General features: G+C 63.1%; 58 protein-coding genes, 3 tRNA genes and 4 pseudogenes (1 of these 65 cut by a window edge). 29 read left to right on the top strand and 36 right to left on the bottom strand.

Annotation, left to right across the window (positions count from 1 at the left end; genetic code table 11):
* A protein-coding gene (locus tag DEA8626_RS20105; protein ID WP_108855031.1) for a flavodoxin family protein crosses the window boundary here: on the bottom strand, positions 1-390 show its 5' portion. 369 nt of this gene lie to the left of the window's left edge; the window shows 390 of its 759 coding nt (coding positions 1-390); its start codon is at positions 388-390; its stop codon lies beyond the left edge, outside the window.
* Positions 391-496: 106 nt separating this feature from the next.
* Complete coding sequence (locus DEA8626_RS20100) at positions 497-880, bottom strand: hypothetical protein (protein WP_181366566.1); 384 nt, start codon at positions 878-880, stop codon at positions 497-499.
* A gap of 25 nt (positions 881-905) precedes the next feature.
* On the opposite strand from DEA8626_RS20100, the gene DEA8626_RS20095 reads away from it, so the two are divergent.
* From DEA8626_RS20095 to DEA8626_RS20085, 3 genes are all read left to right on the top strand, one after another.
* Positions 906-1,220: a hypothetical protein gene (locus tag DEA8626_RS20095; protein WP_108855029.1), complete on the top strand. Its 315-nt coding sequence runs from the start codon at positions 906-908 to the stop codon at positions 1,218-1,220.
* A gap of 623 nt (positions 1,221-1,843) precedes the next feature.
* Positions 1,844-3,688 carry a sensor histidine kinase gene (locus DEA8626_RS20090; protein WP_181366564.1) on the top strand — a complete coding sequence of 615 codons (1,845 nt, stop codon included), beginning with the start codon at positions 1,844-1,846 and terminating at the stop codon, positions 3,686-3,688.
* A 20-nt stretch (positions 3,689-3,708) separates the two neighbouring features.
* A complete protein-coding gene (locus DEA8626_RS20085) occupies positions 3,709-4,068 on the top strand; it encodes a response regulator (protein ID WP_108855027.1) in 360 nt (119 codons plus the stop codon).
* A gap of 116 nt (positions 4,069-4,184) precedes the next feature.
* Here DEA8626_RS20085 and DEA8626_RS20080 read toward each other — a convergent pair whose 3' ends face one another.
* From DEA8626_RS20080 to DEA8626_RS20065, 4 genes are read right to left on the bottom strand one after another with little or no spacing between them, the layout of a single operon-like run.
* Positions 4,185-4,991, bottom strand: coding sequence for an ABC transporter permease (locus tag DEA8626_RS20080; protein WP_108855026.1), 807 nt, complete (start codon positions 4,989-4,991; stop codon positions 4,185-4,187).
* Positions 4,981-5,907: an ABC transporter permease gene (locus DEA8626_RS20075; RefSeq protein ID WP_108855025.1), complete on the bottom strand. Its 927-nt coding sequence runs from the start codon at positions 5,905-5,907 to the stop codon at positions 4,981-4,983. Before DEA8626_RS20075 ends, DEA8626_RS20080 begins: the two co-directional genes overlap by 11 nt.
* On the bottom strand, positions 5,907-6,905 hold the full coding sequence (locus DEA8626_RS20070; protein WP_219929232.1) for an ABC transporter ATP-binding protein: 999 nt from the start codon (positions 6,903-6,905) through the stop codon (positions 5,907-5,909). The genes DEA8626_RS20075 and DEA8626_RS20070 overlap by 1 nt, the downstream gene beginning before the upstream one ends.
* Positions 6,906-6,965: 60 nt before the next feature.
* Positions 6,966-8,123 carry an ABC transporter substrate-binding protein gene (locus DEA8626_RS20065; protein WP_108855024.1) on the bottom strand — a complete coding sequence of 386 codons (1,158 nt, stop codon included), beginning with the start codon at positions 8,121-8,123 and terminating at the stop codon, positions 6,966-6,968.
* A gap of 379 nt (positions 8,124-8,502) precedes the next feature.
* Here DEA8626_RS20065 and DEA8626_RS20060 point away from each other — a divergent pair, with 379 nt between their 5' ends.
* From DEA8626_RS20060 to DEA8626_RS20020, 9 genes are all read left to right on the top strand, one after another.
* Complete coding sequence (locus DEA8626_RS20060) at positions 8,503-10,878, top strand: glycogen/starch/alpha-glucan phosphorylase (protein WP_245890948.1); 2,376 nt, start codon at positions 8,503-8,505, stop codon at positions 10,876-10,878.
* Positions 10,879-10,949: 71 nt separating this feature from the next.
* Positions 10,950-13,130: a 1,4-alpha-glucan branching protein GlgB gene (gene glgB, locus DEA8626_RS20055; protein ID WP_108855022.1), complete on the top strand. Its 2,181-nt coding sequence runs from the start codon at positions 10,950-10,952 to the stop codon at positions 13,128-13,130.
* 48 nt (positions 13,131-13,178) lie between these two features.
* Positions 13,179-14,444, top strand: coding sequence for a glucose-1-phosphate adenylyltransferase (gene glgC, locus DEA8626_RS20050; protein ID WP_108855021.1), 1,266 nt, complete (start codon positions 13,179-13,181; stop codon positions 14,442-14,444).
* Positions 14,441-15,853 carry a glycogen synthase GlgA gene (gene glgA, locus DEA8626_RS20045; protein ID WP_108855020.1) on the top strand — a complete coding sequence of 471 codons (1,413 nt, stop codon included), beginning with the start codon at positions 14,441-14,443 and terminating at the stop codon, positions 15,851-15,853. The genes glgC and glgA overlap by 4 nt, the downstream gene beginning before the upstream one ends.
* Entirely contained in the window at positions 15,850-17,934 is a 2,085-nt protein-coding gene (gene glgX, locus DEA8626_RS20040; RefSeq protein ID WP_108855019.1) for a glycogen debranching protein GlgX, read from the top strand. Before glgA ends, glgX begins: the two co-directional genes overlap by 4 nt.
* Positions 17,931-19,802 (top strand): 4-alpha-glucanotransferase, encoded by a 1,872-nt coding sequence (gene malQ, locus DEA8626_RS20035; RefSeq protein ID WP_108855018.1) that lies wholly within the window; start codon positions 17,931-17,933, stop codon positions 19,800-19,802. Before glgX ends, malQ begins: the two co-directional genes overlap by 4 nt.
* A 3-nt stretch (positions 19,803-19,805) precedes the next feature.
* Positions 19,806-21,437: an alpha-D-glucose phosphate-specific phosphoglucomutase gene (locus DEA8626_RS20030; protein WP_108855017.1), complete on the top strand. Its 1,632-nt coding sequence runs from the start codon at positions 19,806-19,808 to the stop codon at positions 21,435-21,437.
* Positions 21,438-21,613: 176 nt separating this feature from the next.
* Complete coding sequence (locus DEA8626_RS20025) at positions 21,614-22,567, top strand: Gfo/Idh/MocA family protein (RefSeq protein ID WP_108855016.1); 954 nt, start codon at positions 21,614-21,616, stop codon at positions 22,565-22,567.
* The gene (locus DEA8626_RS20020; protein ID WP_108855015.1) at positions 22,564-23,481 is read left to right on the top strand and encodes a dihydrodipicolinate synthase family protein; all 918 of its coding nucleotides are present in this window, start codon (positions 22,564-22,566) and stop codon (positions 23,479-23,481) included. The genes DEA8626_RS20025 and DEA8626_RS20020 overlap by 4 nt, the downstream gene beginning before the upstream one ends.
* A gap of 279 nt (positions 23,482-23,760) precedes the next feature.
* On the opposite strand, the gene DEA8626_RS21530 is transcribed toward DEA8626_RS20020, so the two are convergent.
* From DEA8626_RS21530 to DEA8626_RS21210, 5 genes and pseudogenes are all read right to left on the bottom strand, one after another.
* Positions 23,761-23,985: a DUF7220 family protein gene (locus DEA8626_RS21530; RefSeq protein WP_245890950.1), complete on the bottom strand. Its 225-nt coding sequence runs from the start codon at positions 23,983-23,985 to the stop codon at positions 23,761-23,763.
* Positions 23,986-24,031: 46 nt separating this feature from the next.
* Positions 24,032-24,490 (bottom strand): annotated as a pseudogene (locus tag DEA8626_RS21525) (DNA-methyltransferase); the annotation flags it as partial.
* A gap of 447 nt (positions 24,491-24,937) precedes the next feature.
* Positions 24,938-26,491 (bottom strand): phytoene desaturase family protein, encoded by a 1,554-nt coding sequence (locus DEA8626_RS20010; protein ID WP_108855013.1) that lies wholly within the window; start codon positions 26,489-26,491, stop codon positions 24,938-24,940.
* Positions 26,484-26,873, bottom strand: coding sequence for a nuclear transport factor 2 family protein (locus DEA8626_RS20005; RefSeq protein ID WP_108855012.1), 390 nt, complete (start codon positions 26,871-26,873; stop codon positions 26,484-26,486). Before DEA8626_RS20005 ends, DEA8626_RS20010 begins: the two co-directional genes overlap by 8 nt.
* A gap of 525 nt (positions 26,874-27,398) precedes the next feature.
* Positions 27,399-27,572, bottom strand: a complete 174-nt coding sequence (locus DEA8626_RS21210) for a hypothetical protein (RefSeq protein ID WP_181366562.1) — start codon at positions 27,570-27,572, stop codon at positions 27,399-27,401.
* A 227-nt stretch (positions 27,573-27,799) separates the two neighbouring features.
* Between DEA8626_RS21210 and DEA8626_RS21520 the strand changes: the two genes are divergently transcribed.
* Both DEA8626_RS21520 and DEA8626_RS21515 read left to right on the top strand, forming a co-directional pair.
* The gene (locus DEA8626_RS21520) at positions 27,800-28,066 is read left to right on the top strand and encodes an SOS response-associated peptidase family protein (protein ID WP_245890947.1); all 267 of its coding nucleotides are present in this window, start codon (positions 27,800-27,802) and stop codon (positions 28,064-28,066) included.
* A gap of 21 nt (positions 28,067-28,087) precedes the next feature.
* Positions 28,088-28,354: an SOS response-associated peptidase family protein gene (locus tag DEA8626_RS21515; protein WP_245890946.1), complete on the top strand. Its 267-nt coding sequence runs from the start codon at positions 28,088-28,090 to the stop codon at positions 28,352-28,354.
* A 692-nt stretch (positions 28,355-29,046) separates the two neighbouring features.
* Here the strand turns inward: DEA8626_RS21515 and DEA8626_RS19995 are convergent.
* Positions 29,047-29,817 carry a helix-turn-helix transcriptional regulator gene (locus tag DEA8626_RS19995; RefSeq protein WP_108855011.1) on the bottom strand — a complete coding sequence of 257 codons (771 nt, stop codon included), beginning with the start codon at positions 29,815-29,817 and terminating at the stop codon, positions 29,047-29,049.
* A gap of 128 nt (positions 29,818-29,945) precedes the next feature.
* Here DEA8626_RS19995 and DEA8626_RS19990 point away from each other — a divergent pair, with 128 nt between their 5' ends.
* Positions 29,946-30,392, top strand: a complete 447-nt coding sequence (locus DEA8626_RS19990) for a FixH family protein (protein ID WP_108855010.1) — start codon at positions 29,946-29,948, stop codon at positions 30,390-30,392.
* Between the two features lie 7 nt (positions 30,393-30,399).
* Positions 30,400-31,626, top strand: a complete 1,227-nt coding sequence (locus tag DEA8626_RS19985) for a cytochrome-c peroxidase (RefSeq protein ID WP_219929231.1) — start codon at positions 30,400-30,402, stop codon at positions 31,624-31,626.
* 229 nt (positions 31,627-31,855) lie between these two features.
* Here the strand turns inward: DEA8626_RS19985 and DEA8626_RS21510 are convergent, their stop codons facing one another.
* On the bottom strand, positions 31,856-31,957 hold the full coding sequence (locus DEA8626_RS21510; protein ID WP_245890949.1) for a heavy metal-binding domain-containing protein: 102 nt from the start codon (positions 31,955-31,957) through the stop codon (positions 31,856-31,858).
* A gap of 260 nt (positions 31,958-32,217) precedes the next feature.
* On the opposite strand from DEA8626_RS21510, the pseudogene DEA8626_RS19975 reads away from it, so the two are divergent.
* The 8 genes and pseudogenes from DEA8626_RS19975 (at position 32,218) to DEA8626_RS19940 (ending at position 36,404) form a co-directional block, all read left to right on the top strand.
* Positions 32,218-32,792: pseudogene (locus tag DEA8626_RS19975) on the top strand (L,D-transpeptidase).
* 159 nt (positions 32,793-32,951) lie between these two features.
* A pseudogene (locus tag DEA8626_RS19970) lies at positions 32,952-33,053 on the top strand (L,D-transpeptidase family protein); the annotation flags it as partial.
* A gap of 58 nt (positions 33,054-33,111) precedes the next feature.
* Positions 33,112-33,564 (top strand): c-type cytochrome, encoded by a 453-nt coding sequence (locus tag DEA8626_RS19965; protein ID WP_108855006.1) that lies wholly within the window; start codon positions 33,112-33,114, stop codon positions 33,562-33,564.
* Between the two features lie 395 nt (positions 33,565-33,959).
* The gene (locus tag DEA8626_RS19955) at positions 33,960-34,355 is read left to right on the top strand and encodes a hypothetical protein (RefSeq protein WP_219929230.1); all 396 of its coding nucleotides are present in this window, start codon (positions 33,960-33,962) and stop codon (positions 34,353-34,355) included.
* Positions 34,345-34,509, top strand: a complete 165-nt coding sequence (locus DEA8626_RS21260; RefSeq protein WP_219929229.1) for a cupredoxin domain-containing protein — start codon at positions 34,345-34,347, stop codon at positions 34,507-34,509. Before DEA8626_RS19955 ends, DEA8626_RS21260 begins: the two co-directional genes overlap by 11 nt.
* Positions 34,510-34,611: 102 nt before the next feature.
* Positions 34,612-35,097 carry a c-type cytochrome gene (locus DEA8626_RS19950; RefSeq protein WP_108855004.1) on the top strand — a complete coding sequence of 162 codons (486 nt, stop codon included), beginning with the start codon at positions 34,612-34,614 and terminating at the stop codon, positions 35,095-35,097.
* Positions 35,098-35,493: 396 nt separating this feature from the next.
* Positions 35,494-35,928 carry a Cu(I)-responsive transcriptional regulator gene (cueR, locus tag DEA8626_RS19945; RefSeq protein WP_108855003.1) on the top strand — a complete coding sequence of 145 codons (435 nt, stop codon included), beginning with the start codon at positions 35,494-35,496 and terminating at the stop codon, positions 35,926-35,928.
* A gap of 257 nt (positions 35,929-36,185) precedes the next feature.
* Positions 36,186-36,404: a hypothetical protein gene (locus DEA8626_RS19940; protein ID WP_108855002.1), complete on the top strand. Its 219-nt coding sequence runs from the start codon at positions 36,186-36,188 to the stop codon at positions 36,402-36,404.
* A 655-nt stretch (positions 36,405-37,059) separates the two neighbouring features.
* Here the strand turns inward: DEA8626_RS19940 and DEA8626_RS19935 are convergent.
* A tRNA-Ser gene (locus tag DEA8626_RS19935) sits at positions 37,060-37,149 on the bottom strand.
* A 170-nt stretch (positions 37,150-37,319) separates the two neighbouring features.
* Here DEA8626_RS19935 and DEA8626_RS19930 point away from each other — a divergent pair.
* Together DEA8626_RS19930 and DEA8626_RS19925 are read left to right on the top strand one after the other, a co-directional pair.
* Positions 37,320-37,790, top strand: a complete 471-nt coding sequence (locus tag DEA8626_RS19930) for an aminoacyl-tRNA deacylase (RefSeq protein ID WP_108855001.1) — start codon at positions 37,320-37,322, stop codon at positions 37,788-37,790.
* A gap of 104 nt (positions 37,791-37,894) precedes the next feature.
* Complete coding sequence (locus DEA8626_RS19925; protein ID WP_181366560.1) at positions 37,895-38,239, top strand: phasin family protein; 345 nt, start codon at positions 37,895-37,897, stop codon at positions 38,237-38,239.
* A gap of 167 nt (positions 38,240-38,406) precedes the next feature.
* Here the strand turns inward: DEA8626_RS19925 and DEA8626_RS19920 are convergent, their stop codons facing one another.
* Positions 38,407-40,767 (bottom strand): heavy metal translocating P-type ATPase, encoded by a 2,361-nt coding sequence (locus tag DEA8626_RS19920; protein WP_146188910.1) that lies wholly within the window; start codon positions 40,765-40,767, stop codon positions 38,407-38,409.
* Positions 40,768-40,856: 89 nt separating this feature from the next.
* Entirely contained in the window at positions 40,857-41,735 is an 879-nt protein-coding gene (locus tag DEA8626_RS19915) for a DUF305 domain-containing protein (protein ID WP_108854998.1), read from the bottom strand.
* 126 nt (positions 41,736-41,861) lie between these two features.
* Here DEA8626_RS19915 and DEA8626_RS19910 point away from each other — a divergent pair.
* Both DEA8626_RS19910 and DEA8626_RS19905 read left to right on the top strand, forming a co-directional pair.
* Positions 41,862-42,261: pseudogene (locus DEA8626_RS19910) on the top strand (MerR family DNA-binding protein).
* The gene (locus tag DEA8626_RS19905; RefSeq protein WP_108854997.1) at positions 42,261-42,668 is read left to right on the top strand and encodes a c-type cytochrome; all 408 of its coding nucleotides are present in this window, start codon (positions 42,261-42,263) and stop codon (positions 42,666-42,668) included. Before DEA8626_RS19910 ends, DEA8626_RS19905 begins: the two are co-directional and overlap by 1 nt.
* 71 nt (positions 42,669-42,739) lie before the next feature.
* On the opposite strand, the gene DEA8626_RS19900 is transcribed toward DEA8626_RS19905, so the two are convergent.
* From DEA8626_RS19900 to DEA8626_RS21205, 17 genes are all read right to left on the bottom strand, one after another.
* Entirely contained in the window at positions 42,740-42,931 is a 192-nt protein-coding gene (locus DEA8626_RS19900; protein ID WP_108854996.1) for a hypothetical protein, read from the bottom strand.
* A tRNA-Phe gene (locus DEA8626_RS19895) sits at positions 42,899-42,974 on the bottom strand. Before DEA8626_RS19895 ends, DEA8626_RS19900 begins: the two co-directional genes overlap by 33 nt.
* A gap of 90 nt (positions 42,975-43,064) precedes the next feature.
* A complete protein-coding gene (locus DEA8626_RS19890) occupies positions 43,065-43,241 on the bottom strand; it encodes a DNA gyrase inhibitor YacG (protein WP_108854995.1) in 177 nt (58 codons plus the stop codon).
* A complete protein-coding gene (locus DEA8626_RS19885) occupies positions 43,238-44,287 on the bottom strand; it encodes a ribonuclease E/G (RefSeq protein WP_108854994.1) in 1,050 nt (349 codons plus the stop codon). The genes DEA8626_RS19890 and DEA8626_RS19885 overlap by 4 nt, the downstream gene beginning before the upstream one ends.
* Positions 44,284-44,868, bottom strand: coding sequence for a Maf family protein (locus DEA8626_RS19880; RefSeq protein ID WP_108854993.1), 585 nt, complete (start codon positions 44,866-44,868; stop codon positions 44,284-44,286). The genes DEA8626_RS19885 and DEA8626_RS19880 overlap by 4 nt, the downstream gene beginning before the upstream one ends.
* 1 nt (position 44,869) lies before the next feature.
* Positions 44,870-45,088: a translation initiation factor IF-1 gene (gene infA, locus DEA8626_RS19875; RefSeq protein WP_105513450.1), complete on the bottom strand. Its 219-nt coding sequence runs from the start codon at positions 45,086-45,088 to the stop codon at positions 44,870-44,872.
* 69 nt (positions 45,089-45,157) lie between these two features.
* Entirely contained in the window at positions 45,158-46,063 is a 906-nt protein-coding gene (locus DEA8626_RS19870; RefSeq protein ID WP_108854992.1) for a carbon-nitrogen hydrolase family protein, read from the bottom strand.
* A gap of 101 nt (positions 46,064-46,164) precedes the next feature.
* Positions 46,165-46,752 (bottom strand): GNAT family N-acetyltransferase, encoded by a 588-nt coding sequence (locus DEA8626_RS19865; protein ID WP_108854991.1) that lies wholly within the window; start codon positions 46,750-46,752, stop codon positions 46,165-46,167.
* A complete protein-coding gene (locus tag DEA8626_RS19860) occupies positions 46,749-47,147 on the bottom strand; it encodes a ketosteroid isomerase-related protein (protein WP_108854990.1) in 399 nt (132 codons plus the stop codon). Before DEA8626_RS19860 ends, DEA8626_RS19865 begins: the two co-directional genes overlap by 4 nt.
* A gap of 109 nt (positions 47,148-47,256) precedes the next feature.
* A complete protein-coding gene (locus DEA8626_RS19855) occupies positions 47,257-47,718 on the bottom strand; it encodes an arsenate-mycothiol transferase ArsC (RefSeq protein WP_108854989.1) in 462 nt (153 codons plus the stop codon).
* Between the two features lie 2 nt (positions 47,719-47,720).
* The gene (locus tag DEA8626_RS19850) at positions 47,721-48,200 is read right to left on the bottom strand and encodes a UPF0262 family protein (RefSeq protein ID WP_108854988.1); all 480 of its coding nucleotides are present in this window, start codon (positions 48,198-48,200) and stop codon (positions 47,721-47,723) included.
* 101 nt (positions 48,201-48,301) lie between these two features.
* The gene (locus tag DEA8626_RS19845) at positions 48,302-49,654 is read right to left on the bottom strand and encodes an MFS transporter (RefSeq protein ID WP_108854987.1); all 1,353 of its coding nucleotides are present in this window, start codon (positions 49,652-49,654) and stop codon (positions 48,302-48,304) included.
* Between the two features lie 55 nt (positions 49,655-49,709).
* Complete coding sequence (gene hisD, locus DEA8626_RS19840; RefSeq protein ID WP_108854986.1) at positions 49,710-51,011, bottom strand: histidinol dehydrogenase; 1,302 nt, start codon at positions 51,009-51,011, stop codon at positions 49,710-49,712.
* A gap of 197 nt (positions 51,012-51,208) precedes the next feature.
* The gene (locus DEA8626_RS19835) at positions 51,209-51,691 is read right to left on the bottom strand and encodes a GNAT family N-acetyltransferase (protein ID WP_181366558.1); all 483 of its coding nucleotides are present in this window, start codon (positions 51,689-51,691) and stop codon (positions 51,209-51,211) included.
* Positions 51,688-52,167, bottom strand: a complete 480-nt coding sequence (locus tag DEA8626_RS19830) for a DUF2948 family protein (protein WP_108855040.1) — start codon at positions 52,165-52,167, stop codon at positions 51,688-51,690. The genes DEA8626_RS19835 and DEA8626_RS19830 overlap by 4 nt, the downstream gene beginning before the upstream one ends.
* Positions 52,167-53,435: a UDP-N-acetylglucosamine 1-carboxyvinyltransferase gene (murA, locus tag DEA8626_RS19825; RefSeq protein ID WP_108854985.1), complete on the bottom strand. Its 1,269-nt coding sequence runs from the start codon at positions 53,433-53,435 to the stop codon at positions 52,167-52,169. Before murA ends, DEA8626_RS19830 begins: the two co-directional genes overlap by 1 nt.
* 7 nt (positions 53,436-53,442) lie before the next feature.
* Entirely contained in the window at positions 53,443-53,595 is a 153-nt protein-coding gene (locus DEA8626_RS21205) for a hypothetical protein (protein ID WP_181366556.1), read from the bottom strand.
* Positions 53,596-53,684: 89 nt separating this feature from the next.
* On the opposite strand from DEA8626_RS21205, the gene DEA8626_RS19820 reads away from it, so the two are divergent.
* Positions 53,685-53,759: transfer RNA gene (locus tag DEA8626_RS19820), tRNA-Thr, on the top strand.
* Positions 53,760-53,855: 96 nt separating this feature from the next.
* Here DEA8626_RS19820 and DEA8626_RS21200 read toward each other — a convergent pair.
* The 3 genes from DEA8626_RS21200 to DEA8626_RS21675 form a co-directional block, all read right to left on the bottom strand.
* Positions 53,856-54,023: a hypothetical protein gene (locus tag DEA8626_RS21200; protein WP_181366554.1), complete on the bottom strand. Its 168-nt coding sequence runs from the start codon at positions 54,021-54,023 to the stop codon at positions 53,856-53,858.
* Between the two features lie 450 nt (positions 54,024-54,473).
* Entirely contained in the window at positions 54,474-54,908 is a 435-nt protein-coding gene (locus DEA8626_RS19815; RefSeq protein WP_108854984.1) for a hypothetical protein, read from the bottom strand.
* Between the two features lie 74 nt (positions 54,909-54,982).
* A partial coding sequence (locus DEA8626_RS21675; RefSeq protein ID WP_146188880.1) for a DUF481 domain-containing protein occupies positions 54,983-55,072 on the bottom strand: 90 nt, incomplete at its 5' end.

Below are 55,072 nucleotides of genomic sequence, written 5' to 3'. Positions count from 1 at the left end.
GCCCTTGTCGTTCAACTCCCCCGACATGCCGTAGAGACGCTCGATCAGGATGCGGCAAACGCTGCTCTCCTCGCCCAGCCAAATCGGGGTGCCGACGACCAGAATGTCCGCCGCCAGCACCTTCGGCCATAGCGCCGGCCAGTCGTCGCTGTCCCAGCCTTGTTCGGTCATGTCGGGATAGACGCCCGGTGGGACGGCATGGTCGAGAAGGTGCAGATGCTCCACGGCGACGCCATTCTTTTCCATGATCTTCGCAGACACGTTCAGTAGTAGCTGCGTGTGACTGTCTTTCGCGGCTTTCTTGAGAGAGGTGTTGACGAACAGTGCTTTGATCCCGGTGAAAACCAGATCGTGGTCAGTGCACAGCGCTTCCTGCTTTTCGGTCAGCATCGTTCCTCCAGTCGATCCCGCGTGTCGGCGAACCTCAACACCAGTTGGCGATCGGGGTTTCATGCCTGCTGCGAGAAACGTACGCTTCGAGCGCGGAAAAATTCCGTCAATCTGCGGCGCCCGCGGCAGCTTGAATCTCGGCTGCCTCTCTCGCTATCAGCCTGAATTCTTCGGCCACCGTTGAAGATATCGCAAATGCGCTGTCGGGGAAAACACCCGGATCCTCGGCGTGATCGGTTGCTATCGCGTCATCGGCGATCATTCTGCGAAGCCGCTCTCTCGCGGCTGGGCCATCTCCGATCACCGTTGCCAGAAGCGCCGCCAGAATGCGCCGATGGGCAATAAGCTTGCCCTCGATCACTTCGGGCTTGTCGTGGCTGTCATCCATGGTGGATCTCCCCAGGTTGGATGAGATGGATAATGTTCCGATCGTGGCCTGGGTTCCGGCAGGTCCCCAATTGCGCTGCCCCGTGTCGGCGTCAGAAACCATCGGAACAACCTCGGCTCGCTAGCGTTTGTTCGAGGACTTCTTCATCAATACAAAAGGGAGAATGGTCTTGAGCGCTCCTCGCACGGACATTGAAAGGCAGAAGCAACGACATCTGGGGCCGCTTCTGGGCATGGCGCTTGTCGTGCTCGTTGGCGTCGGAGCGATATTGTTTTGGATGTTCGACGAAGTAGAAGAAGCGCCCTCCCCCGCAGAGCGCGGAGCGGTGGAGCAGGTGCTTAATCCATCGGCAGACGGGGGTGAAGGATCCGTGGAAACGCCGGAAGAACAGAAGCCGGAGGAGGTCGAACCGGACGTTGTGGTGCCGACAGTCGACAATTGAGAGGACAGCAATGACTGTGAGCGTCTCGCGGATCCGCCATAGGAAATTGTGAAGAACGGCGATGAGTCCGGCATCGCGAGTGTGACGGTTCCTGCTGGATCGCACGCTCATGATCGTGCCAAGCATTCACAAAACTGTTCTGACCGCGCATCTGCGTCATTCGCAAGAATTTTTTTCAACGAGGCCGGCGACTCATTCCCGGTTGCGGTGATCTCGTCCAGATCTCACAACAATAAAACAGGAGACTGGCGCTATTCGACCGTGTCAAGGCATAATGATATGGCTCGACTGGCTCTGGCCAAGACATTGACGGGAGGGGAATGCTGCAATCGGCCCTGCTGAAACAAGTTATTGATGCCGTGCCCGATGGCGCCGCGGTCATCGCGTCTGACGGCACGATCCGATGCGTCAACGACGCTTGGCGACAGTTCAGTTGCGCCAACGACGGCGATCGGACGTCCTATTACGTCGGAGAAAACTACTTGCGAGTTTGCCGTGACAGTTCGGGTGAAGGATCCGAACTTGCGACGCGGATAGGGGCCGGGCTTTCCCGCGTTCTCGCGGGCGGACAGGAGTTTTCTGCGGAGTACCCCTGTCATTGCCCATCCGAAAAGCGCTGGTTCATGGTCATCGCCAAACCTTTGGATCTTGATGGAGCCCGTTTTGCGCTCGTTCTGCATCGCAATGTTTCGGCGGAGAAGCGCCACGAGATCGAAGCGACCCACGCCGAACAGAACGCGAAGAACCTTGCGGCGATCGTCGCCACGATGCCGGACGCGGTTGTGGGTCTCGACCTTGAGGGGCACATAACCAGTTGGAACGAAGCGGCGCAGAAACTCTACGGATACGACCGCAGCGAGGTAATCGGTCGGTCAGTAGAGTTCTTGTTCCCGCCCGACTCATCAAAGAGCGTGGGGGACCACATCGCCGATATCGTCTCGAACGGGTTGAGAAATTTTGAGGTCGTTCGTCAGACCAAGACGGGACAACGGCGGAGAATTGAGATCACCGCCGCGCCCATCCGATCCGTCTCCGGCGAAATTATCGGCGTTTCAAACGTCAACCGCGACGTGACCGAGCAGCGCCGGTCGGAACAACGGCTGCGCGACGTGCTCGACAATCTCTTCGCGTTCGTTGGCGTTCTGAATCTTGAGGGAACCCTGATCGAGGTGAACCGCGCACCGTTGGAAGTGGCGGGCCTGGAAGTAAAGGACGTCATCAGGAAGAAATTCTGGGACTGCCACTGGTGGAGCTACTCGCCCGACACTCAGACGCAATTGCAGGACGCCTGCAATCGCGCGCTTGCCGGAGAACTTGTCCGCTACGACGTGCAGGTTCGCGTCGCCGGCGAACAGCTCATATGGATCGATTTCCAGCTCGCTCCGCTCAGGAACGAGGACGGCGATATCGTGAACCTCATTCCCTCGGGCATCGATATTTCCGACCGGCACGCCGCGTTGAAAGCCTTGAAATCCTCGCACGACACCTTTCGAAGCCTGGTGGAGCACTCCCCATTCGGCATCTATACGGTAGACGCCGATTTTCGCATTGCGCATGTGAGCGATGGTGCCCGGAAGGTCTTCGCGAATGTTCATCCCTTGATCGGGCACGATTTTGCGGACGCCCTGCGCATTCTCTGGCCCGAACCATTCGCGACCGAGGCAATCGGGAGGTTCCGGCACACGCTGACGACTGGAGAGCCGTATCGGTCACCACGAACCATCGAGCGCAGATCTGACATCGGCGAAACCGAATCCTATGACTGGAAGATCGAGCGCATCACGATGCCGGATGGCCGCCCGGGCGTTGTGTGCAACTTCTATGATCTTTCCGAGCGGCAGCGATATGAAGAGCATGTTCGATTTCTCATGCGAGAGGTGAACCACCGATCGAAGAACCTGCTTACGGTGGTTACGTCCATGGCGCGCCAGACCGCACGCGGCAGTTCTCCGGACGAGTTCGTCGACCGATTTTCCCAGCGACTTCTCGGGCTTTCCGCTTCGCAGGATCTGATCGTGCAGGGAAACTGGGGCGGAGTCACCGCAAAGGACCTCATAAGATCACAGCTCAATCACCTCGCTCAAGAGGTGCGCTGCCGCCGCGTCAAGATCGCCGGACCCGACTTGATGCTCACGCCCGGTGCTGCGCAAGGCATCGGGATGGCACTGCACGAACTGTCGACCAACGCGCTGAAGTATGGCTCACTTTCAGTTCCCGACGGTACCGTCGCGATCGGGTGGGGCGCCAGCCAGGGGGACAAGATCTTTCACATCAGCTGGCGCGAGCATGACGGTCCCGAGGTCACGCCGCCAGAGAAGACTGGCTTCGGCCGAACCGTCATTGAAAGGATGGCAGCGATTTCCGTTGGTGGAGAAGTCGAGCTCGTATACGGTCCGACTGGTGCGTCGTGGACTTTGACAGCGCCGCTCGCACAGGTCGTGATGAGTGCCGAAGCAGAATTGCCGTAGCTGATTTGGAGCCGTTGGCCATGACTTGTCGCATCATCGTCGTGGAAGATGAGCCCTTGATTGCGCTCGACATCGAGCAGGCAGTGGTTGAGGCGGAGGGAGCGGTCGTCGGAATGGCGCACACGCTGAGAGATGCGCTAGCCATGATGGATGCGGTGCCATGCGACGGCGTCGTGCTTGACGCCAATCTGGGCGGCGAAACCGCCAAACCCATCGTGGATCGGCTGAGGACCAAGGGTGTGCCCTATGTCGTGGTTTCAGGATACACGCGAGATCAGCTCGGTTTCGTGGACAATGGAGCGCCGCTCGTCGGAAAGCCGTTTTCCTTCGCCGAGCTGACCGTGTCCATCCGCGCTCACCTGATGAAGCCGCAGGCGTAGCTGACATTCGCCCCGAGGCTTGAGCGGTTCGCCGAGCCCTTTTCCTGCCCACCCCTGATGCAGCCGGTTGACCTGCGGAACTCGGCATCAATGTCGCCCTCGTCACATTGGCAGAGTCATTTGCCGCCCCCGACGGTCTCGCTGCCGCCGCGGGTCAGGTAGTAGGCGCCAAGGATCGGCAGGAAGGTTACCAGGACGACGACCATGGCGACGACATTCGTCACCGGTCGCTGGCGGGGGCGGACCAGTTCCTCCAGCATCCAGATCGGCAGGGTCTGCTGCTGTCCGGCGGTGAAGGTCGTCACGATTACCTCGTCGAACGACAGCGCGAAGGCGAGCATTCCGCCGGCCAGAAGTGCTGTCGAGATATTGGGCAGGATCACGTGCCGGAAGGTCTGGAAACTATTGGCGCCAAGGTCAGCCGACGCCTCGACGAGCGATCCCGCAAGCCGCCGGAAACGGGCGACCGCGTTGTTGTAGACGACGACGATGCAGAAGGTCGCGTGGCCAAGCACGATCGTCAGCGTCGAGAACGGGATCTCACCGAGATTGAAGGCTGACCGCAGCGCGATCCCCGTGATGATGCCCGGCAGCGCGATGGGCAGGATCACCAGAAGCGAAATCGCCTCGCGCCCGAAGAATTTTGCGCGGCTGACGGCGGCGGCGCAGAGCGTGCCGAGAACGAGCGCGACGAGCGTAGAGACCGCCGCGACCCTCAGCGAGAGACCAAGTGCAGCCCAGACATCGGGCCGGTTCCAGGTGACGCCGAACCATTTCGCGGTGAGCCCCGGGGGCGGCCACTGGTAGGAACGGTCCTCAGTCGTGAAGGCGTAAACGAATATCAGGAGGATCGGCAAGTGCAGGAAGGCGAGGCCGGCGAAGGCCGCGATCTTCAGTCCGAGAGAGGCGCGATCAGAGTGCATCGAACGCGCCCCTGCGTTTCGCAGCCCAAAGGTAGAATCCCATAATCACGATCGGCACCACGGCGAATGCCGCGGCAAGCGGGATGTTCCCGGCCGTGCCCTGATGCGCGTAAACCGCTTGCCCGATGAAGAGCCGGGACGACCCGATGATCTGGGGGATGATGTAATCGCCAAGCGTCAGCGAGAAGGTGAAGATCGATCCGGCGATGATTCCCGGCAGGGCGAGCGGCAAGGTGACATGGCGGAGCGTCTGGCCAGACGTCGCGCCGAGATCGCCGGACGCTTCCAATAGGTTTCGCGGCACCCGTTCTAGCGACGCTTGCACCGGCAGGATCATGTAGGGCAGCCAGACGTAGAGGAAGACGATGAACGTGCCGATATAGCTGACCGAGAGCGAGCCACCGCCGATCACCGGCAACGACAACACCGCGTTCAGCACCGCGCTCGCCCCGACCCCATCGACCGCCCAGTTGAGAATGCCCTCCTTGGCGAGGATCAGCTTCCACGCATAGACCTTCACCAGATAGCTCGACCAGAGCGGCAGCATGACGCCAAGATAGAACAGGGCCTTCATCGTCCCTCGCGCGTGGCGGGCGGCGTAGTAGGCGATGGGAAAGGCAACGATCGCGGCGGTGACAGTGACGGCTGCCGCCATCAGTGTCGTGCGCAGAATGATATCGAAGTTCGACGGCCTGAGCAGTTCGGCATAGGTCTTGAGCGTAAATTCGTAGCTGATCAGCCCGGTGAACTCGTCGATCGAGAAAAAGCTCTGGACCAGGAGCGCGAGGAGCGAGCCGACATAGATCAGGCCGAGCCACAGGAGCGGCGGCAACAAGAGGGCAACAAGCAAGAGCCGTGGTCGACGCCAGAAGAGGTCCGAGAGGCGAGGCGCAATGCCGGGGCGCGCCGCCTCCATCACTCCTCCTCCATCCGGTGCAAGGCCGCCGCGGCCCAGCCTAGCCCGACCGAGGCGCCCTCGGCAGGGGTTAGGCGTCCCGCGGGCACGGCGACCGTCAGGCGTTCACCGCCCACATCCACCGTGACCCGCTTCACCGGCCCGATATACCGTGTTGAGACGACTGTGCCGGCAAGCCGGCCCGAGTCGGGCTCGGTCACTTCCATCGCTTCGGGTCGGAGGCTATGCCACGCCGCCTCGCCCCCTACTCTTGCGCTGAGAGTTGGCGGGAGCACGTTCGCCGACCCCACGAAATCGGCGACGAACCGCGTGCGTGGCCGCTGGTAGATCTCTTCAGGGCTGCCCGCCTGCACAATCCGGCCTTCGTCAAAGACCGCGACGTGATCGGCCATCGACAGCGCCTCGCCCTGATCATGGGTCACGAAGACGAAAGTGATGCCGAGTTGTTTCTGCAGCGCCTTGAGTTCGTCCTGCATCGCCTCGCGAAGTTTGAGGTCCAACGCGCCGAGCGGTTCGTCGAGCAGCAGGACGCGGGGACGGTTCACGAGTGCGCGCGCAAGCGCGACCCGCTGCCGCTGCCCGCCCGAGAGCTGCGCCGGCTTGCGGTCGCCGTAGCCGCCCAGCTTGACCAGTGACAGCATCTCCTCCGCCCGGTCGTGGCGCGTGCGCTTGTCGAGTCCGCGAACCATCAGCCCGTAGGCGACGTTGTCCCGAACCTTGAGATGGGGAAAAAGCGCGTAGTCCTGAAAGACGGTGTTCACCGGGCGGCGATTGGGCGGCAGGTTCTCCGAATTCTCCCCGAAGATCCGCACATGCCCCGACGTTGGACGTTCAAAGCCCGAGATCAGCCGCAGGCAGGTGGTCTTGCCGGAGCCGGATGGCCCCAGTAGGGCGAAGAAGTCGCCTTCCTCGATCGCTATCGTCACGTTGTCGACCGCCCGCACCTCACCGAAATGGCGCGAGACATGATCGAATTCGACGGCATTAGGCATGGACATACCGATACTTTGCCCCGGCGGCGCTGCCGCCGGGAAAGTTTCATCAGGTTGGGCGGGAAATCAACGGCCGCCTATCACGCCGATGTAGTCCGAGACCCAGCGGTAATAGGGCACGCATTCGCCTTGGCTGGCGCAGTCGGACACGGGCGTCGTCCAGAACTTGATCTTCTCGAAGTCGTCGAGACCGTTCTTCGTGCAGCCCTCCGCCGTCTGCATGCCCCGCCCGTCAGTGCAGGCCGCCGGCACCGACGGGTTCGCCCCGAACCAGACCGAAAGGTCGGATTGCAGGTTCGACGCAAGCGAGTGCTCCATCCACATATATGCGCAGTTCGGATGCGCGGCATCGACATGCATCATCGTCGTATCGGCCCAGCCCGTCGCGCCTTCCTCCGGCACTACCGAGGCAATGGGCTGCCCCTCGCTTTGCAGGATATTCACCTGGAACGGCCAGGAGCCCGATGCAACGACGCCCTCGTTCTTGAAGTCGTCCATCTGGATGAAGGCGTCGTGCCAGTAGCGATTGACCAATTCGCGCTGACCGCGCAGCAAATTCAACGCCGCGTCGTACTGCTCCTGGTTCAGCTCATAGGGCGAGGCGATGCCGAGCTCGGGTTTGTGAAACATCAGGTAGTTCGCCGCGTCGGCGACGTGGATCGGGCCGTCATAGGCCTGTACCCGGCCTTTGTTCGAGTTGCCGTCGGGAAGCGACATTTCCTCGAAGACGACGTTCCAGGAGTTTGGCGCAGTGTCTCCGAATACTTCAGAGTTGTACATGAGGACATTCGGTCCCCACATGTAGGGTGTGCCGAAATGCTCGCCCTCCACGGTGTGCCACGGCGCGTCCTTCAGCCGGTCGTCGACGGTGGACCAGGACGGGATAAGGTCGACATTGATAGGCTGAACCCGCTTGCCAGCGATGAGGCGTAGCGAGGCGTCGCCCGATGCGGTGACGAGGTCGAAGCCGCCTTCGTTCATGAGTGCGACCATCTCGTCGGAGGTGTTCGCTGTCTTGACGTTGACCGTGCAGCCCGAGGCTTCCTCGAACTTGGTCACCCAGTCGAAGGCCGCATCGGTTTCGCCGCGTTCGATGTAGCCGGGCCAGGCGACGATATCGAGCTGCCCTTCGCCCTCGCCGATCTCGGTCAGCATCTCGGCCAGGACAGGCTGTGCGGCGATTAACGCGGCGGCACTCGCGGTTACAAGTAAGCGTGCGGACATCCCAGTACTCCCTGTTGATCTCGAACCTGCGCGCGCGGATTTCCCGTCTTCGACGCAGTCGCGGAAAGTCTGCGCCGGTTTTCAGTTTTCGCAACCTCAAAAATTAGGAAAGGTATTGCCGGACTTGCAGATACTCCGGACAGCGAAGGTTCAGAACAACGACTGGTCAGGCCGCACGAGATTTCGGTTGATCGATGACATCGGTGTGCGTTGCGGCGACTCCTGCAATCCGTATTTCCCAGACCGTTACAGCGCCGACACGTTTCTGGCTCGGCGCAACCATACCGATCTGCTACTTGCATTCTGCGGGCAGTTTCCCGATAAGGTGTGTGGAATATATGTTACCGCTAACAATCGGAACATCATGCTTAGAGCTCAGATGCCCCACATAGGCTTGCGAGAAGATATCCTGCGGCAACTCGCCTACGTTGTCGGAAAGGACCCGGAGCATGCGACGCTCTACGATTGGCGAATAGCGCTTTCTCATGCGGTGCGAGAGCGCATCGTTGACCGCTGGTTCGCCTCCACGCGTCGGACCTACGAGGAAGGCGCCAAGCGGGTCTACTACCTCTCGATGGAATTCCTGATCGGGCGGCTTCTTGAGGATGCCATTACCAACCTGAGACTCGACGAGGCGGCCGAATTGGCGTTCCGCGAGTTGGGGATCGACTATGCGGCGGTTCTTCTGGACGAGCCCGATGCGGCGCTTGGCAACGGTGGGTTGGGTCGGCTGGCCGCGTGCTTCCTGGAATCGCTCTCGACCATCGGATGCCCGGCCTACGGCTACGGAATCCGCTATGAACACGGGCTGTTCCGCCAGAGCTTCGAGGATGGACGGCAGGTCGAGGCACCGGAGACATGGTTGCTGCAACATCACGTATGGGAATTCGAACGGCCCGAAGCCATGTTCCAGATCGGTTTCGGCGGGGAGGTTCGCGAAGCCGGCGCGCGCGCCGTCTGGGAACCGACAGAGGCAGTTTTTGCCGAAGCGTATGATACGCCTATTGTCGGTTGGCAGGGCCGCTGGGCCAACACCCTTCGCCTGTGGAGCGCCCGGGCGGTCGATCCATTCGACCTAGAGCGTTTCAACCTGGGCGATTATGTCGCGGCCGCCGCACCCGAGGCCTTGGCCCGCACGATCAGCCGGGTTCTCTATCCCGACGACACGACCGAGCCGGGCAAGGAGTTGCGACTGAAGCAGGAATTCTTCTTCACCGCCGCCAGCCTGCGCGACATCCTTCGCCGCTTCGACAGCGAGTATGACGACATTCGCAAGCTGCCCGCGAAAGTCGCGATCCAGCTCAACGATACGCATCCCGCGATTGCGGGGCCAGAGCTCGTCCGGCTGCTCCACGACGAGCGGGGACTGGAGTTCGATGAGGCGGTCGCCCTTGCGCGCGGGACCTTGTCCTATACGAACCACACGCTTCTGCCGGAGGCACTGGAAAAGTGGTCGGAAGGGTTGATGGGGCGGCTTCTGCCACGGCACATGACGCTGATCGAGCGGATCGATGCGCTACATGCCCGGGAGAACCCGACCAGAAAGGCGGCGGCGCGGGCGAACGGACAGGTGAACATGGGCGAGCTCTCGTTCGTCATGGCGCACAAGGTGAACGGGGTTTCAGCGCTCCATACTGAGCTGATGAAGGCTACGGTTTTCGAGGACCTTCACCAGCTTCACCCCGATCGGATCGTGAACCAGACGAACGGCGTCACGCCGCGCCGCTGGCTTTTGTCCTGCAACCCGCGGCTCAGCGCGCTTGTCACCGAGGCGATCGGCGAAGACTGGGTGGACGATCTGGAGCAGCTCGCGAGGCTCGAGCCGCGCCTAAGTGATGCGGGCTTTGTCGAGGGCTTCGCGGCGGCGAAGCGTGCCAACAAGGTCGATCTGTCGAACTGGATGGCGCAGGGACACGATCTTCTTGTCGACCCCGAGGCGATGTTCGACGTCCAGATCAAGCGTATCCACGAATACAAGCGCCAACATCTGAATATCCTTGAAGCGATCGCGCTTTGGCAGGAGATCCGCGCCAACCCCGATGCAGGCTGGGCACCGCGCGTGAAGATCTTCGGTGGCAAGGCGGCGCCCGGCTATGTCTTCGCCAAGAAGATCATCCGGCTGATCAATGATGTTGCGCGGGTCGTCAATGCCGATCCCGTGACGAGCCCCCATCTGAAGGTGGTGTTTCTTCCAAACTACAACGTCTCGCTGGCGGAGCGCTTGATCCCCGCTGCAGATCTGTCCGAGCAGATCTCGACCGCCGGCAAGGAAGCCTCGGGCACGGGCAACATGAAATTCGCACTGAACGGCGCGCTGACAATCGGAACGCTGGACGGCGCGAACGTGGAAATCCGCGAACGTGTCGGGGAGGAGAACTTCTTTCTCTTCGGAATGACGGCGGATGAGGTGGTGAATCGGCGCGACATCGCCAACCACGCGGCGAAAGCCATTGCGGCCGACACGCGACTTGAACTGGCGCTCAAGGCCATTCGCGAGGGTGCGTTCTCCCCGAAGGAGCGCGATCGGTATCGCGACATCACCGACAATCTCGCCGGGCCAGACTATTTCTTGGTGTGCTCCGACTTCGCCGATTACTGGCGCGCCCAGCGCGAAGCTGACGCAGCCTATCGTGACAGTGCTGCCTGGACGCGGAAGGCTGCGCTTAACACTGCGCGGTCGGGTTGGTTTTCCTCGGACCGGACGATCCGCGGCTACATGGGCGAAATCTGGAACGCCGGCTCCCTCAACCCCTGACTACAACACAGGTTTTCAGACAAACGGCACAACGTTACGTTCTTTTCATGGCCCATGGCGAATCTAAAACGATGGAATACAATCTTCCCCGTGAGGTGATCGCCCGCATCGAGGCGGGGCTGCACGACGATCCGTTCTCGGTTCTCGGTCCTCGCGATCACGATTCGTCGAGATGGGTGGTGGCACTCGACCCAGCCGCCACAAGCATGACCGCCACTGTCGGCACCAAGACCTACCCGTTGCAACGGATCGAAGGGTCGCACGCTCTGTTCGCGGGCAAGGTACCCGGCGCCAAGCCCTATCGACTGAAGTGCGCGGGCGGCGACGGAGGAACTTGGGAATACGAAGACGCCTATCGCTTCGGACCCGTATTGGGCGAGATCGACGAGTATCTTCTTGGCGAGGGTACGCACAGGCGTCTTTGGACAGTGCTCGGCGCTCATGTGATGGAGCACGAGGGCGCGCGGGGCACCCAATTCGCAGTCTGGGCGCCGAATGCCCGCCGCGCCTCGGTTGTCGGCGATTTCAACTTCTGGGACGGGCGGCGGCATGTCATGCGCCGCCGGGGCGCGACAGGCGTCTGGGAAATTTTCATCCCCGGTGTGACTGAGGGCGCCGTCTACAAATATGAGATCATCGGCGCTTATGGGACTGTCCTGCCGCAGAAGGCCGATCCGGTCGGCTTCGGCGCCCAGCATCCGCCGGATAATGCCTCCATCGTCCGCGACATCGCCGGCTATGGCTGGAAAGACGGCAACTGGATCGAGAAGCGCGGCGGCCGGAACGACCGCGCCGCGCCGATCTCTATCTACGAAGTCCATCTCGGATCGTGGCGGCGAAAGGAGGGCGGGCGCCGGATATCCTATAAGGAGGCCGCCGAAGAACTGGTCGGGTACGTCACAGACATGGGCTTCACCCATATCGAGCTTATGCCGATCAGCGAATATCCTTTCGACGGTTCGTGGGGCTATCAGCCGGTGGGACTGTTCGCCCCGACGATCCGACACGGTCCGCCGCACGAGTTCCGCGACCTGATCGACGCCGCGCACGAGGCTGGGATCGGCGTCATCCTCGACTGGGTGCCGGGCCATTTTCCGGCCGATCCGCACGGGCTCGGCCAGTTCGACGGCACCGCGCTATACGAGCATGCGGATCCGCGCGAGGGGTTCCACAAGGATTGGAACACGCTGATCTACAATTACGGCCGCTCAGAGGTGAGGAACTACCTTATCTCGAACGCGCTTTATTGGCTCGAGGAATACCATATCGACGGCCTGCGCGTGGATGCCGTGGCATCGATGCTTTACCGCGACTATTCGCGGGACGAGGGCGAATGGGTGCCGAACGTCCACGGAGGGCGCGAGAATCTCGAAGCCATCGATTTGCTCCGTTCGATGAACACGCTGACCTATGGCGAGGTGCCCGGGATCATGACAGTCGCCGAGGAATCGACGTCGTTCCCGATGGTGTCGCGACCCGTCGACATGGGCGGGCTTGGCTTCGGCTACAAGTGGAACATGGGGTGGATGAACGACACCCTCGATTACATCCAGAAGGACCCGATCCACCGCAGGCACCATCATCACCAGATGACCTTCGGGCTCCACTACGCCTTCTCCGAGAACTTCATCCTGCCGATCAGCCATGACGAGGTCGTTCACGGCAAGGGCTCGATGTTCACGCGGATGCCCGGCAACTCCTGGGAGAAGTTCGCGAACCTGCGCGCCTACTACGGCTTCATGTGGGGCCATCCGGGCAAGAAACTACTCTTCATGGGGCAGGAATTCGGTCAGGCGGCGGAATGGAACCATGACACCGAGCTCGACTGGCGCGCGCTCGGCGATCCCAATCATTCCGGTCTTCAGCGCCTGATCCGCGATCTGAACAATCTCTACCGCGCGACCCCTGCCCTGCACGCAAAAGACTGCGAGCATGACGGGTTTCAGTGGATCGAGGCAACCGACGCGGACAATTCTGTCTTCGTCTGGGTCCGCCGCGGCGGCGAGGCGGACGCGCCCGTGGTCGTGGTCTGCAATTTCACGCCGGTCGAACGGCCCAGCTATCGTATCGGCCTGCCGAAGAGCGGATCATGGCATGAGCTGCTGAACACCGACGCCGACGTCTACGGCGGCGGAAACAGAGGCAACTTCGGAAAAGTGTCGGCGCAGGATCATGAGCATCACGGCCAGCCGGCATCTGCCGAAATCATGATACCACCGCTGGCCACGCTGTTTTTAACAAATCGTGACTAGGTGCCCGGCCGATCGAACGGCCGCGACAACGAAAGGGAGGGACGGACAATGGCGGGACCATCTCAGCGACTCGTGGCCCGGTCGATGGCATTCGTGCTCGCGGGAGGACGCGGCAGCCGTCTGAAGGAGTTGACCGACAAGCGCGCCAAGCCCGCCGTCTATTTCGGTGGCAAGTCGCGGATCATCGATTTCGCGCTGTCCAACGCGCTGAATTCTGGCATCCGCAAGATGGCGATCGCGACGCAGTACAAGGCGCACAGCCTGATTCGACATTGTCAGCGCGGCTGGAACTTCTTCCGGGCCGAGAGGAACGAGTATCTGGATATCCTGCCGGCCTCTCAAAGGGTGGACGAGAACCAGTGGTACCTCGGAACGGCGGACGCCGTCTTTCAGAACGTCGATATCGTCGACAGCTACAACGTCGATCACGTGATTATCCTGGCAGGCGATCACATCTACAAGATGGACTATGAGGTGATGCTGCGGCAGCACGTCGAGAGCGGAGCGGACGTGACCGTGGGCTGCCTGACCGTGCCGCGCGCCGAAGCGTCGGCGTTCGGCGTCATGGCGATCGACAAAGACGACAGGATCACAAGTTTCCTTGAGAAGCCGGCCGATCCGCCGGGGACACCCGACGATCCGGACGTGTCGCTCGCTTCGATGGGCATCTATGTCTTCAACTGGGGCTTCCTGCGCGACCTGCTCAATAAGGACGCGGCCGATCCCAATTCGAGCCACGACTTCGGCGGCGACCTGATTCCCGATATCGTCAAGAACGGCAAGGCGATGGCACACCGCTTCGTCGACAGCTGCGTGCGCAACGGGTCCGACGCGCCGGCCTACTGGCGCGACGTCGGAACGGTAGATGCCTACTGGAAGGCCAATATCGACCTGACGAGCTTCACACCCGATCTGGATCTCTGGGATCACGGCTGGCCGATCTGGACCTATTCGGAGTCCGTGCCCCCTGCAAAGTTCATCCACGACGAGGCCGAAAGGCGTGGTAGCGCAATCTCGTCGCTCGTCTCAGGCGGCTGCATCATCTCAGGGACAGAGGTGAGGGAGTCGCTGCTCTTCACGCAGGTCCACACCAATTCCTATGCCTCGCTCGTTCGCGCGGTCGTTCTGCCTTATGTGGTGGTCGAGCGGTCCGCTCGGCTCAGGAACGTGGTCATCGACCGCGGCGTCCACATCCCGCGCGGCCTGGTTGTGGGCGAGGACCCCGAGGAGGACGCCAAGTGGTTCCGCGTCACCGAGGGTGGCGTAACGCTCATCACCCAGCAGATGTTGGACCGGCGGGCCGCTGCCCAATGATCGAGGTCCTGTCGGTCACGTCGGAATGCGCGCCGCTCGTCAAGACAGGGGGCCTTGCCGATGTGGCGGGTGCGCTGCCCAAGGCGCTTGAGGCGCGCGGGGTAAGAACGCGCACGCTGCTGCCCGGTTATCCGGCAGTGAAGGCGGCAATCGGCAAGGGCCGGACCGTCATGAAGGACGATGACCTCTTCGGCGGATCCGCGCGGGTCATCGCCGCAAAGTCCGCAGGGCTCGATCTCCTGGTGTTGGATGCACCACATCTCTTCGACCGGGAAGGCGCGCCCTATCTTGGCCCGGATGGCAAGGACTGGCCCGACAATCCCGAACGCTTCGCGGCTCTGTCATGGATCGCCGCAAGCATCGCGGGCGGCGCGGTGAAGGGCTGGAACCCGGACATTCTCCACTGCCACGATTGGCAGGCGGGGTTCGGTCCGCTTTATCTGCGCGAACGGCAGCCCGGTGCCAAAGCCTCGACGATCATCACGATCCACAACGTCGCCTTTCAAGGCCTTGCCCCGGCACGGAAATTGAAGACTTTGCGGCTGCCCGCGTCGGGGATGCAGCAGGATGGGTTCGAATACTGGGGCGAGATAAGTGCCCTAAAGGCGGCGCTGGTGACGGCAGACAAAATCACGACCGTCAGCCCGACCTATGCGGGTGAGCTCATGACGGCAGAGTTCGGAATGGGCCTCGACGGCGTGTTGCGCTTGCGGCGCGACGACCTGTTGGGAATTCTGAACGGCGTTGACACCGAAAGCTGGGCCCCGCCGTACAAGAGCCCCGCCGGGAAAGTACGGTTCAAGAGGAAGCTTAGGAAGACGATGGGCCTGGGAGAGGCGAAAGGCCCGCTCTGCGTCGTCGTCTCGCGGCTGACCGAACAGAAGGGCCTCGACTTGCTGATCGATGCGCTGCCGCGGTTGCTGGACGAGGGCGGGCAACTGGCGCTCCTGGGTAGCGGCGACCGCACTCTCGAGCGGGCGTTCGAGCAGGCCGCCCGAAAATTTCCCGGTGTCGCGGTACGGATCGGCTATGATGAAACCTTGGCGCGGCTGCTCATAGAGGGCGGCGATGCGATCCTCGTCCCCTCGCGATTTGAACCCTGTGGCCTGACCCAGCTCTATGGGCTGCGCTACGGCACGATCCCGGTCGTCGCGTATACCGGCGGGCTGGCCGATACCGTCATCCCCGCCTCCCCGGCAGGGCTGAGGGCAGGCGTTGCGACGGGCATTCAGTTCCATCCGGTCACCGCTGACGCAATGTCACGCGCGCTTGACAGGCTCTGCGCTCTTTACAGGCAGCCTGACATGTGGCTGACGATACAGAAGAATGCGATGCGCCACCCGGTCGGCTGGCACCACTCGGCCGGAGAATACGCGGCGCTCTATGAGAGCCTGATATCGAGCAGATGACCTCGGAACCAACCATCAGCGCCGGCCGCGCCGCGCCGCTTGGCGCGAGCTTCGATGGCGATGGCGTGAATTTCGCGGTCTTCTCGGCCCATGCGGCGCGCATGACGCTGTGCCTGTTCTCCGAAGACGGAAAGACAGAAACGCACCGGATCGAACTGCCAGAGCGCGACGGCGATGTTTGGCACGGTTACATCGGAGGGCTTCGCCCTGGCCAGATGTACGGCTATCGCGCGGACGGCCTCTATGCGCCCTTCGAGGGTCATCGCTTCAACGCCAACAAGCTCCTCATCGATCCCTACGCCAAGCGATTGACCGGCCAACCGAAATGGCATGACGCGCTCTTCGGCTATGATGGCAAGCGCGACGATCTGAGTTTCGATGCGCGCGACAGCTCTCCCTACGTGCCGCGCTCGGTCGTGGTCGATCCAGCCTTTTCGTGGGGCGAGGATACGCCTCCGCACATACCGACCGAGGATAGCATCATCTACGAGGCCCATGTGAAGGGCCTGACGCAACTGCATTCCGGGGCCGCGCCGCAGGGCAAGTTCCTGGGTCTGTCGTCGGACGTGATGCTGGAACATCTGACGAGGCTCGGGATAACGGCGATCGAGCTGTTGCCTGCCCAGTCGTTTCTCAACGACCGGTTCCTGGTCGAACAGGGATTGACCAACTACTGGGGCTATCAGACGCTTGGATTTTTCGCGCCGGATCCGCGCTACTTGCACGACGGCGATATTCACGAGTTCCAGCAGATGGTAGCCCGTTTCCATGCAGCCGGGATCGAGGTCCTGATGGACGTCGTCTACAACCACACCTGCGAGGGCAACGAGCGGGGCCCGACACTGTCCTTTCGGGGACTCGACAATCTCAGCTACTACCGGCTGGCGGAAGACAAGCGCTTCTACGTCAACGATACCGGTACCGGGAACACGGTCAACGTGGACCATCCAATGGTGCTGCGGATGATCATGGATTCGCTGCGGTACTGGGTCGGGGTGATGCATGTCGACGGGTTTCGCTTTGACCTTTGCGCGACTCTTGGTCGGACGGCACGGGGGTTTGAAAACGGCGCGGCCTTCTTCGATGCGATCCGGCAGGACCCCGTCCTCGCAAAGGTCAAGCTCATCGCGGAACCCTGGGATGTCGGACCGGGCGGCTATCAGCTCGGCGCCTTTCCTCCACCTTTTCTCGAATGGAACGACAGGTTCCGCGACGCCGTCCGGCGGTTCTGGCGCGGCGACACGGCGCAAGTTCCGCGACTCGCCGATCGCCTGATGGGTTCGGCCATGCAATTCGACCACTCAGGCCGGCCGGCGACGACCTCCGTCAACTTTGTGACCGCTCATGATGGCTTCACATTGACCGACGTCGTCAGCTACGACCACAAGCACAATGAGGCGAACGGCGAGGACAATCGCGACGGCCACGATGCCAGCTATTCTTCCAACATGGGCGTGGAGGGGCCGACAGACGACACAGACATCCTTTCCGCCCGCGCCCAGCGGCGACGAAACATGATGGCGACGCTGCTTTTGTCGCAGGGAACGCCGATGATCCTTGGCGGGGACGAGATCGGCAACAGCCAGGGTGGCAACAACAACGCCTATTGTCAGGATAACGAGACAAGCTGGATCGACTGGAGCGCGGCGGACTGGCCGTTTTTCGAGTTCACACGGCAGATGATCGCGTTCCGAAAGGCGCATCCGATCCTCCGCCAGAAGCGCTTCCTTCATTCGCGCGAACGCGCCGCCGATGGGATCGAGGACCTGTTCTGGTGGCGCGAAGACGGGGAACCGATGGGCGAGGCGGACTGGACCGATCCCAACCGGAAGATCCTCTGCGCCGAGATGCGCACGGCGTCGGGAACGCCGGCCTATGCCGCGCTCGAGACGGCGGTATTCGCTGTCTTCAATGCGGGACCAAGGGCGCAAGTCGTCATGCCAACTCCGTTGAAAGGGATGCGGTGGATCTGCAAGGTGGATACGAGCGCGCCGGAGCGGCCATCGTCCGATGTCTCTCAGGGCTCGATCGACTGTCCGGCTGAATCGGTGATGGTCCTGACCCTCGAGCCGGCCGAATGACAGACCCGGTTGCCGAGCTTGCCGCGATGGCCGGCATTTCGCCGCGCTACACAGACTTCACAGGCGCGGCGCACGAAACCGGAGTGGAAACGAAGCGCGCGCTGCTCACCGCAATGGGTATCGGTGTGGCCCACGAAGCGGAGGCGGCCGAGCATCTCGCGTCCCTTCGGGCAGAGCGGGACAAGCGGTCCCTTCCCCAATGGATCGTCATCGAGCCCGACCGACCGGCAGAGCTGCAGCTGGAGCCGCAGACCCCGTGGACCATTACAGCGGAAGATGGCTCAGGGATTGAGGGCGCCGGGTCGGCGCTACCGCCGCTGCCTCTTGGCATTCACACGCTTGAGACAGGCGGCGAGGATACGACCCTGCTCTGCGCCCCTCGGTCCCTGTCGCAGCCCGAGCCTGCCTGGGGCGTGATCGTGCCTCTCTGGGGGTTACGGGGGCAAAGGCGGCCGGGCCTTGGAGACTTTAACGATCTCGCAATCGCAGGCAAGGCAATTGCCGCAAGAGGAGGCGCCTTCGTCGGGATAAACCCGATCCATGCCGGTTTCCCAATGAATTCAGGGTGGTTCAGCCCCTATTCCCCGTCTCACCGGCGGCGGCTCAACGTGTTGCACATCGCCACGAAAGGCGGGGAGACGTCCGGGCAGTTGGTCGACTACGCCCGCGAGGTGCCGGCCAAGCTTGACGCGTTGAAGGCCGCCTATCGATCCTTCTGCGCCGAGCACGATCCCTCGGTTTTCGAGCACTTCGTGGCCGAGGAAGGCATGAGCCTGCGCCGCTTCGCTGCCCATCAGGCTTTGTCTGCACGGCACGGCCCGCTCTGGACGGACTGGCCCGCCGATTGCCAGTCGCCCGCCTCTGCCCCGGTTGACGGGCTCGATGACGAAATCCGCTTCCATGCCTGGCTCCAATGGTCCGCGGAGGAGCAGCTTCGCGCAGTCAGCCGTTCGCTTGCCGATGCCGGAATGCGCCACGGGCTTTACCTCGACCTCGCCGTTGGCACCCATCCCGCGGGCGCCGAGACATGGACTGACCGGGACTGGTTTGCTAAGGGTGTCTCGCTCGGCGCGCCGCCCGACGCCTTCGCGCCGGGGGGGCAGAACTGGAACCTCGCGCCACTCAACCCCATCGCGCTCGTCAATGGACGATTTCGGATACTGGCCGAAACGCTCAGGAAACAGCTTCGATTTGCACGACTGCTCAGGATCGACCACATCATCGGCTTCGATCGGACATTCTGGGTGCCCGACGATGCCGACTTGCCCGGCGCCCACGTTCAGATGCCGCGGGACGCGCTTTTGGCTGTCATCCGGATCGAGGCGGCCCGTGCAGGGGCCACCATCGTCGGTGAGGACCTCGGACATATCCCAGCGGGCCTGCAGGACGCGCTGATCGCCTCGGGCATTTTGGGTTGCCGCGTGGTCCAATTTGAACATGGCGAAGAATTCCACCCGCCCGCGGATTACCCCGCGCTCACGCTCGCATCGTTCGGAACGCATGACCTGCCGACATGGCAAGGCTGGCGTATCGGCGCCGACATTGCCGTGCGGCGGACGCTGGGTCATATTGGTGAGAATGCCGCAGCCAGTGCCGGAAATCATCGCAGCCGAACGGTGCGGGCATTCGATGCCGCCGCGGCCGGGGAGACGCCCGATGCGATGCACGGGTTTCTTGCCCGGACAGGATCGGCGCTCGTCGCGCTTCAGGCAGAGGACATTCTGGACGTGGGGGACCAGACGAACCTGCCCGGTACAATACACGACTACCCGAACTGGCAGCGCAAGCTGCCGGTCGACGCAAGAGACCTCGGCGACGATCCTCGTCTAGAACGCGCCGCAACGATCATGCAGAAAGCGGGACGGTAACTGATGACCAGCCTCACGATAAAGACCCAGCCGATTGATGGGCAAAAGCCCGGCACGTCGGGGCTAAGAAAGAAAACGCGCATTTTCCAGGGCAGCCACTATTTCGAAAACTTCATACAGGCGATCTGGAACGGCATAGGCGGGGTGTCCGGCAAGACGCTGGTTCTGGGCGGCGACGGGCGTTACTTCAACGACCGCGCGGCGCAGGTGGTTCTGCGCATGGCGGCTGCGGGCGGGGCCAGGAAAGTGATCGTGGGACGGAACGCGCTGCTATCGACGCCAGCGGCCTCGCATCTCATCCGGCTCAACAAGACCGATGGCGGGATCATTCTCTCGGCCAGCCACAATCCCGGCGGACCGGATGAGGATTTCGGTGTCAAGTTCAACACCCCGAACGGCGGCCCCGCCGCCGAGACTGTGACGACCCGCATTTACGAGGCAACGCAGAGCATCAGCGAATATCACATCGTCGAGGCGCAGGATATCGACCTCGCCCACGTCGGATCGAGCGAACTTGACGGCATGCAGATCGAAGTCGTGGATCCCGTCGCCGACTACCAGGCGCTTATGGAGACAATCTTCGATTTCGACAAAATACGCGATCTGTTCGCGTCGGGCTTCCGCATGCGGTTTGACGCCATGCACGCGGTCACCGGACCCTACGCGAAGGCGATCATTGAAAACGCGCTCGGGGGGCCCGAGGGCACCGTCGTGAACGGCGTACCTTCACCCGATTTCGGCGGCGGCCATCCCGACCCGAACCCGATCTGGGCGAAGGATCTCGTTGACCGGATGATGGCGCAAGACGCGCCCGATTTCGGGGCGGCGTCTGATGGCGACGGCGACCGCAACATGGTCATGGGCCGGGGCGTCTACGTGACACCGTCCGACAGCCTCGCCGTCCTCGCCGCGCAAGCACGGCTCGTCCCGGCCTATCGCGGCGGGCTGGCGGGCGTCGCCCGGTCTATGCCGACCTCCCGCGCTGTCGACCGCGTGGCCGAAGTGCTTGGCATCGACTGCTACGAAACGCCGACCGGTTGGAAGTTCTTCGGCAACCTGCTCGATGCCGGCAAGGTCACCATCTGCGGCGAGGAAAGCGCCGGCACCGGTTCGGACCATGTGCGCGAGAAGGACGGGCTATGGGCCGTGCTTTTCTGGCTCAACATCCTCGCGGAGACGAAGCAGCCCGTTGCCGATCTGATGCGCGAGCATTGGCGGCAGTTCGGCCGCAATTACTATTCGCGGCATGACTACGAAGCCGTCGATGCGGGCGCCGCGAACGCCCTTATGGATGACCTGCGCGGTCGGCTGTCAGAACTGTCCGGCGAGACGTTCGGCAGCTGTAAAGTAAAAAGCGCCGACGAGTTCGCCTATGACGATCCGGTGGATGGCTCCAGAAGCACGGGCCAGGGCCTGCGCATCCATCTCTCTGGCGGAGGTCGCATCGTTTACCGCCTCTCGGGCACAGGCACGGAAGGCGCAACGCTGCGCGTCTATCTGGAGGATGTGGTCAAGGACGCGAGCCGGCTAGAACGTGACCCTCAGGATGCGTTGGCTGGCGTTATCGCTGCGGCCGACCAGATCGCCGGGATTGCCGAACGGACTGGACGTACTGCGCCAGACGTTAGAACCTGAGGCCGTGACGCCCAAGCGTGTAGCTAGGGGCGTCCGGCGTTCGGGTTGAAGAAGGGATAAACGGATATGGTCCGCATCGCTGATGCGCGCATGTCGGGTGCTGTGCACCGCATTGTCGGCCTCCCCACCTCGCTCAACGCGGCAGCGGGTGGCCCCGTCGACGGGGATGCGCCTTGATGGAGATCGCGCTCGTCGGCATCGGCAAGATTGCGCAGGACCAGCATGTTCCCGCCATTGGCGCTTCGCCGGACTGGACGCTTGCGGCGACCGTCTCGCGTCATGGCCAGGTCGAAGGCGTGGAGGCCTTCACTGACTTCGACACGATGCTCGCCGCGCGTCCCGATGTCAGAGTCGTGTCGCTCTGCCTGCCGCCCGTTCCGCGCTTTGCCTATGCTGCCTCGGCGATCCGCACCGGGCGCCACGTGATGCTGGAAAAACCGCCGGGGGCCACGCTTGCGGAGTGCCACGCGCTTGAACAGCTCGCTCGCGTGCACCGGGTGTCGCTCTTCGCGACGTGGCACTCGCGCGAGGCCGATTCAGTGGCGGCAGCGAAGGCCTGGCTAGCGGACAAGACCCTCCGCCGCCTCGCCGTGAATTGGAAAGAGGATGTGCGGCGCTGGCATCCGGGCCAGGAATGGATTTGGGAGCCGGGCGGGCTCGGCGTGTTCGATCCCGGCATCAACGCGCTTTCAATCGTGACCGAAATACTGCCTGGCCCGATCCATCTGAGCAGCGCTGAACTCGCTTACCCCGAGAACCGTCAGACGCCCATCGCCGCAACGCTTGACTTTTTTCACCCGCAGGGCGCGACGGTGACGGCAGAGTTCGACTGGCGACAGGAGGGCGACCAGATTTGGACGATCGAGGCCGCAACCGATGAGGGGACGCTGCGTATTGTCGATGGCGGCGCGCGTATCGAAATTGAGGGCGAACCACGCAAGATCGCCCCCGACCTGCCGCTTTCCGGTGAATATCCGCGCCTTTACGCGAAGATGGCGCGGCTGATCTCCGAAGGCAAAATCGACATGGACCTCGCGCCCCTGCGGCACGTCGCAGACGCATTCATGCTCGGCCGCCGTAGACGCGTCGCGCCGTTTCACTTTCGAGGAAAGCAAGAGGTCAAACCGTGAAACAGCCGCTTACCGGGATTCTCCCTGTCGCGCCCACACCGTTCCATCCGGACGGCCGCGTGGACGAAGACGGGATGCGGCGAGTGCTCGATTGCATGATTGATCAGGGCGTCGACGCGATTTGCGTCCTCGCCAACTATTCCGAACAGTTCGTCCTCTCCGACGAGGAGCGTGAGCTTCTGATGCGGCTCTGCCTCGAGCATGTCGCGGGACGAGTTCCGGTGATCGTGACAACCAGTCATTTCTCAACCGACATCGCCGTGGCGCGGGCCAAGGCGGCCGAGTCCCTCGGCGCGGCGATGGTCATGATGATGCCGCCCTATCACGGCGTCGGGCTCGTGCCTGCCGAGCAGGGGATCGTGGAGCATTTCCAGGCGGTGAGCGACGCGGTCTCGATCCCGATCATGGTTCAGGACGCCCCCCTTTCGGGTGTCACGCTCTCCGTCCCGCTCCTCGTCCGCATGGCGCGCGAGATCGAGAATGTGAGCTATTTCAAGGTCGAGACCGCCTTCGCCGCCGACAAGCTCGCCGCGCTGATCGAAGCCGGAGGCGCCGACATTGTTGGTCCGTTCGACGGAGAAGAGGCGGTAACACTACTCGCCGATCTCGATGCCGGCGCAACGGGAACGATGACATCTGGGCTGCTTCCCGAAAAAATCCGGCCTGTCGTGACCGAGTACAGGGCCGGTCACCACGATACGGCGCTGAAACAATGGAAACTTTGCCTGCCTCTGATTAATCACGAGAACCGCCAATGCGGCCTTCGGGCCTGCAAGACCGTCTTTGCCGCTGGCGGCGTCATCAAGAGCGACCATGTGCGTCACCCACTCAAGCCCCTCAGCGAACGCACGAAATCGCGGTTGCTCGACCTCGCGAGAGAGCTTGATCTGATCGCTTTGCGCTGGGGAATGTGACCAAGGACTGCATTATGCTCGATTGATCCGCAGGTCTCCTCCCGGAAGATCTTTAGCCGGGTGGTCCAAACGGCGTTAGCAGGTCATCCTCCGTGTTCCTGATTGTTACGGAGGACCACTTCGTTGGGGAGGATCACCCGGTCGGGAATATTGCGGCTGTGGCAGGCCGGCTCCCGCGCCGGTTCCGGACCCCAAGGTGCCAGAGATCGACCCTCTGCCTCCCCTGAGGGGCGTCTGGCGATCCCACACGTCTCGCATCGCGCGCCGATCCGATCCCGCTCATTTCCTCCCTCCATGCCCGATGCGTTCGATGAGACGATGCAGCGCGTGGCTTCGAGCAAAGGAGAGCAAGGTGAATACGCCGCCCAAATGCAGCGACTGAACCGGCGTGACTGCGAGTCCCATCACCGCAAAGACCGCAAGCTGTAGGATCATGGCAAGCCCGTAGCCCATGACAAGATTGGATGCGGGCTCGATGGCGGAGAGACTGCGCGATTGGCACACCTGCGCCCTCCGCCGCTGTCGGACCGTCCGGACCTTGCTCGCGACAGCGATCCTTGCCAATCTCGCCAAAGGATTGCCCCTCACCCTCGAGGACTGCCGCCTCGCCCGTGAACGCCTGCCAACGCAGGACGGCGGCGTCGACATAGGCCGGGTCGAGCTCGACCGCGCAGCAGGCCCGGCCCGTCGTCTCGGCCGCGATGATCGTCGTGCCCGATCCCGAGAAGGGCTCGCAGACCACCTGGCCCGGGTTTGAGTTGTTGAGGATCGGCCGGCGCATGCACTCCAAGGGCCTCTGCGTGCCGTGCCCGGTCGCGGCATCCTCGTCGCGGCCCGCGATCTGCCAGAGCTTCGACTGCTTGAGGTCCCTGCTCCAATGTCCCGTTGCCCCTTTCCGGACCGCGTACCAGCAGGGCTCGTTCTGCCAGTGGTAGTGGCCGCGCGAGAATACCAGGCGCTCCTTGGCCCAGACGATCTGCGCGCGCACCTCGAAGCCGAGCGACGCGAGGCCGACGCCGAGCACCGGTTAAATAAAGCCGTATTCCCGGATCGAGCCCGCGACCAGCGCGACCTACGCCTCCGAATGCGTCTGCGCGTTTCGCGCAGAGGGGCTGAGATCCGCAACCGGCCGGTGCTCGAGCCGGAGCCCCGCGCCTCGCGCGATCGCCTACGCCGCGCCGATCTTCGCCAGGCGATCGCCCATCCCGTCGTGCCCCCCGCCTTCGGGAATTCCGCGGGCGTCCACGCCTCGCCCGGGCAGTATGCCCGAGGACTAAATCATTGTAATAATGACATTAAATTACAGGATGCGACAGTTAGGCGGAATGCGCTGGGGTGTTGGAGATCCGACGCCATCGAGCGACAGAATAGCCGGACGGAGCGGACACTCGGTATGGCTGCTCAAACGTCAGCTATCGCGACGGTGGGATAATTATATGTTGTGGCATTTCGCCCTCTACCCCCGGAACTGCCGGACGATCTTCGGATCGACGCTGGCGGCGGCGAGCAGCCCGCCCCAGAGCGCACCGGGAATACCGGGGCTCGCGACATCCTGACCGGCGAGGAACAGGCCCGGGACCGGCGTCTTGGCCTGCAGCGCTCCGCTCATCACGCGTTTGGGCGTCACGTCCAGCCCATAGAACGCGCCCCGGTGATGCCCCGTGATCGATGAGGTCGTAAGCGGCGTCGAGAGATCGCGGAACACGACGAGGCTGGCCAATTCCGGGAAGTAGGCCTCGAACTGCGCGAACATCACATCCTCGACCCGGGTCTTGAACGACCGGTAATCATCGCCGCGCTCCCCAGCGTCCGTATCGGCCCATTTCTCCACCGTCGACCAGTCCGCCCAAGCCACCAGTTCGCCAGCGTACCTCTGCGCAGGTCCGGGGTCATGGCCGGGGTCCTTTACCGAGGCGAATGAGACGAACATGCCGGGCGGCGGGCTATCCGGCGCATCCGTCCAGACGACGTCGACTTTGCCCGTCGGATATATCCAGTGGTTCGACCGGGTCGCTCCGGCATCCTCGACGTCGCCCTCAAAGCCCATGAACAGGCTGAAATGCGCGATCGACGGCGGCAGAGAGCGGATTTCGTCGATCCAGTCCTGATGTCCGCAATCGTCGGGAAGAAGATGGTTCACCGTCTCGCGCGCACCGATATCCGAGATCACCGCATCGGCGCGGAATTCCTCCCCGTCCGTCGTCCGCACACCGACAATCCGGTCGTCCTCGAAGAGAAGCGTCTCAACTCTGGCGCCTGCCCTCGCCTCACCTCCGCCAGCCGCGATCGTGGGCAGGATATGTTCGGCAAAGACCGCACCGCCCCCCACCGGATACCAGGCCCCGCTTTCCAGGTAAGACGCGGAAATCAGGGCATGCATCGCGAAGCTCGCCTTGCTAGGCCTGCCGCCATGATCGAACCATTGCGCGGCGAATGCGGCGGCCAATTCGGGGTTGTCGGTGATCTCGTCGATCACCTCCTGCGTCGTCCGCTTGCACCATCGGTCGATGGCGCGGCCATTCCACCATTGCAACACAGTGCCAAGAAGTTCAGGCATCGCACGTGTCGAAAAGATCGTGTGCATCGACTCCCGGCCTTCCCTGAGCGCTGCGGTCCAGGCTTCGATGGCCTTTGCCTCATCCGGGAACCGGTCCTTGAAATCGCGTTCCTGCGCTTCGAAGGGGCGGGACAAGGCGAGCGGGTCCGCGTCGCCGATATGAAGGTTGTCATAGACGGCCCCCATCGACGTGAATTCGATCGGCGTGTCCGACAGCCAGTCCAACAGGTCGCGCATTCGATCGCCCGGGGCGATACCACTCAGGTAATGGATACCCGCATCCCAGGTGAAACCCTCGCGGGAAAAGCTGTGGGTCAGGCCGCCAAGGGTCTGGTATTGCTCGAGCAGGAGCACCTTGTGCCCGCCCTTGGACAGCGCGGCGGCAGCCGCCATTCCCCCCATGCCCGAACCGATGACGATGGCGTCCCAGTTGGTCTTGTCAGCGTCAGTCATCTTGAACCTCCTTCGCATCGCCCGGGACGATGTCCCAAACCTGCACCACCCGCCCGTCCACGATGCGCCAGACGACCACGACGTCCACGGCGACCGAGCGGCCCCGGAAGGTCAGCGTGTTTCGCGACTGCACGACAACCAGCTCGTCCCCGACGGGTGTGACCGACATGGGATTGATATTGAACGTCCCGCCGGACTTCTGGGCGATGGCCTCGAAGAAAGAGTGGAGGCCGTCCAATCCGACATAGTCCCCCTGCAAGTCGGGCAGGTTGGGATTGAAGTAGTGCCAGACGACATCTTCGGCGATCAGGCCCCTCGATGCCGCGAGATTGCGCAGATCAAGACGCTTCAACAGCGCGACATTTGGATGGTCTTCGGTCATATCTGTTCCTTCGCGTTGTGGCGGAGGAGCTGGTGAAATGCTTTGCTGGTGTGTGCAGCACGAGAACACGCGGCCGCTAAAGGCGCCTTGATCAGGGTCAATCGGAGGTAAACGCCGTACCTGTGAAATGCCGACCTGGATCAGCAGACATTCAGCAATTCAGGCAGATGGCGCGATCGCCATAGCGAGGGTGATACTTTCGGTCACTCGCATGATGACAACAACAACGTCTTCGCCCTCAACACACTCACCCTGGAACGGGCGCGAAAGACCCGAGCGAACACATTTCTGCCCTTGGCAGAGCCTCGTTTGATTACGTCATCTCATTGTCGTGAAATCAGAAGCTGAAATTCATGCTTACTGCAGCATTGGTCAAGGTGGGCTCGGAGCCGACATTGCCACTTGCGCATACACAATCCATCCCACCTCAGTCCGGTTCGCCCCCGAGACGCGTCTGATCGGCTCATTCGACTGACCCACCGTTTCCCGGCCGCTGAATCGCCAGGTATCGAGCCCGAACTGGTGTCACAGCTTCTGCCTCACGGGCGTCCAGCTGACCGCACCTCTCGTGCCGCAGGCGGTACATCTGAGCCGGTGCTCCAAGCTGCCGAGCTTCATGTGCCGCGCGTAGTAGCGCCGCAGACGCACCGCCTCGATGTAGCCTTGGTGCCGGCAGGACGTGCAGGTCCGCGAGCGCATGCCAGCCGGTCAGCCAGTCGAGCCTGATCGCCTCTTGCCGGCCGAGGATGTCGCGTGCGTATCGGTTATCGTAATCGGCAGACATGGGCCGACCCGGCGCAGGCGAAGGCGATTGCATAGCGACAATGTTCTTATAATGTTCTCGTCATGTCCAGACGCTCGATCCCACGGAAAAAATCGACGAGCGGGCCCAGACGGGTGCGTGGCGCGGGGAGGACCAGTTCGGCATGCGCAACCTCTATCCCTTGTCGACGGGCCAGGCTGCGATCCGCGAGATCGCGAGGGCCATGGAGGATGAGACCGGAAACCAGCCGCCGCTGCCGGGGATCTTCCCCGGCCAGATGGCGCCCGTCGTCCGAAACACCAATGAGGGACGGAAGCTTTCCCTCTTGCGCTGGGGCATGCCGTCTCCTGCCTTCGCGCTCAATGGTCGCAAGGTCGATCACGGCTTCACGAAGGTCCGCAACACCATATCGTCCCACTGGCGGCGCTAGCTCGGCCGCGAACATCGCTGCGTGGTCCCGTTCACGAGTTTCGCCGAGAACAACCAGGGGATTGGCAAGGAGGAGGAGCTCGTCTGGTTCGCACTTGACGAGAGCCGGCCACTTGTCTTCTTCGCCGGCATCTGGACGACCTGGACCTCGGTCAGAAAGCTCAGGGACGGAGAGACGACAGACGACATCCACGCGTGTCTGAACACGGAGCCCAACGAAGTCGTCGCCCCGGTCCACCAGAAGGCGATTCCGTTGATCCTGAGATCCGAAGCCGAGATCGATGCTTAGATGACGCTGCCCGCGGAGGAGGCGCTTCGCATGCAGAGGCCGCTGCCACGGGGTGCTCGACTTTGTGGCAAGGGGCGTGAGGCAGAATGGGTGGAGGAACAGCGTCGGTGACATGAGCGTCCTGCCAAGATCGCGCATGAAAACCTTTGGGAAATCGCGAGCCCTGTCTGAAGGTGCTAAATGCCGTTTGGAGCCGACATTGAGGAGGGTTTCCAATGGCCGGAATCAAGGGCGAATCCCAAGAGCTTTCTATTGCAGCCGATTATCAGAGTTCGCTCCGGGACTCAGAGCGGACACACGGTAGGGCCGCGGTAGCTAAGCTGCGACAATGAGCTTGAGTGGACGGGGGCGACGGTCAGGTTCGACCTAGGGTCGAACCTGACTACGGCGGGATGGGATCACTTAGCGCAATCGCAGGTCGTCGCGTTACGAACTGCAGGGGCGCAGGTGCAAGCATCACCGCAGCCGCACGTTGGGCCGCACGTACAGACGATATCGTGAGGCAGACAGGCACAGAATTGGCCGCAGTTGCAGGCATCGGCGAGGTCGTTGTCAGTCATTTGATCCTCCTGGGGTTCGTTTGTGGTGACCTATTCCTAGCCGTGATGCGGGGACCGAGCTTGAACGAAAGAGCTAATCTGAAGGGCATACGGTGGCGATCACGCCGAGCGGCATTCGCGGCAAAAGGGATGTCAGATCATCATGAGCAGGGACGCCGGGACTCCGAACATCCTGAGGAAGGTTCGACTGAAATGCGCGGAATCGGCAAAGCCTGCGTCATGCGCGGCGTCGGTCAGGGTGTTCCCGGCCGCGATCCCCTGCACGGCGACCATCAGTCTCCGCCAGAGCACATAGGTGCGATAGGGCAGGCCGACCTCTTCGACGAAGCGGTGGCTGAACCGGCTTTCTGACAAGCAGGCGATCGCTGCGGCCTGACGGGCATTCAGCCGAGAGTCGAGATCGGCTGAGAGCCTTTCGAGAACCCGTGCGATACGCGGGTCGAGCACCCGCGCGACTTTGGGATCACCCGAAAGACGCGCTGCAAGTTCCATGCCCAGCCCGGCAAGGACCGCATCATCCGGGCGCGGACCCTCCCAGATGCAGGACAGGCGCGCGGCGATATCGGCGAACCCGGACAGATCGGGCCGGGAAAAGCTGCCGCCCGCGAGATCGCGCAGCACGGCCGCACCCATCCTGCTTTCCGGTTCGATGAAGATCATCGCGTTCCGCCCCTGCGGTTCGTAAGCATGCGGCACGTCCGGCGCGATCAACACGATCGGGCCCTCGACCACCTCTGCCCCGATGCGGAACCGGAAACCGCCGCCCACGGAGAACGTCAGTTGAATGGCATGGTGGGCGTGGAAATCGGTGCTGCGCCGGATGCTTGTCGTATCCGGCACTTCGAAGGCCCAGAGACTGGCGCCCTCCCAGATGACGATCCGGCCTCGTGCGACATGCTTCATGCAACAACCTATCGGTTTCCGCGCCACCTGCAAAGTCAGCCGTTTCGTTCAATCGCGGGATCTGCCGGCGCCTCTATGAGGTGGCCTTGCCGGCACGGGGCCTGGCAATCCATTCGAGAGGAACCAACATGTCCACACGCATTTCCCGTAGGGCCATCCTGATTTCCATTCCCGGCGCAGTCGTGTTTGCCCGCGGCGCCGCCGCCGGGTTGTTCACCAAAGCGCTGCCCGGCGATCTTGACCTCTCGTTGGTCAGGCTGTCGAGGGGCGGTCTCTATCGCGCGGAGCTTGCGCCCGATGCCACGCCGATCACGCTCAGACAGATGCAGGTCTGGACCGTGACGCTGCAAACCGCCGCCGGTGCGCCGGTGACACAGGCGGGCATCGCGATCAGCGGGGGCATGCCGCAGCACGGCCACGGGCTTCCGACCGCGCCGCAGGTCACGAAGAACCTCGGCAATGGCCGCTATCTGATCGAAGGCGTGAAGTTCAACATGCGCGGCTGGTGGACGTTCGAACTTGCCGTCGACGCCGCCGGCGGTGCCGACGTCGTGACCTTCAACATCATTCTGTGACATGGCCATGACCAGAATTCGAGCCGTCGCGATTTGCGTTCTCGGGCTCGGGACGCCTGCCCTGACGCTTGGCTCCTCCCCCGCCGTCCCCGACTGGGCGGCGGACGAGGTAGGCCTGATCGCCTCGCTTTCGCTGTCGGAGCTTGGCCCGGTGCCGCCGGACCCGTCGAACCGCGTCGCGGATGATCCGCGCGCGGTGGACCTTGGCCGTGCGATCTTTTTCGATACACGCTTCAGTGCGGACGGCACGGTGTCCTGCGCAAGCTGTCATCTGCCCGACCGCCAGTTTCAGGATGATCTGCCGCTTGGCCGGGGCGTCGGCGTGACGAAGCGCCGGACCATGCCCATCGCGGGCGCGGCCTACAGTCCATTCCTGTTCTGGGACGGACGCAAGGACAGCCTGTGGTCGCAAGCCCTTGGCCCATTGGAAAGCCCGGTGGAACACGGCGGTGATCGCACACAATACGCGCATCTTGTGGCAGAGGCCTACCGCGCGCCCTATGAGGCATTGTTCGGCGCGCTTCCCGATCTTGGCCACCTGCCCCGGAGGGCCGGGCCGATTACCGACGCGGACGCAGCCGCCGCATGGGAGGGGATGGCGGAACCGGACCGCAGGGCGGTGTCACGGGTCTTTGCCGATATCGGCAAGTCCATCGCGGCCTTCGAACGCAAGATCCAGCCCTCTCCGACCCGGTTCGACGCCTATGCGGCCGCCCTGACCTCAGGCGTGGAAAGCGGGATCCTGACGGATGACGAGATCGCCGGGCTTCGGCTGTTCCTGGGCAAGGGCGAATGCGTCAACTGCCATAACGGCCCGCTGCTGAGCGACGGTCACTTCCACAACACCGGCGTCGCCGCCGCGCCCGGTTTCCTCGCAGACCTCGGCCGCGCTGAGGGGGCGGCGCTCGTTCGCGACGATCCCTTCAACTGCCTTGGCGATTTCAGCGATGCCGCGCCCGAGGATTGCACAGAATTTCGGTTCATGACCGTCAGCACCGCTGAAGAGACCGGGGCTTTCAAGACCCCATCGCTGCGTGGCGCCGCCATGCGCGCACCCTACATGCACGCCGGCCAGATCGTGACGCTCGACGCCGTGCTGCAACACTATCAGTCGGCTCCGGCGGCCGAAATTGGTCGCAGAGAGCTTCATCCGCTGAACCTGAGCGACAATGAGCTGCGACAGATCGCTGCCTTTCTCGCCACGCTCGATCCTGTGGCGAGCGAAACCCGTTAGGTGAGAAGGCGACTCCTGTCCCAGATGGGCTCGGAACCGCCGTCCCGCTTACCTCTCGACCTCCCAGCTGGCGAACTGCCCTATCACCGCGTCTAGCCGCTGCCGCACCTCACTCTCCGCGTCCTCGACACACCACGCTCGCTGCCACGATCGCACTCTGCCAGCAAGTCGATACCTGGCCGATTCAAGGGTCGTTTCCCTATGGGTATCACTTGTAGGGTTCTAACCCTTAAATCCTGCTCTTCGGAACGCGAGCTTCGCCTTCGGGAACCAGGTTCATGTGGCACGTCGGGCAACGCCCCGGTTCCGATTGCCGGATCTCGGAATGCATCGGACAGGTGAAGATCGTGCCGGGCTCATGCGTCGCACTGTCGGCGTCGGAGCCGGCAGCGGCGGGATGGCGGTGAACGCTGTTTCCGGCGATGGTCCGCATCTCCAAAGGTGGCTTCGGAACCGAAGACGGCGCTTCCAGTGACTGGAAGGTAAAGCGTCAGTCTCCATTTGAAATGGCACTGACGCCACTACCTTGAATTCTAAGCAGAACATACCGACCTGGCATTTTCTTGCCCGAGAACGACGGATTTCGAGATGATCGGCAGACGCATATTTCTAACTGCGGCAGCGGCCTGGGCCGGCGGGGCGACCATGGGGCGGGCGCATTCCGCAGCCGCGCCCTACGTCCTTCCGCCGGAACATCTGCCGGAGACCGTGCCAATCCGCGACGTGTTCCAACCATTCGAGATCCATGTGCTGCCGAGCCAGTTCGCGCTCTTCTGGACGCTTCCTGGGGCGCAGGCGGTCCGGTACACCGTCGGCGTCGGTCGGCCCGGCCTTTATCACGAAGGCGAATTCTAAATCGGCGCCAAGCGGGAATGGCCGAGCTGGAAGCCGACGCCGCAGATGATCGAGCGCGAGCCGGAGCGCTATGCGCAGTTCGCCGAGGGTATGCCGGGCGGGACCGACAATCCGCTTGGCTCCCGCGCGCTCTACCTGTTCCAGACGGGCCGCGGCGACACGATGCTGCGGATCCACGGAACCAACGACCCGACAACAGTCGGCCGGGCCGTATCGAACGGCTGCGCCCGGCTCGTGAACGACCCCAGATCGTGGATCTCTATGACCAGGTCCCCCTCGGCACGCGGGTCGTTCTCAATACCCCAGGGTGACCATCGCGCGCTGCTCGTGTCGACATCCCGGCCTCCTCACGGAAGTGTTATGCGCCGGCCTTGACCTTCCAGCGCTGGAAGGCGGTCCTGACTGCGCCTAACGCGTATGGAAATTCGCGAACGAGGAGGCAGGCAATGAAGAGAAATCACCGGATATCCCTGGATCGGCGGTCATCGAACGGTTGCATCGGGCTTTGCAACGAGCATATCGCCGAAGTGTTCGCCCGGGTGCCCGTCGGAACACAGATCAAGCTCATCTGACCGTCCAGGCGGCGCTCGGTGACCATGGCGCCACAATCAACCGGAGACAACAGAAGACATGAACAAGACTGCACTTGCAATACTCGCGCTAGTCGCGCTCGGCTTAGCAGTGTTTCTTTGGAACGTCACTTCGCAGCCCGCACCTCAGGACCAAGCGGTGACGCCGTCCACGACCGCCCAGCCCACCGCCGCCCCGATCGTGGAGGTCGCGCTACCTACCGAGCTGTCGTCCGAGGCGCAGATCGGCAAGCGCGCCTTCGAGGCAAAGTGCGCTCAGTGCCACGGCGTCGACGCGGCGGGAAACAACAGCGCCGGTCCTCCACTCGTGCACAAGATCTACGAGCCGAACCATCATGGGGATGCGGCCTTCCTGGTCGCGGTCCGCAACGGTGTACGTCAGCACCACTGGGATTTCGGCAATATGATGCCGGTCGAAGGACTAACTGACGCCGATGTGAAATACATCGTCCAATACGTGCGCGAACTGCAGCAGGAAAACGGTATCCGGTGACGATGGGACAGCGCTGCGGACCCTTGGCCTCGTTTCTAGGCTTGATGGCCGCCTGTGTCGTCGTGCTCCTCGCGGTTGCCAGCAGGCCCGTCGGCGCGTCAGTCGCCGCGTGGCATTCGGCGACGGACGCCCATGCCCATCCCGCTTCTGCCTCCGTCGCCATCCCCGGCGCAGGGTTGGAGATCGGCGTCCATCGCCATCCCGACCCGGACTGCGCGCCGCAATTGATTGTTCTGCCGGTCACCAGGCGTGCGCCCGGACGGGCCGCTTCTGCGCGGTTGAGTCGCGTCTTCAGCCCCGCGATGCGGGAAAACCTGCTGACTTTCGACCCGCCGCCGCGGCGCAGTCAGGTTTGAGCGCAAGAGACAGGAACAAAACACAGACAGGACCTATCCATGAAGATTATGACCACGACACCCGCGGCGCTCGTTCTGGCGTCATCGCTCGCCTTCGCCGAACCGGCGGTTGCCGCGGGCACACACGGAGGCGGGCACGGCAGCGGCCAAGCGACCGCAATCGGCGTGCCGGGCAATCCGGCTGAGGTCGATCGCGACATTCGCATGGATCTCGGCGAGATGTCCTTTTCGCCCGACGCCATCGGAGTGAAGGCCGACGAGACCATCCGCTTCATCGTCACCAACAGCGGTGACTTCCTGCACGAGTTCAACATCGCGACCGCGAAAATGCACGAACAGCACACCGAAGAAATGATGATATTGATGGAAAGCGGAGCGATCGATGCCGAGCGCATCAACCACGAAATGATTACGATGACCGAAAATGGGGCATGAGGAGCCGAACAGCATTCTGCTCGAGCCTGGCAAGTCAGCCGAGGTGATCTGGACCTTCTCCGGCGACGCTCGGATCGAGGTTTCCTGCAACGTGCCGGGCCACCGCGAAAGCGGCATGATGGCACCGATCCGCGCCGAGGGCGGAACGTCCTGAACTTCTGCCGGAGCGCGGGGTCGGTCCCCGCGCTCCGGCGCGACTTTCAGCCATTCGCCGAGCGTAACACGCTTGCCGGCGAACCAACCCGAGGGGCGAGGCATGGCAGTACGCATTCCCTTGGCGACAGCTGGCGGCGCATTGATCGTTGCCTTGCAGGTGCTTCTTGGCGCTGCGACGGCCGTACGCGGGCAGGATGCCACTGGGCCGGCCGACATCGCCGAGGGCGAACGGCTTTGCTCTGAGTTTTGCGCGTCGTGCCACGGTGCCGATCTCGAGGGCCAAACGGACTGGCGCTCGCCCGATGCCGATGGCCGGCTGCCAGCGCCGCCGCATGACGATACCGGCCATACCTGGCATCACGGTGAACACCTCCTGTTCGACTACACGAAGCTCGGCGGCAAGACGGTGATGGCCGCGCAAGGACTCGACTTTGACAGCGGGATGCCCGCCTTCGCGGAAGAGTTGAGCGACCAGGAAATTCGGAACATTCTCGCCTTCATCAAATCGACCTGGCCCGAGCGGCTACGCGAGATGCAGGCGATTCGAACCGAGGCAGAGCGGCTCCTCGATCAGGCAGATCGGTGACGTCCGGCCGCGGCGGCGTCGCCAGGCGGCGGCCAACGGCAGCGCTTCGTCTCCCGCCTCCCGCATCGCCGTGACAAGCGCCTCCGGATCGAGTGCGCTCTCCACGCCGACGCTCCGCACATGCAGGTCGCAGTCGTCTTCGGCCGCGGGGGTCGACGCTTCGGACTGCCTTCGCTAGGGCGACCCGGCAACGGTTGCAACTCATGTCAGGGACGTCGAACGGCGTCATCGGGGAACTCCTTGCATTTCCTTTGCTGATGGCAGGTTCCGGCACCGTGAGGTCAAGACGGCGGGCCGCCGCCCACTACGGTAATATGCACCTTGACCTTCCAGCGGGTGGAAAGCTTAGCTTCATCAAGATCCAACTTCTCGCGCACGCCGAAAGGGGAGCCAGGAATGAACATCGGTGACGTCGCACGGCTGTCGGGACTGCCCGCAAAAACCATCCGCTACTACGAGGATATCGGCCTCGTCGAACCACTGCGCAGCACGAACGGCTACCGCGCCTTCCGGCAGAGGGACCTGCACAAGCTCGCCTTTCTCGGCCGGGCGCGGTCGCTGGGTTTCACGATTGAGGATTGCCGCAACTTGCTCAGGCTCTACGAGGATACCGAAAGGGCAAGCGCCGATGTGAAGCGTATCGCCGAGGAGCATCTCGATTGCATCGACTGGAAGCTCGAGGAACTGGTCGAGATGCGCAGGACACTGGCACATCTTGTCGACGCCTGTGCCGGCGATCATCGGCCGGAGTGTCCGATCCTCGCCGATCTCGCCGCGCCGGAAGAGAACACTGCCGCACCGGCCGCGATACCGGCGGCTGACCACGCATAGCGACGGGATGTTGAAGCTTCGGCGGCGGGCCGCCCCCAAATCGACTTGCGTGGTTAAGTGCTCCACAGCAATCGACGAGAAGCATGATGATCCTCGTCCACTTCATCCGGCGCGTCCTTGTCGCGCTTGTCATCACCGCGACGGTCGCGGGCAGCGCCTCGGCGGCGAACCGGATGGTGTCCGTGGATTGAGCGCCCGCCATCTCGATCCACGCGAAGGAAGCGGGTGCAGCGCGAGACGAGAGCAGGCCCGTTGCCATGGACGCTGCGCTTGGCGACATCGGTCACGTATATCTGCATTGCGGCATCCACGCCTGCTCGGCCGTTCTGACCTTCGAACCAGTGCCGGCGACAAAGACCGTCTGCGCATCGGCGAACGCATATGCCGCTTCGGATGACGTCGTTCTGACGGAGCGGTCCGCAACGGCAGTCCGCAACGCAGACTACGGAGCGGAAATCGTGAAGCGGCACGCCTAAGCGCCACGAACGGGCGTCGCCGGGGCAGCCCTGACGACCCTCAACGCCCGCGAATTGTTCGAACGGACTGGAAGGTTGTCCATTTGCGCAATCGAGGCTAGTGCCGACGTCGCCACCGTCATGGCTGAAGAGCGGCATCAACGCGCAGAAGCTCTTCTCGCAACTCGCTCGTCGGGCTTCGCCCCGCTTGGCGTCGGCTGAAGCGCGACTTGATTGCTCAATTTGTCCGCTACTTTGGATGGCATCATGCGATCTCGCGTCCGCAGCGAAGGTCCGGAACCCGCCCTCCGCGATCTTCGGGCCACACAGCGACGATCCGCTGTCCGCCCAAATTGGCTGATCAGGAAGACTTGCTGCTTGGCAGCGATGAATCTGCAAACTGAGCGGCGAACGTTCGATGTCTGTTCCCGCTACGCGAACGCGACTCCGGTCGAAGTGTTCGGCTTGGCCGCCCAGAAAGCTCATTTGTCACAGCGCCTTACACTCAGTTCACCAAGTTGGCGCAGCCATCAGGTCCGGAGAATATCGGGACCGAAAGAACGCTTCCAGCCCTCCATGCGCCAAGGCCGGTGCTCAGCCCCGTCCGCATAACCCTCTAAAACAACGGAACAAACTGGCCGTGGCCAGATCGGGAGAACACTTTCGCGAGGGCAAGTGGCGGAGACGAAGGGATTCGAACCCTCGAGACGGTTTCCCGTCTACTCCCTTAGCAGGGGAGCGCCTTCGACCACTCGGCCACGTCTCCGCCGCCCCGTTTAATCGCAGGGCTCCTGAGGGGCAAGGGGAAAGGTTGCATGTGCTTCTCCCCCCGCGGGGCTTGCCGGACAGGCGGCATCAGCGCAGAGTGAAGACTCGGCAGACGGGCGCCTCAACCCGAGCTCCTTGGCGGGCGCCCCGCAAGTAGGGGAGGTCACTATGACGATCGCCAAGCGCCTTAAATCCCATCTCGAAAGTCAGGGCGTCTCGTACGAAACCGTCTCGCATCCGCGAACCGCGACGGCGAGCGAAACGGCGGAGGCCGCGCACATCCCCGGCGACAGGCTGGCCAAATCCGTGGCGATCCACCTTGAGGATGGTCACGTCCTCGCCGTCGTGCCGTCAAGCCACCGGGTGGATCTCAGCGCGCTTCAGGGGCTGCTCGACAGGCGGCTCGGGCTTGCCAGCGAAACCGAGGTCAAGGAGATTTTCGACGATTGCGACGTCGGCGCGGCCCCGCCGGTGGGGGCGGCCTACGGCGTGCCGGTCGTGATGGACGAAAGTCTGCGTGGATTGGACAGGGTATGGTTTGAAGGTGGCGACCACCGCACACTCGTTTCGGTCGCCGGTGCCGATTTCGATCGGCTCATGAAGGAGGCCCGCACCGGTGCGTTCGGGCATCGGACCTAGGCGACGCGGGTCAGGTATGGCGGCCGTCAGGACTGCGTAAGATCAAAGCGGCGTCAAGCACGAGGGGTTAGGGTATCATTTCGAGAGCGATGAAAGGATGTGAAATGCCAGAAAAAAAAGGCGCTGCTGTGACCAGCCCAGAGGACGCAATGAAAACGATCGCGGGGATGCAGACGGCAGATCCCAGCGCCGCGGCTCGGCTTTATCTGGCCTGGATGGAAGGTCTTGGCGATATTGGCAGCGAGGCCATGCAGTTCGTTGCGGAACGCATCGCCGAGGACGTTAAGACCCAGCATGAGATCCTTCACTGCAAGAACCCGGCCGAGATCATGGCCATTCAGCGGCGTTTCCTGCAAACGGCGCTGGATCAATACGTGGCAGAGGGCGGCAAGCTCATGAAAATGAGCAACGAGATCGTGCAGGAGGCGTTCGCGAGCCCCCGAAAATAGGGTCAGAGACGAAGGATGGACCCGCGGCTTCGGCCGAAGGCTACACCGGGCGTGGCGCAGTCGCCCAGCGTCCATGCTTCCGGCCAAACGATGCGGAAGTTTGACGCTGGGCGAATGCTGAGACGAAGTTGATGACGTGCGAGGGAGCGCTCCGAACAAAATCGGGATCAGAGTTCCAGCCGACGCAGCCTGAGCGCATTGGCGATGACGGAAACCGACGACAGCGACATGGCCGCCGCGGCGATCATCGGCGAAAGCAGCAATCCGAAGACCGGGTAGAGCACGCCCGCAGCTATGGGAACGCCCGCCGCGTTGTACACGAATGCGAAGAAGAGGTTCTGCTTGATGTTGCGGAGCGTTGCCTTGGCCAGCTTTCTGGCCCGCACGATACCCGTCAGATCCCCGCCCAGAAGCGTCAGGCCCGCGCTTTCGACCGCGACGTCGGCTCCTGTCCCCATGGCAATGCCGACATCCGCTGCCGCAAGCGCTGGCGCGTCGTTCACACCGTCGCCCGCCATGGCAACCGAGCGGCCCGCGGCGCGGAGGTCGTCGACAAGCGCTTTCTTGCCCTCCGGCAGCACACCCGCCCGCACCTCGTCGATGCCCAGTTTCGCCGCAACGGCCTCGGCTGTGCGCTGGTTGTCTCCGGTCGCCATGATGACCCGAATTCCCTGGGCGTGCAGGTTTCGGATCGCACCTTCCGTCGTGGCCTTGATCGGATCGGCGACAGCCACGAGGCCGACAACACGGCCGTCAACCGCCACGAACATCGCTGTCTTCCCCTCCGCGCGCAGTTTGTCAGCGGTCGCATCGGCGCTCTCGGTCTCGATCTTGAGCGATTGCATCAGGGCCGCGTTGCCGAGCGCCACCTGACGGCCCCCGACGCTGCCCGTGACGCCCTTGCCGGTCACGGCATCGAAATCCGACACCTTGTCCAGTACGATGTTGCGAGCCTTCGCGCCCTCGACGATGGCGTCGGCCAATGGGTGCTCCGACCCCCGCTCGAGCGCGGCCGCATTGGCCAGGACGTCTTCTTCTGCCATGTCCGCCAGCGCGACGGCATTCGTCAGCTTCGGCTTGCCCTCGGTCAAGGTACCGGTCTTGTCCACGATAAGAGTGTCGACGCGCGCCATGCGCTCCAGCGCCTCCGCATCCTTGACCAGGACACCCGCCTGCGCCCCGCGCCCGGCCGCTGTCGTGATCGAGATTGGCGTCGCCAGCCCGAGCGCACAGGGACACGCGATAATCAATACCGACACGGCGGCCGCCACGGCGAAGACGAATGCCGGGTTCGGTCCGAAGACAAGCCAGGTCAGGAACGCGAGCACCGCGACGCCGACCACGGTCGGCACAAAAATCTCCGAGACGCGGTCCGCCAGCCCCTGAATGGGCGCCCGCGAGCGGCGGGCGCCCGCCACCATCTCGACGATCTGCGCGAGCACCGTATCGGAACCGACAGCATCGGCGCGGAACGCGAACGTGCCGTTCTTGTTGATGGTTCCGCCCGTGACCCGGTCGCCTTCGGTCTTCTCAACCGGCACCGGTTCTCCGGTGATCATGCTTTCGTCGATGGAGGAGCGCCCCTCGACCACCTCGCCATCAACGGGAACGCTGTCGCCCGGACGAACGCGAAGCAGGTCCCCGGCCACGATGTTTTCAAGCGGCGCGTCGTATTCAGAGCCATCGGGCAGAATCCGCCTTGCCGTCTTCGGTGCGAGGTCCATCAGAGCGCGGATCGCGTCGCCCGTCCGTTCGCGCGCGCGAAGCTCAAGCACCTGCCCCACGAAGATCAGCGCCACGATGACGACGGCGGCCTCGTAGTAGGTGCCAACCATACCGTCCATCCGGTACTGCTCCGGGAAGACGCCCGGCAGGAACGTCGCGACGAGCGAGTAAAGATACGCCGCCCCGACGCCGAGCGAGATCAGAGTCCACATGTTCGGCGACCGGTTCTTGATCGAATCCAGCCCGCGCTGGAAAAATGGCCGAGCCGCCCAGAGCACGATGGGCGTGGCCAGCAGAAACTCGAGATAGACGGCCAGCTGATGGCCAACCCAGTCGCGCACAGGCAGTCCGACCATCTCGCCCATAGTGAGGATCACGAGCGGCACCGCGGCCGCCGCGCTGAACCAGAGACGCCGGGTAAAGTCTGTCAGCTCTTCGTTCGGTTCGTCCGAAGGCAACATCGGTTCAAGCGCCATGCCGCAGATCGGGCAAGCACCGGGTTCGTCACGGACGATTTCCGGATGCATCGGACAGGTCCATTGGCTCCCCGGCGCAGCATGTTTGCCGACCTTTGAGACATTACCCGATGCGTAGAACCATGGATCGACATCGAACTTCGATTGGCAGCCGTCGGAGCAGAAATTGAAGGTCTCGTCGCCGTATTCACGCGAGCGGGCTTCCGGGTTGACGGTCACCGACATTCCGCAAACCGGGTCTATCGCCGTCGGCGCGCCGGACGGCTCGGACATGTGAGAGTGCCCGCAATTGGCGTGATCGTGTTGATGGTGCGCGTTCTGTGACATTTCAGACTCCTGCCTGATCCCAAATAGAAGCTAGTGCTTCCAGTTACTGGAAGGTCAAGAGGGATTCGACGCGCGCCTCGTTGCCGTCATCACCCACAACCGTAATAGCCAGCATATCCGGCTGTAAGACCTTGATTAATTTTAAGAACCAGATCCGCTTCCACATGCCTGGCTCCTACATTCGCAGCAAGTTCGGCGCCACGCCGCCCGCTCAGATTCATAGCAATCCCAGGCGCCGTGAACGCACGAGCGGCGATGACAGACGACTCATCCGCGGAGAGCCTGACCAAATCGCCGCTGATCTTCACGGCGGCGACGGGACCGTCATCCGACGCGCCGACTGCGAGCACCGGCGGGCTGTCTTCGGTGTACGTGAACGTGCAGGCAGCGCCGTCCGGGAAGAGAACGCCGATTTCCTCGCCCGACATGAATTCCGGATCGAGAGGCGCAACATTCGCCGTCGCGAGGGCCGCTTCCAGCGTCATGATCGAAGCGGGTTCGGAAGGCACTGTCGTCTCGGCCCCCGACCGGCCTATATCGGCGATGAGATACCGCATTTCGGCGATTTCCTTGTCTTGGGCGTAGATGATCTCGTCCGCCAGCTTGCGGACACGCGGATCTGATATGTTGGCGCGGGAAGACGTCATGATCGCGATGGAGTGGTGCGGGATCATCGCGCGCATGAAGGACCGGTCTTCGATTGTGGCTTGGCTTCGGACTAGCCACAAAGACCCGGCGAAGACGATTGCCGCGCCGACGAAGATGGCCGCGTTCGCCATCCGGTTCTTGTACATGGACAGCATGAAGCCAAGCATGACGACCGCCATGGCCGCCCCCATGAATAGTGCCATGTAGGCGCGCGTTTCCGACCAGAAGACGTGACCTGGCAGATATGTGTTGAGATACATTAACCCCATCATCACCGTTGTCGAAGTTGCGATCATCGCAAAGAAGCGACCGTAATTCATTTTTTGCCTCCGAAAGGTATGCCCGGATGGACAATGAACTTACCGCGCTGGAAGGTTCCGACTTGCGCAAAAATGTTAACCTTCCAAATGGTGGAAGGTGCGATTTGAGCGCAGGAGGATTCGACAATGAACATCGGTGATGTGGCCGAGGCAAGCGGCTTGCCCGCCAAGACCTTGCGCTAGTACGAAGACATCGGGCTCGGACGCCCGTCCCGAGGCCACAACGGGCATCGCGCGTTCAGTGAGACGGACGTCCTCAAGCTTGCCTTCCTGTCCCGAGCGCGGTCGCTCGGTTTTTCGATCGAGGATTGCCGTTCGATGTTGGCTTTGTCCGAAGATCGCGATCGTTCGAGCGCGGACGCGAAAACATATCGCGACCGCCCACCTGGATCGGATTGCGCGGAAGATCGCAGAACCCGAGTCGCTCAAGCGCACCTTGAAAAATTTTCTCAGCCGGTGCCATGACGACGACAGGCCGGACTGCCCGATCCACGACGGATTGTCCGGCGAAACGGGCACGCGGTGATGCGCCGCAAGGGTATTCTGGGAACGGTTCTGGTTCTGGCGCTGGTCGGCGGCTGGTACGCCCTGAACCGAAACGGAGCACCACAGACGTCGCCGGCGCAGGTGGGGCTGCAAATCCCGGAGCTTGACGGTGCGGAGCAGGAAAGTGCTGCACTTTTCGCCGAGAACTGCGCAACCTGCCATGGGCTGAACGCGGCGGGGTCGGAAAATGGTCCACCGCTCGTCCACCGGATCTACGAGCCGAACCACCACGACGACATCGCCTTTCTGGTGGCCGCAAAGAACGGAGTCCGAGCCCATCACTGGCCTTTCGGAAACGTGCCGCCCGTCGAGGGCGTGACCGACGAAGGCGCGGCCCAATTCGTCGCCTACGTCCGAACGCTGCAACGCGCGAACAGCATTTGTTGAAGAGGATCGGGATGAGAAACTCGCTCAATCTGGCGAGCGACGTGGCGCTGCTGCCAATGATGTTGATGGACTCATCGGCGCGGGGCGCTTTCTTTCGAGCCAAGCATCGCGCCGACCAATGGCGCGTCGCTGAATTCCGCCTCCGTTGACATCGCCATGCCGATCACCATGATCATCTGCGCGATGCCACGAACACCGAGCTTCAACGCACACGCACAGATGAGCTGAAGTGGTGCCCAGAGCCGGAATCGAACCAGCGACACGCGGATTTTCAATCCGCTGCTCTACCAACTGAGCTATCTGGGCACCGGGGACGTTTCCGCCCGGCCCGGCACTCTTAGGCGAGGCAAGCGAGCCTGTCCAGAGGGTTTTCGCGCCCTTGCGCGCTCATGAAATTCAGTTCAGTCGAAGCTGCGGGTCTGCGGCGTCGGCCTCGTCGGGCGTGTCATCTCCCTCGGCGGGGATCGCATAGGCTCCGGTCAGCCAGCGGCCGAGGTCGACGTCGGCACAACGCTTCGAACAGAAGGGGCGGTATTTTGGATCGGTCTCTTTCTGGCAGATCGGGCAGGTCATATCTTACTTTGCTTCAGGACCGCCGCCAAAGGCAACCTGTCGCGCTTGCGCTGAAGCTCGAAGTTGCCCAAGGGGGTCCAGCCCGCAAGGCTCGTCTCCGCCGCCTCGCCGCGAAACGCGGTCCTGAGTTGCTGCTCCAGCGCGGCGCGGTCGCGTTTCGGAATTGGTGCGAAATCAACCGTAATCTGGCCGCCGAGGCCGCGCAGGCGCAATTGGCGCGGCAGGTCGCGGGCGGCGGCGATGTTCGCCTTGAGACTGGCGGCGGGCGAGGTGTCAGGGCCGGTATTCACGTCGACGGAAATCAGCGCGCATGTGGGCTCGACCGCCATGTGCGCCCCGCCTGGCAGCCGAACCTCCGGCACCAAAAGCGCATCGATCAACTCCTCCACTCCGTGGCGGGCGAAGGCGTCCGAACCCTGGGCCACCTCGTCCGGGACGGGATCGGACCAGTCGCGCCAAGCCGCCTCGTGCGGCGTGGGCGCGTCGACGAGGAATTCCGGCCCACCCGATGCGTCGGCCATGACCGTCTCGGCAAGGCCGCGCATCTGGGCGATGTCGGCGACGATGTCGTCGTCCTCGGCAAGCGCGGCGGCTGACCGGAGGATGAGTCCGTGCTCCGACCCCGCCATTCCGGCCGCCGCGAGCACTTCAAGCCGCACCCGGTCGCCGCCATCCTTGATCCGGCGCGAGATGTTCAGCCCATGCGCGGATGGCGTGACGATGCACAGGCGGCTCTTGAAGAGAAGCCGCCTCGTGACCGGCACCGCCTTGCCTTGTTCCGGATAGCCGGTCACCTGAACGAGCACCGGCTGACCGGGCGCCAGGCCCTTCGTCTCTCGCAGGTATCCCTTGGCTCCGGGCAGCTTCACGAAAACGCCGCCCTGCCCCTTCATCTGCCGGTCCGTCACGCCGCGCAGGATCGCGCCGGGGGCAAAGCCCTCCGCTTCGCCGGAATCGACGAGAAGATCCTCGAGCCGCCCGTCGACCATGAGCGCCGCCCCTTCGCGGCCGTGAAATTCGCCGAGAACGATCACCCGGCCTTTCACGCCTCAACTCCGTGAACGTCAATACCCGCCGCTTCGAGAAGATGCGCGGTCTCAGCAACCGGCAGCCCGACAACTCCGGTGAACGACCCCTGAAGCCAGGGAATGAACGCGCCGAAGCGGCCTTGGATACCGTAGGCGCCTGCCTTGCCCCTCCACTCACCGGACGCCAGATAGGCGTTCACCTCGGCGTCGGAGAGGGTCTTTACCTTGACGACGGTCTCGACCGCCCGCTCCCAAAGCCGGTCGCCGCGCCGCACTGCGACGGCGGTGATGACCCGATGGCGCCGCCCCGACAGCTTCCAGAGAAACTCCGCCGCCTCGCCCGCGCTTTCCGGCTTTCCCAGAATCCGGCGGCCGAGCGCAACGGTGGTGTCGGCGCAAAGCACGATTTCGTCCCGCCCGCAGCGCACGGCCATAGCCTTCTCGCGCGCCATGCGGGCGCAATACGGGCGCGGCAGTTCGCCGTTCAGGGGCGCTTCGTCTATGTCGGGCGCGCGTGTATCGTCGGGCGTGAGCCCCAGTTGCGCCAGAAGCTCTTTTCGGCGGGGACTCGCGGAACCGAGAACAAGGCGTGGACGCACCTTACTTGAAACGGTAATTGATCCGCCCCTTGGTCAGATCATAGGGCGTCATGGTCACCTGAACCTTGTCGCCCGCGAGGACGCGAATGCGGTTCTTCCGCATCTTTCCTGCCATCGTCGCAATGATCTCATGGCCGTTTTCCAGCTCGACCCTGAACGTCGCGTTCGGCAGGAGTTCCTTCACGACGCCCGGAAATTCGAGACCTTCTTCCTTGGCCATGGTCACTCCATAGTTGGTTCGCCCGGCTACCTCCGGGCGCGCGTTAAATGCGCCTGATAAGCTGCGAATTCAAGCGCAATCTCGGGTTTCGGCGTGCAGTCTGACCCTGGAAAGCTGCGAAATCTGTTCCGGCCAGTGCTTCAGGTTGAGAACACCGCCGTCCCTGCGGACCTCGGCGATGGCATCCCGCGAAACCTCGGCATAGACCCAACCGGGCTCGCCCAAACTGCCTTCCGCGAGAATTCCGGTCGGCGGAAATCCCCGGTCGGCCGGGCCATAGACCGATGCGACGCCCGTATTCTCCTCCATGCCGTTGCACCAGGGCGCATCGCCCACGACAGGCGCGTGGACCGCGACAAGCTGCCCTTCAAGCGCGCGGGCCATGGCGCCGACGCGCACCCGGGTGAACCCTGCGAGCGCATCCGTCGCGGAGGGAACGAGCAGGAATTCCACACCCGCCTCGGCGAGCGCGCGGCCGAGCAGCGGGAACTCGCCGTCGTAACAGATAAGAACCCCGATCCGGCCGAGGGCCGTATCGAAGACCTGAAGTCCGTCGCCCGCCACCACCTTCCAGTCCTCGCGTTCGAAGCGGGTCATCATCACCTTGTCCTGATGTCCGATAAGCCCCGCCGGCCCGAACAAACTCGCCCGGTTCACCGGCCTGTCGCCGGCATGGGGCCGGTCGAAAACGGGGCCGGAACCCGCGAGGATATGAACGCCGTAGTGCGCCGCCAGACGGGCATGCATCGCGTCCGATCCCGCCTTATGGCGGTCGACCTCATGCAGCGCGCCCTCAAGATCGCCGGCCACATCCTTGCCGCCAAGCGACGCGAGTTCCATCGCGCCGTACTCAGGAAAGACGAGAAGCTCTGCTCCTTTGCTGGCGGCGTCGGACACCCAGCGATCGAGCTTCAGCTCGTATTCCGACCAGTCGTTGAACCAGTCGAGCGGATAAGCGGCGGCGGCAACTTTCATGGTGTAACCTTCCTCGGAAGCCCAAAGAGACACGGCGGGACCGGCGCCGTCTTATCATGCAACCGCGCTCGCGCGTAGCAAGCGCCTTGCGCGATTGCGCTCTAGAGCGCCCTGATCCAGAACTGCATCGGCTTGGCGGTCTCCCTCGCCTCACCGATATCCTTCCAGCAATATTCCGCGATGGCCCCATCCAACGGAGTGTAGCCGCGCTTGCGCCAGAAGCCGTCGAGCGATCGGTAGTCGGAAGGATGGAGCGGATGATCGTCGGGCCGCACCACACGGCAGAAAGTAGAGAATTTTCGGCCCAGTGCCCTCGCATGCGCCTCGCGCGCGTCGAAGAAGGCATGGCCGAGCCCCCTGCCCCGATAGTCTGACAATAGCACCGACTCGGCGCAGTAGAAGATGTCCTTCAGCGCCAACCCCGTCGGCAGGAAAGCCGTGCCGAACTCGTCGCCGTGCTCCTCCATGGGAGTACCGGTCGAGGCGCCGACAAGGCGACCCTCGTCGAAAGCGCCGACGAGGACGGCGTTCGGACTTTCGCGATAGGTCCCGAGATAGCGCCGCTCGTAGTCGTGATCGCCATCGTAGAGATAAGGCCAATCCCGGAACACCGCGATCCTGAGCCGCGCCACGTCGTCCAGCGCAGTCTCGAGCGCCTGTCCCGAAAGGACGACAACCTTGACCGTCATGCCGAGACCTGCCGGATCCAGTCCTGCAGATTGTAGTAGGTCGTCACGCGGGTGATCTTTCCGTCCTTCAGGGAAAAGAACCCCCCGGCCGGCAGGATATATCTCTGCCCGCGAGCCTCCGGCAGGCCGGCATCGGTCTTCAGGTAGGTGCCGCTTACCGTGAACTCCGCCGCGCCGCGCGTGCCGTCCTCGTTCGAGAAGACGACCATGTCGGTCAGCTCTTCCTTGTAGGTCTCGCTCATATGGCGGCAGAATTCGGCGAAGGCCGCCTTGCCGAGCCGCGTCGCGGCCTCGTTCGCGTGATGCGCGAAGTCGTCGTGAAGCGTCGCAAGCATGGCGTCGATGTCGCCTCGGTTGAAAGCGTCGTAGTATGCTTCGATCGTCGCGCGGGTCATATGCCTCTCCTCCTGCTCCAAGGCGATTGATAGATGGAGGTTCAGGCGCTGCCCATCCTCATTGCGCTAATTTACAGCCGTGTCGCGACGACTCAAACCGGTCGCACCCTTAGTCCGCTTGGGTCGGCGGCCCGAACCGATCGATCATTCGCGCCCTGATCTGATCGCGCGTCTGGCGGTATGCGGCAAGCTTGGCCTCCCGCGCCTCGCCGATCCCGGCCGGGTCCATGACCTGCCAGTACTCGACGTCGAGATGGAAGAAGCGGGTGAACTCCAGCGCCAGCCGCTGGCTTGCCGGCGACAGCGCGACGACAAGGTCGAAACCCGACAGGTCGTCGCCCCACTGCTGCATCTCCTCGAAGCTCCGCGACCGGTGGCGCGACAGTTCAACGCCGATTTCCTGGCAGACAGCGATGGCGAATCCATCGATCTCCAGGTCGTTGTGGACGCCTGCGGACTGCACGTAGCACGCATGACCGTAGAACTTCTTCATCATGCCTTCGGCCATCGGCGACCGTATGGCGTTGTGGTCACAGCAGAAGAGCACCGACTGGGGCAGCGGGCGGGTCAAGCTCAGCCCCCGAAATGCAGAACGCAGATCAACGTGAAAAGCCTGCGAGCTGTATCGATATCGAGTTCGGCCTTGCCCTCGAGCCGTTCCTGCAGAACACGCGCGCCCTCGTTGTGTATGCCGCGCCTGGCCATGTCGATGGCTTCGATCTGGCTGGGTGGCAGCCGCTTGACTGCCTCGAAATAGCTCTCGCAGATCTGGAAGTAATCTTTCACGACCTGCCGGAAAGGCCCGAGCGACAAGTGAATCTCGGACATCTTCTGCGCGTCCTCGGTCGCGACTTCGAAGACGAGCCGTTTTTCGCGGATGGACAGAGAGAGACGGAAAGGTCCTTCGGGCGGTGCGGCACCGTCCTTCGGCGGCAGCGCGAAGGAGTTGTCCTCGAGAAGGTCGAAGATCGCGACCTTCCGCTCTTGCTCAACTTCGGGTGTTGGCGCGGGCAGACCCGAACTGTCGATTTCAATATGGCTGATGCGGCTCATCGCCTTCGATCCCTGCCTCCGACAGTGTCGCGCTTAGCCCATGACGCGCCGGTTCACAACATCGCCAGTCCAACTGACTGCGATTACCCTGCGGCTCGTCCTCAGTTCGACTGGTCGCTGACTTTGCCGGATGTCGCGCGGGCGGCGAAGACCGCGACGACGGACGCGAACACGATAACTACCGCCGCGCAGGCGAACACCCAGGCGCCTATGCGCACGTAAGCGACACCCCCGGCCAGGAGCCCGGCCACGCTTGCAATGGCACCTGCGCTGCCAGCGAACCCCTGCACAGCCCCCTGAAGTCGCTTCCCGGCGGACCGTGACAGCGCCGACATGAATGTCGGCCACATGAGACCGTTGCCAAGCGCGATCAGCGCGGCGCCGAGATAGATCACCGGCCGTTCGGTCGCAGTCAGCGCGCCGAATCCCAGCGCCATGATCACGCCCCCTCCGGTCATGAGCACGCGCTCGGAAAATCGCGCCGCCGCCCAGGACAGGATCGGCCCCTGGACCACAACCATCATCAGACTGAGGACCGCGAAATAGGTGCCGATATCGACGACCGTCCAGGAAAGCGCCGCGACGGCATGGACTGGAAACGCCGCATAGAAAAAGCTGAATCCCAGCATGACGAGGAAATTGATCGACATAAGGGCGCGCATATGCGGCAAATCCAGGATCGCCCGCACGCCGCCCGGCCGTTCGCAATCCACCTGGTAGCCCGGCTTCAACTCATTGCCATAGAGGTCGCAGGCGCTCGGCGCGGCAAGTTTCGCGTCGATCGGGGCAACTGCCACATCGCGCAGCCCGAACATGATAAGCACCAGCGCGAGCGCAGAGATTGCAAAGGCCGACAGGACTGGCAAGACCTCGCCCAGCACCGTCGCCCCGAGTATGCCCGCCAGCGCCGGTCCCACGATGAAGCCGAGATTGGTCGACACGGCCATACGGCCGAAATTGCGGCTGCGGTCCTTGTCGGTGGTGACGTCGGCAAGGTAGGCGTTCGCGACCGAGACATTGCCGCCCGTCAAGCCGTCGGTCGCCCGCGCGAGGAAGAGAACCAGCAGTGGCAGCGTGAGCGCGAACTCGCCCAGATACCCGTGTGATATGCGCGCGATCTCATGCGCGGGAAGCGCAAACGCGGCGAGGAACATGCCCCACGAAACGAGCGTTCCGAGTTGGCTGAGAATGAGGACCTTGCGCCGTCCTACGCGGTCGGACAGGCGTCCCAGAATCGGCGCGCCAAAAAGCTGGAACACGGAATAGGTGGCCGCCAGAACAGCGTATATTACTGCGTTTCCGCCCCACTTGGTCACGAGAACCACGAGGAACGGCGTGACGATGCTGAAGCCGAGCGTCCCGACGAAAGTGATCGCCAGGAGCGGAGTCAGAGTGGAGTCGCGTCTCGCCGCCGTGACCGGTCCCTCCCTCGGTGCGGGCGATCCGTCGCTCATAGCACGAAACCGTCGCCCGCCGGAACCAGCCTACGGGCCGAGGCGCAGTTGGGATCTAGCGGTTCAGCCGGTCGAGCCGGGCACGCACCGACAGGCCATGCGCTTCGAGGCTTTCCGATGTAGCCAGCCGCTCCGCCGACGGCCCGATCGCCGCGAGCGCCTCGGGTGACATTTTCGCGACCGTGGTCCGCTTGAGGAAATCGAGCACCGACAATCCGCTCGAGAACCGCGCCGACCGCGCCGTCGGCAGCACGTGGTTCGGCCCGCCCACATAGTCGCCGATGGCCTCGGGCGTCCAGCGCCCGAGGAACAGCGCACCGGCATGGGTGATCTTCTCGGCCAGCGTGTCCGGATCAGCGACGCACAGCTCCAAATGCTCCGGCGCGACGCGGTTCGAGAGCGCCACCGCCTCGTCCAGATCGCGCGTCACGATCACGGCGCCGTAGTCGCGCCAGCTCGCCCCGGCGATGGCGCGGCGCCCCAAGGTCCGCAGCCGCGCGTCGACCGCCGCGGCGACCGCCTGCCCAAAACCCGCATCATTGGTGACGAGGATCGCCTGCGCGCTCTCGTCATGCTCCGCTTGGCTCATCAGATCGAGCGCGATCCAGTCGGGATCGTTATCCCTGTCCGCGATCACCAGGATCTCCGACGGTCCCGCGATCATGTCGATGCCGACCCGCCCGAAGACGCGCCGTTTGGCGGCCGCCACATAGGCGTTCCCTGGCCCGGTGATCTTGTCCACCGGCCTGATCGTCTCGGTCCCATAGGCCAGCGCGGCGATCGCCTGAGCGCCTCCGATCCGGTACAACGTATCGACGCCAGCGAGATTCGCGGCCAGAAGCACCAGCGGATTGACCGCGCCTCCCGGCGTCGGGCAGCAGACCGCCAGCCGCTGCACGCCGGCCACCTTGGCCGGGATCGCATTCATCAGAACCGAGGACGGATAGGAAGCGAGCCCGCCGGGCACGTAGAGCCCTGCCGACGAAACCGGGCTCCAGCGCCAGCCAAGCTCCGCCCCCACCGCATCCGTCCAGCGCGCGTCCTCGGGCATCTGGCGCTCGTGATAGGCGCGGATGCGGCCCGCCGCGAGCTCCAGCGCCTCACGTTCCTCCGCCGGCACCTTTGCGATTTGCTCCTCGATCTCTCCCTCGGAAAAGGTGAGTGTCCCCGGCGTCAGTTCCAGCCGGTCGAACTGGGCGGTCAACTCGAGAACGGCCGCATCTCCCCGCGCCCGCACATCCGCGATGATCGCGGCCACCGCCGCATCTACATCCGGCGCATCTTCGCGCTTGGTCGAGAGGAGTTCCGCGAATGCAGGCTCGAACGTTTCATCTGCGGTAGAAAGAAATACAGGCATCTAAATCTCCCGGCGACGCGCTCCCCATACAGCCGCCGCGCGCGCGCCTCAAGCATTGCCGACGCAGCCGTGCCGAGACGTCACCCGGCGATCACAATCGACCATCTTCTTCATAGTCTAAATACCTTCGGGGGAATCCGCGCGTCAGTGCGGATGGAGGCGGCGCCCCCCTCGGACCGTGCCACCTGCGGCGACCGTCAGGTCAGTGCCCGCCACATGCTGATCTCGCAAGCTCCGCGGGACGGGCTGGGTCGGTCCGGTCCCAACACTTCCGCGAAGCCTGCCCGCGCATAGGCCGCACGCGCCGCTGCATTGGCCGCCCCCACCTCCAGCCACATTTCGCGCATGCCCGCCCGGCGGGCAGCCGCCATCGCCACGTCCATGAGCGCCCGCCCGACACCCCGCTGACGCATGACCGGTGATACGAAGACACCCTCAACCCAGGCCCGGGTCGGGAAGACCGGGTCGCGGTCCCGCGTCCACGTGATCGAGCCCACCGGCCGTTCGCCCTCGAAGGCAAGGAAGATTGGATTGTCGGCGATCTGAGCCGCGAAATCCTCGATCGGCCGGGTTTCCCAGTCTGCGAGCTGCGCCGAGAAGGCCAATGGCGCCGTCGCCAGCGCCTCGAGCCGGATCGCCCGCCACAGCGCCGCGTCGCCGGGCCCGAGCCGGCGGATCATTCCGGGTGAACCGGCGCCTTGTGCGACGGTGCGACATAGGGCCGTGTCACGTCCTTCAGCGTGACGTCGAGGCATTCAACCTCGGCTGCGATCGCACCGTCGCCGGCCAAAACGATTTCGACTCGCCCGGCCGGCGCCTCTCCCGGCTTCCACGTGATCGAGAGGATCGACAGGATAGCGTCCGCATCGCGCCGGTCGATACCCTGCGAGGCGACCTTCATCACGCCATCGAGCACCAGGAGCGACCGCACCCGCTCATAGGGCCGTCCGCGCGCTTCCGCCGCCTCGACATCCTCCCAGCGGAACCGATTGACGAGAAAGGCAAGCCTGCGCGCCTGAGGCTGCCAGGTCATGTCCACGGCCGACAGCACCGCGTCCTGGACGAGCGCGGAGATTACGGGCAAGTCCTCGGCCGCCTCGGCCTTCAAATAGACCGCGCGCCCACCCGCATCCTCGAACCGTGCGTCCTCGACCATCATTCGCCTTTCACACGCTCAATCTTCGCGCCGCAGGCACCGAGCTTCTCCTCGACGCGCTCGTATCCTCGATCAAGGTGGTAGACCCGGCTCACCATCGTCTCGCCTTCTGCACCGAGCCCGGCGAGGATCAGCGAGACCGACGCGCGCAGGTCCGTCGCCATGACCGGCGCGCCTTTCAGCCGCTCGACCCCGGTCACCGTCGCATGGCCACCGTGGACATCGATATCCGCCCCCATCCGCATCAATTCCGGCGCGTGCATGAAGCGGTTCTCGAAGATCGTCTCTTCCAGAACGCTCGTTCCTTTCGCCGTCGCCAGAAGAGCCATCATCTGCGCTTGGAGATCGGTCGGAAATCCGGGGAAGATCTCGGTCTTCACGTCCACGGCATTCGCCCGCCCGTTCGACCGCGCGACCTTCACGCCGCCGTTCGTGGGCGTCACGACAATGCCCGCCTCGTCGAGCTTTTCACAAAACGCCGGCAGCAGTTCCATGCTGCCACCCAAAAGCTCGACCTCGCCGCCCGCGATGGCCGGGGCGATCATGTAGGTGCCAAGCTCGATCCGGTCGGCCACGACCTGGTGCGTGGCGCCGTGCAGCCGGTCGACGCCCTCGATCGTGATCGTGTCCGTACCCTCGCCTTCGATCCGCGCTCCCATCGCGCGGAGGCACTTCACAAGATCTACGATCTCCGGCTCGCGCGCGGCGTTCTTCAACACCGTCGTGCCACGGGCGAGCGTCGCGGCCATGACCACGTTCTCGGTCGCGCCGACCGACGCGAAGCGCTGTTCGATCACCGCACCCTTCAGGCCACGCGGCGCAGCCGCATGGAGATAGCCGTCCTTCAGTTGGATCTCCGCACCCAGGGCTTCGAGCCCGTCGATGTGGATGTCCATCGGCCGCGCCCCGATCGCGCAGCCGCCCGGCAACGACACGACCGCCCGCCCCTCGCGCGCGAGAAGCGGCCCGAGAACGAGATTCGAGGCGCGCATCTTGCGCACGATATCGTAGTCGGCGGTCACGTTGTTCAGATCGTGCGAGGACATCGCGAGCACCTGTCCGCCCTGAAGCGCTGTCACCTCGGCACCGAGCGACTGTAGGAGATGCGTCATCGTGTTGATGTCCGACAACCGGGGCGCGTTCGTCAACGTCAGCGGCTCGTCGCTCAGAAGCGTTGCCGGCATGAGCGCGAGACAGGCATTCTTTGCGCCAGCGATCGGGATCGTACCTTTGAGCTCGGTCCCGCCCGTCACGATGATCGAATCCATGCCTGCCTCAGCTTTCCTTGTCGTCCCCGGCGGCCTTGGCGCTGCGCGCAATCGCCTGTGCCTTGCGGCGCGCAATATTGGCCTTGAGCGCTGCCTTCAACCGCGCTTCGCGCGTCTCTCCATCCGCCCCAGCTCGCTTTTTCGGGGGTTTTTTGTCCATGTCGCCCTCTCTACAGTGGAAGGACGGAAGCGTCCAGATTGCCCTTGCGCGGCCGGGCGTTTCCGTCTAACACCCGCCGCGTGAAATCGGCTGCCGTAGCTCAGGGGTAGAGCACTCCCTTGGTAAGGGAGAGGCCGAGAGTTCAAATCTCTCCGGCAGCACCATTAAAATCAAAGACTTAGTGGGAATTCTGGACGAGTCGAATGCGGCTTCCGTCGCGTTTCGGTGCGGAAACAGCGTGGAAACGCACCAGGAGTGTTTCAGTTGGAACAAGGGGCTCCCGGCTCGGTACAGAACAGGGCGCCCATGCGGATCTCAGGTTTGAAGTCTCCGGAAACCGACAGGATGATGTGGTGCTTTTCGGCCAACTGCTGCAACTCGAAGCCGTCGATCCTGTCCGTCGTCCAGAGTTCGCATATTTGCGGCATGTACTCCCCGCGATCGCCGAGATCGTCTGGGCCTTTCGGAGGGCATCGACCGCATCAATCGCATCGCCGATTGTTGCAGGATTCGCTACTTTGGCCGCGCGCTCCTCGGTATGAACCGTCAGGCGCTTCGGGATCGTCAGCCCCTCCAGTCCAGCGGGACCACTTGGCCGGATCTCTTGCTCCAAGCATTCTGCGTGTTTATTCTCAGCCTCCCGGCGGGCGTCCGTGGCGGTCGAGATGCGGGTCGATCCGCCCGGGACTTGCCAGATGCATTCGACCCTCGACTCCCCTGTCGCACCAGTGGGGACGCACAAATTCGGCCCGGCGGGGCGTGGAATGATCAGCTCCTGAGTTCGCCTTCGCCAAGGGATTGTGCACTCCGAATTCAGAGAGCTGCACTTGCTCTGTTGGCGACTGTTCTGAAGGGTCACGCCAAGCGCCCTTCCCCCGTCAGCTCGGCATGCTCACGCCACGACCGGAAATCATTCCCAGCTGCGCACAGAGCTTCAGAACCGTCCAATAGCCTTGTCGCACCGCAGTTTCGCGCTCCTCTCCCGACGGAAAGGGCAAATGAAGTGTTCGATCCACAGGGCCGATCTGCTCAACCAGTTTTTCATCGATTGATGTCACGTCAAGGGCGTCCAGTGTGATCAGCACAAGCGAACCACGCAGCCGCGACAGGCTCGGCAGTTCCAAAAGCCGGCCGTAGATGTCGCGCGCGATCGGGGAGTATCCGGCCACGACTGCTGTAGGTCCGGGTCGAATGCCGCCAACTCTTAATCCAAATGGACGGCCATCGCGTACATCGCTGAGAACCTCCACGTAACCGCGATCGGCATACTGATCGGCCAGTTCACCGAGATTGGAAATCTCCGTGGCCATCATCTGATTTTTCCTCAGTTGAAGAAAAAGGGGCGGGTTTCACCGCCCCAGTCATGATCAAACGAGGGGTCCGCTCTTTAGTTGAAGCTGTAGACCAGCGACACGTTGAGCGTGTTATCGGTGCTCTTCAGGCCCGGCAGCGGATCGGTGTCGTATTCGGTCCGGTA

Origin of the sequence: Defluviimonas aquaemixtae (assembly GCF_900302475.1) — a bacterium.
Lineage (GTDB): Bacteria > Pseudomonadota > Alphaproteobacteria > Rhodobacterales > Rhodobacteraceae > Albidovulum > Albidovulum aquaemixtae.
The sequence above is the reverse complement of the archived record's forward strand: the minus strand, read 5'-3'. Positions and strand labels throughout refer to the sequence as shown.

Excerpts from the sequence above, each read along its gene's own strand:
- DEA8626_RS20100 (WP_181366566.1), bottom strand. The coding sequence starts at position 880 with ATGGTTTCTGACGCCGACACGGGGCAGCGCAATTGGGGACCTGCCGGA.
- DEA8626_RS20090 (WP_181366564.1), top strand. The coding sequence starts at position 1,844 with ATGGTCATCGCCAAACCTTTGGATCTTGATGGAGCCCGTTTTGCGCTC.
- DEA8626_RS20085 (WP_108855027.1), top strand. The coding sequence starts at position 3,709 with ATGACTTGTCGCATCATCGTCGTGGAAGATGAGCCCTTGATTGCGCTC.
- DEA8626_RS20080 (WP_108855026.1), bottom strand. The coding sequence starts at position 4,991 with ATGCACTCTGATCGCGCCTCTCTCGGACTGAAGATCGCGGCCTTCGCC.
- DEA8626_RS20075 (WP_108855025.1), bottom strand. The coding sequence starts at position 5,907 with ATGGAGGCGGCGCGCCCCGGCATTGCGCCTCGCCTCTCGGACCTCTTC.
- DEA8626_RS20070 (WP_219929232.1), bottom strand. The coding sequence starts at position 6,905 with ATGTCCATGCCTAATGCCGTCGAATTCGATCATGTCTCGCGCCATTTC.
- DEA8626_RS20065 (WP_108855024.1), bottom strand. The coding sequence starts at position 8,123 with ATGTCCGCACGCTTACTTGTAACCGCGAGTGCCGCCGCGTTAATCGCC.
- DEA8626_RS20060 (WP_245890948.1), top strand. The coding sequence starts at position 8,503 with ATGCCCCACATAGGCTTGCGAGAAGATATCCTGCGGCAACTCGCCTAC.
- glgB (WP_108855022.1), top strand. The coding sequence starts at position 10,950 with ATGGAATACAATCTTCCCCGTGAGGTGATCGCCCGCATCGAGGCGGGG.
- glgC (WP_108855021.1), top strand. The coding sequence starts at position 13,179 with ATGGCGGGACCATCTCAGCGACTCGTGGCCCGGTCGATGGCATTCGTG.
- glgA (WP_108855020.1), top strand. The coding sequence starts at position 14,441 with ATGATCGAGGTCCTGTCGGTCACGTCGGAATGCGCGCCGCTCGTCAAG.
- glgX (WP_108855019.1), top strand. The coding sequence starts at position 15,850 with ATGACCTCGGAACCAACCATCAGCGCCGGCCGCGCCGCGCCGCTTGGC.
- malQ (WP_108855018.1), top strand. The coding sequence starts at position 17,931 with ATGACAGACCCGGTTGCCGAGCTTGCCGCGATGGCCGGCATTTCGCCG.
- DEA8626_RS20030 (WP_108855017.1), top strand. The coding sequence starts at position 19,806 with ATGACCAGCCTCACGATAAAGACCCAGCCGATTGATGGGCAAAAGCCC.
- DEA8626_RS20025 (WP_108855016.1), top strand. The coding sequence starts at position 21,614 with ATGGAGATCGCGCTCGTCGGCATCGGCAAGATTGCGCAGGACCAGCAT.
- DEA8626_RS20010 (WP_108855013.1), bottom strand. The coding sequence starts at position 26,491 with ATGACTGACGCTGACAAGACCAACTGGGACGCCATCGTCATCGGTTCG.
- DEA8626_RS20005 (WP_108855012.1), bottom strand. The coding sequence starts at position 26,873 with ATGACCGAAGACCATCCAAATGTCGCGCTGTTGAAGCGTCTTGATCTG.
- DEA8626_RS21210 (WP_181366562.1), bottom strand. The coding sequence starts at position 27,572 with ATGCGCTCGCGGACCTGCACGTCCTGCCGGCACCAAGGCTACATCGAG.
- DEA8626_RS21520 (WP_245890947.1), top strand. The coding sequence starts at position 27,800 with ATGCGCAACCTCTATCCCTTGTCGACGGGCCAGGCTGCGATCCGCGAG.
- DEA8626_RS19995 (WP_108855011.1), bottom strand. The coding sequence starts at position 29,817 with ATGAAGCATGTCGCACGAGGCCGGATCGTCATCTGGGAGGGCGCCAGT.
- DEA8626_RS19990 (WP_108855010.1), top strand. The coding sequence starts at position 29,946 with ATGTCCACACGCATTTCCCGTAGGGCCATCCTGATTTCCATTCCCGGC.
- DEA8626_RS19985 (WP_219929231.1), top strand. The coding sequence starts at position 30,400 with ATGACCAGAATTCGAGCCGTCGCGATTTGCGTTCTCGGGCTCGGGACG.
- DEA8626_RS21510 (WP_245890949.1), bottom strand. The coding sequence starts at position 31,957 with ATGCATTCCGAGATCCGGCAATCGGAACCGGGGCGTTGCCCGACGTGC.
- DEA8626_RS19965 (WP_108855006.1), top strand. The coding sequence starts at position 33,112 with ATGAACAAGACTGCACTTGCAATACTCGCGCTAGTCGCGCTCGGCTTA.
- DEA8626_RS19955 (WP_219929230.1), top strand. The coding sequence starts at position 33,960 with ATGAAGATTATGACCACGACACCCGCGGCGCTCGTTCTGGCGTCATCG.
- DEA8626_RS21260 (WP_219929229.1), top strand. The coding sequence starts at position 34,345 with ATGGGGCATGAGGAGCCGAACAGCATTCTGCTCGAGCCTGGCAAGTCA.
- DEA8626_RS19950 (WP_108855004.1), top strand. The coding sequence starts at position 34,612 with ATGGCAGTACGCATTCCCTTGGCGACAGCTGGCGGCGCATTGATCGTT.
- cueR (WP_108855003.1), top strand. The coding sequence starts at position 35,494 with ATGAACATCGGTGACGTCGCACGGCTGTCGGGACTGCCCGCAAAAACC.
- DEA8626_RS19940 (WP_108855002.1), top strand. The coding sequence starts at position 36,186 with ATGGACGCTGCGCTTGGCGACATCGGTCACGTATATCTGCATTGCGGC.
- DEA8626_RS19930 (WP_108855001.1), top strand. The coding sequence starts at position 37,320 with ATGACGATCGCCAAGCGCCTTAAATCCCATCTCGAAAGTCAGGGCGTC.
- DEA8626_RS19925 (WP_181366560.1), top strand. The coding sequence starts at position 37,895 with ATGCCAGAAAAAAAAGGCGCTGCTGTGACCAGCCCAGAGGACGCAATG.
- DEA8626_RS19920 (WP_146188910.1), bottom strand. The coding sequence starts at position 40,767 with ATGTCACAGAACGCGCACCATCAACACGATCACGCCAATTGCGGGCAC.
- DEA8626_RS19915 (WP_108854998.1), bottom strand. The coding sequence starts at position 41,735 with ATGAATTACGGTCGCTTCTTTGCGATGATCGCAACTTCGACAACGGTG.
- DEA8626_RS19905 (WP_108854997.1), top strand. The coding sequence starts at position 42,261 with ATGCGCCGCAAGGGTATTCTGGGAACGGTTCTGGTTCTGGCGCTGGTC.
- DEA8626_RS19890 (WP_108854995.1), bottom strand. The coding sequence starts at position 43,241 with ATGACCTGCCCGATCTGCCAGAAAGAGACCGATCCAAAATACCGCCCC.
- infA (WP_105513450.1), bottom strand. The coding sequence starts at position 45,088 with ATGGCCAAGGAAGAAGGTCTCGAATTTCCGGGCGTCGTGAAGGAACTC.
- DEA8626_RS19870 (WP_108854992.1), bottom strand. The coding sequence starts at position 46,063 with ATGAAAGTTGCCGCCGCCGCTTATCCGCTCGACTGGTTCAACGACTGG.
- DEA8626_RS19865 (WP_108854991.1), bottom strand. The coding sequence starts at position 46,752 with ATGACGGTCAAGGTTGTCGTCCTTTCGGGACAGGCGCTCGAGACTGCG.
- DEA8626_RS19860 (WP_108854990.1), bottom strand. The coding sequence starts at position 47,147 with ATGACCCGCGCGACGATCGAAGCATACTACGACGCTTTCAACCGAGGC.
- DEA8626_RS19850 (WP_108854988.1), bottom strand. The coding sequence starts at position 48,200 with ATGAGCCGCATCAGCCATATTGAAATCGACAGTTCGGGTCTGCCCGCG.
- DEA8626_RS19845 (WP_108854987.1), bottom strand. The coding sequence starts at position 49,654 with ATGAGCGACGGATCGCCCGCACCGAGGGAGGGACCGGTCACGGCGGCG.
- hisD (WP_108854986.1), bottom strand. The coding sequence starts at position 51,011 with ATGCCTGTATTTCTTTCTACCGCAGATGAAACGTTCGAGCCTGCATTC.
- DEA8626_RS19835 (WP_181366558.1), bottom strand. The coding sequence starts at position 51,691 with ATGATCCGCCGGCTCGGGCCCGGCGACGCGGCGCTGTGGCGGGCGATC.
- DEA8626_RS19830 (WP_108855040.1), bottom strand. The coding sequence starts at position 52,167 with ATGGTCGAGGACGCACGGTTCGAGGATGCGGGTGGGCGCGCGGTCTAT.
- murA (WP_108854985.1), bottom strand. The coding sequence starts at position 53,435 with ATGGATTCGATCATCGTGACGGGCGGGACCGAGCTCAAAGGTACGATC.
- DEA8626_RS21205 (WP_181366556.1), bottom strand. The coding sequence starts at position 53,595 with ATGGACAAAAAACCCCCGAAAAAGCGAGCTGGGGCGGATGGAGAGACG.
- DEA8626_RS21200 (WP_181366554.1), bottom strand. The coding sequence starts at position 54,023 with ATGCCGCAAATATGCGAACTCTGGACGACGGACAGGATCGACGGCTTC.
- DEA8626_RS19815 (WP_108854984.1), bottom strand. The coding sequence starts at position 54,908 with ATGATGGCCACGGAGATTTCCAATCTCGGTGAACTGGCCGATCAGTAT.